Origin of the sequence: Extensimonas vulgaris, assembly GCF_003337425.1 — a bacterium.
Lineage (GTDB): Bacteria > Pseudomonadota > Gammaproteobacteria > Burkholderiales > Burkholderiaceae_C > Extensimonas > Extensimonas vulgaris.
Map to the genome: position 1 here is coordinate 56863 of NZ_QPJU01000001.1, position 57671 is coordinate 114533.

General features: G+C 66.4%; 46 protein-coding genes and 1 tRNA gene. 18 read left to right on the forward strand and 29 right to left on the reverse strand.

The annotated features are described in order from the left end of the window. Positions 1–35: 35 nt before the first annotated feature. The 3 genes from clpP to DFR45_RS00250 all read right to left on the reverse strand — a co-directional run bounded on the left by clpP (position 36) and on the right by DFR45_RS00250 (position 2543). Positions 36–644 carry an ATP-dependent Clp endopeptidase proteolytic subunit ClpP gene (clpP, locus tag DFR45_RS00240; protein ID WP_114481719.1) on the reverse strand — a complete coding sequence of 203 codons (609 nt, stop codon included), beginning with the start codon at positions 642–644 and terminating at the stop codon, positions 36–38. A gap of 419 nt (positions 645–1063) precedes the next feature. Further along, positions 1064–2383: a trigger factor gene (gene tig / locus DFR45_RS00245; RefSeq protein WP_114481720.1), complete on the reverse strand. Its 1320-nt coding sequence runs from the start codon at positions 2381–2383 to the stop codon at positions 1064–1066. A 73-nt stretch (positions 2384–2456) separates the two neighbouring features. Then, positions 2457–2543: transfer RNA gene (locus tag DFR45_RS00250), tRNA-Leu, on the reverse strand. A 133-nt stretch (positions 2544–2676) separates the two neighbouring features. Here DFR45_RS00250 and hpnC point away from each other — a divergent pair. Beyond that, complete coding sequence (gene hpnC, locus DFR45_RS00255) at positions 2677–3522, forward strand: squalene synthase HpnC (protein WP_241659328.1); 846 nt, start codon at positions 2677–2679, stop codon at positions 3520–3522. 29 nt (positions 3523–3551) lie between these two features. Here the strand turns inward: hpnC and DFR45_RS00260 are convergent, their stop codons facing one another. Continuing rightward, positions 3552–5246 (reverse strand): methyl-accepting chemotaxis protein, encoded by a 1695-nt coding sequence (locus tag DFR45_RS00260; protein WP_114481721.1) that lies wholly within the window; start codon positions 5244–5246, stop codon positions 3552–3554. A gap of 118 nt (positions 5247–5364) precedes the next feature. On the opposite strand from DFR45_RS00260, the gene hpnD reads away from it, so the two are divergent. After that, positions 5365–6204, forward strand: coding sequence for a presqualene diphosphate synthase HpnD (gene hpnD, locus DFR45_RS00265; RefSeq protein WP_114481722.1), 840 nt, complete (start codon positions 5365–5367; stop codon positions 6202–6204). 5 nt (positions 6205–6209) lie between these two features. Beyond that, the gene (gene hpnE, locus DFR45_RS00270) at positions 6210–7676 is read left to right on the forward strand and encodes a hydroxysqualene dehydroxylase HpnE (protein ID WP_114481723.1); all 1467 of its coding nucleotides are present in this window, start codon (positions 6210–6212) and stop codon (positions 7674–7676) included. Here the strand turns inward: hpnE and DFR45_RS00275 are convergent. The 3 genes from DFR45_RS00275 to DFR45_RS00285 are packed head-to-tail and all read right to left on the reverse strand — an operon-like array spanning position 7651 to position 9507. After that, positions 7651–7863 carry a DUF2788 domain-containing protein gene (locus DFR45_RS00275; protein WP_114482155.1) on the reverse strand — a complete coding sequence of 71 codons (213 nt, stop codon included), beginning with the start codon at positions 7861–7863 and terminating at the stop codon, positions 7651–7653. The genes hpnE and DFR45_RS00275 overlap by 26 nt on opposite strands. After that, entirely contained in the window at positions 7860–8732 is an 873-nt protein-coding gene (locus DFR45_RS00280) for a DUF2189 domain-containing protein (protein ID WP_114481724.1), read from the reverse strand. The genes DFR45_RS00275 and DFR45_RS00280 overlap by 4 nt, the downstream gene beginning before the upstream one ends. Positions 8733–8766: 34 nt before the next feature. Beyond that, positions 8767–9507 (reverse strand): HAD family hydrolase, encoded by a 741-nt coding sequence (locus tag DFR45_RS00285; RefSeq protein WP_114482156.1) that lies wholly within the window; start codon positions 9505–9507, stop codon positions 8767–8769. A gap of 220 nt (positions 9508–9727) precedes the next feature. Here DFR45_RS00285 and DFR45_RS00290 point away from each other — a divergent pair, with 220 nt between their 5' ends. From DFR45_RS00290 to DFR45_RS00310, 5 genes are all read left to right on the forward strand, one after another. Next, on the forward strand, positions 9728–11062 hold the full coding sequence (locus tag DFR45_RS00290; RefSeq protein ID WP_114481725.1) for a ferredoxin reductase family protein: 1335 nt from the start codon (positions 9728–9730) through the stop codon (positions 11060–11062). 111 nt (positions 11063–11173) lie between these two features. Beyond that, complete coding sequence (gene hemH / locus DFR45_RS00295; protein ID WP_114481726.1) at positions 11174–12304, forward strand: ferrochelatase; 1131 nt, start codon at positions 11174–11176, stop codon at positions 12302–12304. Next, entirely contained in the window at positions 12301–12822 is a 522-nt protein-coding gene (locus DFR45_RS00300) for an ATPase (RefSeq protein ID WP_114481727.1), read from the forward strand. Before hemH ends, DFR45_RS00300 begins: the two co-directional genes overlap by 4 nt. Next, on the forward strand, positions 12819–13028 hold the full coding sequence (locus DFR45_RS00305; protein WP_114481728.1) for a hypothetical protein: 210 nt from the start codon (positions 12819–12821) through the stop codon (positions 13026–13028). Before DFR45_RS00300 ends, DFR45_RS00305 begins: the two co-directional genes overlap by 4 nt. Positions 13029–13476: 448 nt before the next feature. After that, complete coding sequence (locus DFR45_RS00310) at positions 13477–15954, forward strand: Lon protease family protein (RefSeq protein ID WP_114481729.1); 2478 nt, start codon at positions 13477–13479, stop codon at positions 15952–15954. Here the strand turns inward: DFR45_RS00310 and DFR45_RS14420 are convergent. Further along, positions 15936–16103, reverse strand: coding sequence for a hypothetical protein (locus DFR45_RS14420; protein WP_158637008.1), 168 nt, complete (start codon positions 16101–16103; stop codon positions 15936–15938). The genes DFR45_RS00310 and DFR45_RS14420 overlap by 19 nt on opposite strands. Before the next feature lie 135 nt (positions 16104–16238). On the opposite strand from DFR45_RS14420, the gene DFR45_RS00315 reads away from it, so the two are divergent. The 4 genes from DFR45_RS00315 to DFR45_RS00330 all read left to right on the forward strand — a co-directional run bounded on the left by DFR45_RS00315 (position 16239) and on the right by DFR45_RS00330 (position 20719). Then, on the forward strand, positions 16239–17753 hold the full coding sequence (locus DFR45_RS00315) for a succinyl-CoA:acetate CoA-transferase ScpC (RefSeq protein WP_114481730.1): 1515 nt from the start codon (positions 16239–16241) through the stop codon (positions 17751–17753). A 549-nt stretch (positions 17754–18302) separates the two neighbouring features. Continuing rightward, positions 18303–18911 (forward strand): DUF2889 domain-containing protein, encoded by a 609-nt coding sequence (locus DFR45_RS00320; protein WP_114481731.1) that lies wholly within the window; start codon positions 18303–18305, stop codon positions 18909–18911. 61 nt (positions 18912–18972) lie between these two features. Next, positions 18973–19689 carry a c-type cytochrome gene (locus DFR45_RS00325; protein WP_114481732.1) on the forward strand — a complete coding sequence of 239 codons (717 nt, stop codon included), beginning with the start codon at positions 18973–18975 and terminating at the stop codon, positions 19687–19689. Positions 19690–19753: 64 nt separating this feature from the next. Further along, entirely contained in the window at positions 19754–20719 is a 966-nt protein-coding gene (locus tag DFR45_RS00330) for a c-type cytochrome (RefSeq protein ID WP_199755290.1), read from the forward strand. A gap of 357 nt (positions 20720–21076) precedes the next feature. On the opposite strand, the gene ftsH is transcribed toward DFR45_RS00330, so the two are convergent. From ftsH to hrpA, 15 genes are all read right to left on the reverse strand, one after another. Then, positions 21077–22891 (reverse strand): ATP-dependent zinc metalloprotease FtsH, encoded by a 1815-nt coding sequence (gene ftsH / locus DFR45_RS00335; RefSeq protein WP_114481733.1) that lies wholly within the window; start codon positions 22889–22891, stop codon positions 21077–21079. A gap of 120 nt (positions 22892–23011) precedes the next feature. After that, complete coding sequence (locus DFR45_RS00340; protein ID WP_241659329.1) at positions 23012–24442, reverse strand: 3-deoxy-D-manno-octulosonic acid transferase; 1431 nt, start codon at positions 24440–24442, stop codon at positions 23012–23014. A 60-nt stretch (positions 24443–24502) separates the two neighbouring features. Beyond that, positions 24503–25891 carry a phosphomannomutase/phosphoglucomutase gene (locus DFR45_RS00345; protein WP_114481734.1) on the reverse strand — a complete coding sequence of 463 codons (1389 nt, stop codon included), beginning with the start codon at positions 25889–25891 and terminating at the stop codon, positions 24503–24505. Positions 25892–26052: 161 nt separating this feature from the next. Beyond that, the gene (locus tag DFR45_RS00350; RefSeq protein WP_114481735.1) at positions 26053–26517 is read right to left on the reverse strand and encodes a SixA phosphatase family protein; all 465 of its coding nucleotides are present in this window, start codon (positions 26515–26517) and stop codon (positions 26053–26055) included. A 1-nt stretch (position 26518) separates the two neighbouring features. Beyond that, entirely contained in the window at positions 26519–28726 is a 2208-nt protein-coding gene (gene ppk1 / locus DFR45_RS00355) for a polyphosphate kinase 1 (protein WP_114481736.1), read from the reverse strand. Between the two features lie 218 nt (positions 28727–28944). Continuing rightward, positions 28945–29832, reverse strand: coding sequence for a UDP-2,3-diacylglucosamine diphosphatase (locus DFR45_RS00360; protein WP_114481737.1), 888 nt, complete (start codon positions 29830–29832; stop codon positions 28945–28947). Further along, a complete protein-coding gene (locus tag DFR45_RS00365; protein ID WP_114482159.1) occupies positions 29832–30668 on the reverse strand; it encodes a GNAT family N-acetyltransferase in 837 nt (278 codons plus the stop codon). Before DFR45_RS00365 ends, DFR45_RS00360 begins: the two co-directional genes overlap by 1 nt. Before the next feature lie 414 nt (positions 30669–31082). Further along, a complete protein-coding gene (kdpE, locus tag DFR45_RS00370) occupies positions 31083–31775 on the reverse strand; it encodes a two-component system response regulator KdpE (RefSeq protein WP_114481738.1) in 693 nt (230 codons plus the stop codon). A gap of 25 nt (positions 31776–31800) precedes the next feature. After that, positions 31801–34533, reverse strand: coding sequence for a DUF4118 domain-containing protein (locus tag DFR45_RS00375; protein WP_114481739.1), 2733 nt, complete (start codon positions 34531–34533; stop codon positions 31801–31803). Between the two features lie 25 nt (positions 34534–34558). After that, positions 34559–35554: a magnesium/cobalt transporter CorA gene (gene corA, locus DFR45_RS00380; RefSeq protein WP_114482160.1), complete on the reverse strand. Its 996-nt coding sequence runs from the start codon at positions 35552–35554 to the stop codon at positions 34559–34561. A 90-nt stretch (positions 35555–35644) separates the two neighbouring features. Beyond that, complete coding sequence (gene kdpC / locus DFR45_RS00385; protein ID WP_114481740.1) at positions 35645–36220, reverse strand: potassium-transporting ATPase subunit KdpC; 576 nt, start codon at positions 36218–36220, stop codon at positions 35645–35647. Positions 36221–36233: 13 nt separating this feature from the next. Next, the gene (gene kdpB / locus DFR45_RS00390; protein ID WP_114481741.1) at positions 36234–38303 is read right to left on the reverse strand and encodes a potassium-transporting ATPase subunit KdpB; all 2070 of its coding nucleotides are present in this window, start codon (positions 38301–38303) and stop codon (positions 36234–36236) included. Between the two features lie 16 nt (positions 38304–38319). Further along, the gene (gene kdpA, locus DFR45_RS00395; protein WP_114481742.1) at positions 38320–40107 is read right to left on the reverse strand and encodes a potassium-transporting ATPase subunit KdpA; all 1788 of its coding nucleotides are present in this window, start codon (positions 40105–40107) and stop codon (positions 38320–38322) included. Next, positions 40104–40196: a K(+)-transporting ATPase subunit F gene (gene kdpF / locus DFR45_RS00400; protein ID WP_114481743.1), complete on the reverse strand. Its 93-nt coding sequence runs from the start codon at positions 40194–40196 to the stop codon at positions 40104–40106. Before kdpF ends, kdpA begins: the two co-directional genes overlap by 4 nt. Positions 40197–40412: 216 nt before the next feature. After that, positions 40413–44447, reverse strand: coding sequence for an ATP-dependent RNA helicase HrpA (hrpA, locus tag DFR45_RS00405; RefSeq protein ID WP_241659339.1), 4035 nt, complete (start codon positions 44445–44447; stop codon positions 40413–40415). A gap of 175 nt (positions 44448–44622) precedes the next feature. Between hrpA and DFR45_RS00410 the strand changes: the two genes are divergently transcribed. Genes DFR45_RS00410 through argA form a run of 3 tightly spaced genes read left to right on the forward strand, consistent with a single transcriptional unit; the run spans position 44623 to position 46737 of the window. Beyond that, a complete protein-coding gene (locus tag DFR45_RS00410) occupies positions 44623–44949 on the forward strand; it encodes a DUF6364 family protein (protein ID WP_114481745.1) in 327 nt (108 codons plus the stop codon). Continuing rightward, entirely contained in the window at positions 44946–45359 is a 414-nt protein-coding gene (locus tag DFR45_RS00415; protein WP_158636973.1) for a PIN domain-containing protein, read from the forward strand. The genes DFR45_RS00410 and DFR45_RS00415 overlap by 4 nt, the downstream gene beginning before the upstream one ends. A gap of 31 nt (positions 45360–45390) precedes the next feature. Further along, on the forward strand, positions 45391–46737 hold the full coding sequence (argA, locus tag DFR45_RS00420; protein WP_114481747.1) for an amino-acid N-acetyltransferase: 1347 nt from the start codon (positions 45391–45393) through the stop codon (positions 46735–46737). Positions 46738–46760: 23 nt separating this feature from the next. On the opposite strand, the gene DFR45_RS00425 is transcribed toward argA, so the two are convergent. Genes DFR45_RS00425 through DFR45_RS00445 form a run of 5 tightly spaced genes read right to left on the reverse strand, consistent with a single transcriptional unit; the run spans position 46761 to position 51325 of the window. Then, positions 46761–47279 (reverse strand): disulfide bond formation protein B, encoded by a 519-nt coding sequence (locus DFR45_RS00425; RefSeq protein ID WP_114481748.1) that lies wholly within the window; start codon positions 47277–47279, stop codon positions 46761–46763. Between the two features lie 44 nt (positions 47280–47323). Continuing rightward, positions 47324–48460 (reverse strand): sulfate/molybdate ABC transporter ATP-binding protein, encoded by a 1137-nt coding sequence (locus tag DFR45_RS00430; protein WP_114481749.1) that lies wholly within the window; start codon positions 48458–48460, stop codon positions 47324–47326. Positions 48461–48467: 7 nt separating this feature from the next. Next, positions 48468–49367, reverse strand: coding sequence for a sulfate ABC transporter permease subunit CysW (cysW, locus tag DFR45_RS00435; RefSeq protein WP_114482161.1), 900 nt, complete (start codon positions 49365–49367; stop codon positions 48468–48470). 2 nt (positions 49368–49369) lie between these two features. Then, positions 49370–50284, reverse strand: a complete 915-nt coding sequence (gene cysT / locus DFR45_RS00440; RefSeq protein WP_114481750.1) for a sulfate ABC transporter permease subunit CysT — start codon at positions 50282–50284, stop codon at positions 49370–49372. 27 nt (positions 50285–50311) lie between these two features. Continuing rightward, positions 50312–51325: a sulfate ABC transporter substrate-binding protein gene (locus DFR45_RS00445; RefSeq protein WP_114481751.1), complete on the reverse strand. Its 1014-nt coding sequence runs from the start codon at positions 51323–51325 to the stop codon at positions 50312–50314. Between the two features lie 224 nt (positions 51326–51549). On the opposite strand from DFR45_RS00445, the gene DFR45_RS00450 reads away from it, so the two are divergent. After that, complete coding sequence (locus tag DFR45_RS00450; RefSeq protein ID WP_114481752.1) at positions 51550–53262, forward strand: long-chain fatty acid--CoA ligase; 1713 nt, start codon at positions 51550–51552, stop codon at positions 53260–53262. A gap of 34 nt (positions 53263–53296) precedes the next feature. Beyond that, entirely contained in the window at positions 53297–55000 is a 1704-nt protein-coding gene (locus DFR45_RS00455) for a long-chain fatty acid--CoA ligase (RefSeq protein ID WP_114481753.1), read from the forward strand. Between the two features lie 162 nt (positions 55001–55162). On the opposite strand, the gene DFR45_RS00460 is transcribed toward DFR45_RS00455, so the two are convergent. Next, entirely contained in the window at positions 55163–56323 is a 1161-nt protein-coding gene (locus DFR45_RS00460; RefSeq protein ID WP_114481754.1) for a porin, read from the reverse strand. A gap of 280 nt (positions 56324–56603) precedes the next feature. Between DFR45_RS00460 and DFR45_RS00465 the strand changes: the two genes are divergently transcribed. After that, positions 56604–57608: a pseudouridine synthase gene (locus DFR45_RS00465; protein WP_241659330.1), complete on the forward strand. Its 1005-nt coding sequence runs from the start codon at positions 56604–56606 to the stop codon at positions 57606–57608. Positions 57609–57671 lie beyond the last annotated feature (63 nt).

Consider the following 57671-nt stretch of genomic DNA (forward strand, 5'->3'; position numbering starts at 1 on the left):
GAGCAGCGAACGGCTTGGTGCGTGCGCTATCGGGCTCAACCGCGCTTGCTGATGACCTGATCCACGAGCCCGTAGTCCTTGGCCTCGTCGGCACTCAGAAAATAGTCGCGATCCGTGTCACGCTGGATTTTTTCGAGGGGCTGGCCCGTGCGCTCAGACAGGATTTTGTTGAGCTGCTCGCGCGTCTTGAGGATTTCGCGGGCGTGGATTTCGATCTCGGTCGCTTGGCCTTGCATACCGCCCAAGGGTTGATGAATCATGACCTTGGAATTCGGCAGCGCAAACCGCTTGCCCTTGGCTCCGGCAGCCAGCAGGAATGCGCCCATGCTCGCGGCCATGCCTATGCACAGCGTGGAAACATCGGGTTTGATGAAGTTCATGGTGTCGAAAATCGCCAAGCCCGCGCTCACCGAGCCGCCCGGGGAATTGATGTACAGGGAAATGTCTTTTTCGGGGTTTTCGCTCTCGAGGAACAGCAACTGCGCAACCACCAAGTTGGCCGTCTGGTCGTTCACCGGCCCCACCAAGAAAATGACGCGCTCTTTGAGCAGGCGCGAATAAATGTCGTAGGCACGCTCACCCCGGCCAGACTGCTCGATGACCATGGGGACCAAGCCCAGGTTGCGTGTATCCAATGCGCTCATGTGTTCTCCTGTCGTATGGGCATACTGTACCCAGAAAATGAATTGGGGCTTGTGCCAGCCTGCACAAGCCCCACGCAAAAAACAAGCTAGTGCAGTGTTTGACGCTTGATGCGACAAATAAAACCGATGGATTTTTGGTCTGGGCAAGGCGCAAACCGCAGCGATACCGGGTGGTATCGCGAGGATTTGCAACGCGGCCCAGGCCGAAAAGACGCGGTTTTATGTCGCAGATAGCATCGAACAGTGCACTAGGAGCCTGTCGGACTTTGGAATCGTCGGCTGCGAATGCGCCGCAGCGGCCCATTTTTTACCGGCTTCTTGCCCCATAGCACCACTATGGGGCTGCGAATCCGGCAAAAACTGGCCTCGCTGGGGCGCATTCTCGCTATCGACGCCCAAAGCCCGACAGGCTCCTAGGCTCAGTCCTGCTGCCCCATCAGCTCGTCGAAGGACAGCGTTTTTTCCGTGACCTGCGCCTTGCCGAGCACGAAGTCCGTCACGTTGTTTTCGAGCACCATTGCCTCGACGTTGCGCATACGCTCAGGGCTCGCGTAATACCAGCGCACCACCTCTTCAGGTTGCTCGTAGCTCGAGGCCAGTTCTTCGACATGGGCCTTGACCTGCTCGGGCTTGGGGTCGAGCTCGTTGGCGCGCACCAGCTCGGCCACGATCAGCCCCAGGCGCACGCGGCGCTCGGCTTGCGCACGAAAGATGTCGTCGGGCAGCTGCGCCTGGAATTTCTCGACGTCCTTCATGCCACGCTGCTTCAGATCATCGAGCATGTCCTCGCGCAGACGGGCGATTTCGGCCTCTACGCTGGCTTTGGGCAAGTCGATTTCGGCCTGCGTCAGCAGCAGATCCATCACGGCCTGCTTGTTGCGCGCCTGCAGCCGTGCCTTGACTTCGCGCTCGAGATTTTTGCGGATGTCGGCGCGCAGCGCCTCGATGCTGCCGTCGGCAATGCCCAGTGAACGCACGAAGGCTTCGTCGACCTCGGGCAGGATCGCCTCTTCGATTTTTTTGACCGTGACCAGGAAGTCCGCCGTCTTGCCGGCCACATCCTTGCCGTGGTAGTCCTCGGGGAAGGCGAGCGGGAAGGTCTTGCTTTCGCCGACCTTCATGCCGCGCACGGCGTCTTCGAACTCCTTGAGCATCTGGCCTTCGCCGATGATGAACTGGAAGTCCTCGGCCTTGCCGCCCTCGAAGGGTTCGCCGTCGATCTTGCCCTCAAAATCGACTGTGACGCGGTCGCCATCCTGCGCCGCGGCGCCCTGCGGGCGCTCGGCAAAGCTGCGCCGCTGCTTGCGCAGGATGTCTATGGTGCGGTCGATCGCGGCCTCGTCCACTGCGGCAGTGAACTTCTCGACCTGCGCTGCGGACAGGTCGGCGATTTGCACTTCGGGGAACACTTCGAACACGGCGTCGAACTGGAATTCACCCTCTGGCGCACCTTCTTTTTCGGTGATGCGCGGCAGGCCGGCAACGCGCAGATTGGCCTCGTTGGCGGCGTTGGCAAAGGCTTCGCCGACCTTGTCGTTAATGACCTCATACTGCACCGAATACCCATAGCGCTGCGACACCACGCTCAGCGGCACCTTGCCGGGCCGAAAGCCGTCCATCTTCACGCTGCGCGCCAGGCGCTTGAGGCGGTTTTCGACTTCGGACTGGATGCTGCTCTTGGGCAGGCTGAGCGTGATCTTGCGCTCGAGCTTTTCAAGGGTTTCGACGGTGACGGCCATTTTGGTTCCTCATGGGGCTGTGCAAGTGCCGCGGCTTCGCAGTGCATGGAAAATGCCGCAGATCACACATGGATGGTGCGCGGGGGGGGACTCGAACCCCCACACCATTGCTGGCGTCAGGACCTAAACCTGGTGCGTCTACCAATTTCGCCACCCGCGCGGTTTACAAACGAACAGGCGGCAGGCAATGCCGGCCGCCTCTCTGTGAATCGGTCAACGGGATATTTTAGCCTGAGCGCACACGCGGCTTTGCCCCCGGCGCAGGCCCAGATGCTTTGGCGGACAATCGCCGCGTGCAACCCCGTCCAGCGCCCATCACCCACTACGAAAACTTCCCCGTCGCCTCGCTGCTGTGCCCGCCGCGGCTGCGGCCGGCGGTCGCGGCGATCTACCACTTCGCGCGCACGGCCGACGACATTGCCGACGAAGGCCACGCCTCGGCCGCCGCGCGCCTGGCCGATTTGGCTGCCTATGCCGCCGAGTTGCATGCCGTGGCCGCAGGGCGGCCGCCGGCGCCGCGCTGGGCGGCGGTGTTCGGCCCGCTGCAGTGGGCATTGCAGCGCCACCAGCTGCCTGTGCCGCTGCTGGCCGATTTGCTCGACGCCTTTCGCCAGGACGTGGAAAAAACGCACGCCGGCGCCGGCTACGCCGACCGCGCCGAACTGCTCGACTATTGCCGCCGCTCGGCCAACCCGATTGGGCGGCTGCTGCTGCACCTCTACGGCGTGCACGACGCCGCGGCCCAGCAAGAGAGCGACGCCATCTGCACGGCGCTGCAGCTCATCAACTTTTGGCAGGACTTGAGCGTCGATATTCCGCGCGGGCGCTACTACCTTTGCGCCGCAGATTGCGTGCGCCACGGCGTGCAGCAGGCGGATGTGCTGGCCCTGCGCCTGACGCCGGAAATATCGAATCTGATAGCTGATTACGTAGACTGGACGGGCACTATCATGCAAAAAGGCATGAAACTCGTGCACCGCGTGCCGGGGCGCATGGGCTGGGAGCTGCGCCTGGTGGTGCAAGGCGGCCTGCGCGTGCTGGGCAAGGTGCAGGCGCTGCGCGGCGCAAGCTTGCACACCCGCCCGCGCCTGCGTGCCTGGGATGCCGCGCCGCTGCTGTGGCACGCGCTGCGCATGTGAGCCGCGCTGCCGGCCGACAGACTCCCAGGTTATTGCAGCCGCGGGTGCTCGGCTGCGGCGTGCAGTTGTGCGGGCGAAGGCGTCGCGCTGGCAATGGCACCCGCGGCAGGACGGCCAGTTGTCCGGGCCGCCATGCCCCCGGCCCAGCCCCCGCCCTGCGCTTCGAGCTTGAACGCCGCCGCGAGCGCCGCGAGCTGGCGCGCCTGCTCTTGCAGCGCGCTCGACGCGGCCGAGGTCTGCTCGACCAGCGCGGCGTTTTGCTGCGTGACGCTGTCGAGGTGCGTCACGGCCTGGTTGATCTGCGCAATGCCGCCCGATTGCTCGCGGCTCGCCGCGGCGATCTCGCCCACGATATCGGACACGCGCTGTATGCCCGCGACGATCTCCTGCATGGTCTGGCCGGCCACGCTGACCTGCTCATTGCCGGCGCCGACCTTCTCGACCGATTCAGAAATGAGCTCCTTGATTTCCTTGGCCGCCGTCGCCGAACGCTGGGCCAGGGCGCGCACTTCGCTGGCCACCACGGCAAAGCCGCGGCCCTGCTCGCCCGCGCGTGCGGCCTCGACCGCGGCGTTGAGTGCGAGGATGTTGGTCTGGAATGCGATGCCGTCGATCACGCCGATGATGTCGGCGATCTTGCGCGAGGACGCGCTGATGGATTCCATGGTGCCGACCACCTGCGCCACGACCTGGCCGCCGCGCCGGGCCGCGTCGGTGGCCGAGGCGGCGAGCTGGCTCGCCTGCTGCGCGTTGTCGGCGTTGTGCTGCACGGTGCTCGCGAGCTCTTCGGTCGCGGCGGCCGTTTGTTCGAGCGAGCTCGCCTGCGCTTCGGTACGGCTGGACAAGTCCTGCGTGCCCGCCGCGACCTGCGAGGCGGCGCTGGCCACGGCGTCCGAGCCGCTGCGCACCTGGCCGATCACACCGCCGAGGTTGCGGCGCATGGTTTCCATGTGGCGCAAAAGCACGCCGATTTCGTCCCTGCTGGCGTCGTCCACCGCGTGCGTGAGGTCATTGCGCGCAATCGCACCGGCCACATCGCCCGCCTGGCGAAAGCCCGTGCGCAGACGACCGAGCAGCGTGAGCATCAACGCCGTGGCCGCCAGCCCCAGCAGGGCCATGAGCGCAAAGAGCCATAGATCGGTTTCATAGCGTTCTTGCGCCAGCTGTGCGGCCTTTTGCGCGCGCGCCAACTCGTAGTCGCGCAAGGCCCGCATGGTTTGCACCACCGCCTCGCCCTCGTTACGGCCCGCAGCCAAAAACTTGGCCATGACCTGCGGGCTGAAATCGCCTGCGGCGATGGCGCGCACGGCCTCGTCGAGCTTGTCACGCCAAGCTGCGCGCGGACCTTGCGTGGCCGCAAAAATTTCCTGCTCCTGCGGATCGCTGATGCCTGCACCCAACTCCTTGATTTCCTCATTGGCCTTGGCGCGGGTCGCTGTGATCGCATCCAGATGCACACTGACGGGATGGTCATGGATGGCGGCCAATGGATTGTCCGGCGCGTGCTGGAAGGCCAGCAGCACCTGCAAGCGGTTTTGCACCGTGTAAGCAATCGATGCTTCGGCCAACAAGGCACGCCGCATGGCCTGCTCGTGCACCTCTTTGAGGCTGTCACGCGCCTGCATCAAGCCCCAGATGCCTACACCGAGTACCAAAAGAAAAGCGACCCAGAACACCGCCATGTAGAGAACAAAGCGCTTGGTGATACGAATGTTGTTGAACATGGTTCCTCACAAAAATTTGTAGCATTCTCTAACAACCCGCCATTCCGGCGCCACGACCTGCATCAAGCGGCAGGCGCAAGGCATGCGCACGTCACCCGCATGGGACAATCCCCAGCCCATGACGCCGCAGCAATACGTCCAACAGCAGGCCCTGGCCTCGGGCAGCAGTTTTTACTACGCTTTTTTGTTTTTGCCCCGCCCGCGGCGCGCGGCGATCACGGCGTTTTATGCGTTTTGCCGCGCGGTCGATGACGTGGTCGATGAGGTCTCGGACGCGGGCGTGGCGCAGACCAAGCTCGCGTGGTGGGAGGGCGAGGTCGCGCGCACTTTTGCGGGCCAGCCCAGCCACCCGGTGATGCAGGCGCTGCTGCCGCACTGCAGCGTGTACGGCATAGAGCCGCACCATCTGCAGGCCGTGATCGAGGGCTGCCGCATGGACCTGGAGCAAACGCGCTACCTCGACTTTGCGGGCCTGGCGCGCTACTGCCACCTCGTGGCCGGCGTGGTGGGCGAGGTGGCGGCGCGCATCTTCGGCCAGACCGACGCGCGCACGACCGCATACGCGCACCAGCTCGGTCTGGCGCTGCAGCTCACGAACATCATCCGCGACGTGGGTGAAGATGCACGCCGCGGGCGCATCTACCTGCCCGTGGCCGAATTGCAGCAGTTCGACGTGAAGGCGCACGAGATTTTGCAGGGCCGGTATTCGGAGCGCTTCACGGCGCTGATGCGCTTTCAGGCCGAGCGCGCCGAGCGCTGCTACGCCGAGGCACTGGCGCTACTGCCCGCAGCCGACCGTGCCACGCAAAAGCCCGGCCTGATGATGGCCAGCATCTACCGCACGCTGCTGCGCGAGATCGCGCACGAGAATTTTCAGGTGCTGCACCAGCGCATCCAGCTCACGCCGCTGCGCAAGTTCTGGCTCGCCTGGAAGGTGCAGGCGCTTGGGCGTATGTGAGCCCGATGGCAAAGCCTGTGGGTTCGATCGCAAAACCCGTGTGCCGCAAGATTGCCATCGTCGGCGCCGGCTGGGCGGGCATGGCCGCGGCACTGGCGGTGGCGCAGGCCGGGCATGAAGCTATCGTTCTGGAAGCTGCTCAGGCAATCGGTGGAAGGGCTAGAGCCCTATTTGACCCTAAAAACCCGGGCAGACCGCTGGACAACGGCCAGCACATCCTGATCGGCGCCTACAGCGAGTGCCTGCGCCTCATGCGCCTCGTGGGCGTAGCGCCCGAATCCGCGCTGCTGCGCCTGCCGCTGGCGCTGCGCTTTGCCGACGGCAGCGGCCTGCAGCTGCCCGATCTGCCGCCGCCCTGGGGCGCGCTCGCGGGCATCGCCACGGCGCGCGGCTGGCGCTGGCGCGACAAGTGGGCGCTGCTGCGCCTGGCCGCCGCGTGGCAGCGCCGCGGGTTTGCCTGCGCGCCGCACGCCACGGTGGCGCAGCTGTGCGCGGGGCTGCCGCAGCAGCTGCGGGAAGACTTCATCGCACCGCTGTGCGTGTCGGCGCTCAACACGCCCGTGCACGAAGCCAGCGGCGCAGTGTTTTTGCGCGTGCTGCACGACAGCCTGCTGGGCGGCCGCGGCGGCTCGCACCTGCTGCTGCCGCGCACCGACCTCGGCAGCCTGTTCCCCGAGCCCGCAGCGCGCTGGCTGCGCGCGCACGGCGGCGCGCTGCACACGGGGCGGCGCGTGCAGCGGCTCGTGCGCGAGGGTGCAAGCGGCAGAGGTGCCAGCGTGGCCACGGGCTGGCTGCTCGACGGCGAACGCTTCGATGCCGTGGTGCTGGCCACCTCGGCGGGCGCGGCGGCGCGGCTCGTGCATGCTGGTGCGGACACCGCCCCCGCCGCAGAGCGCCCCGCGCTGCATGCCTGGGCAGCCTGCGCGCAGGCGCTGCGCCACACCGCCATCGCTACCGTGTATGCGCAATGCGCCGCAGCGGATCGCCTGCCAGCCACCATCGGCGCCGTGCGCCGCACCGCGCGTGGCGCTGCGCAAGGCGTATTGCCGCAGCCGCTGCTCGCGCTGCGCAGCAGCGCCATGCAGCCCGCGCAGTTCGTGTTCGACCGCGGCGCGCTCGGCGGGCCGCCGGGCTTGCTGGCGTTCGTCGTGAGTGCGGCGGACACGTCCGACACCACGCGCGCAGACATCGAACGGCACGTGCTCGCCCAGGCGCAGGCGCAACTCGCGCACCTTTTGCCGGGCCCGCTGCACGCCGTGCAGACCGTGGTCGAAAAACGCGCCACCTTCGCCTGCACGCCTGCCTTGCAGCGCCCGCCTGCATCCCTCTTGCCAGGCTTGTGGGCCTGCGGGGACTACGTTGCAGGCCCCTACCCGGCCACGCTCGAAGGCGCGGTGCGCAGCGGCACGGCGGCGGGGCGACAAGCCGTTGCGTGCTTGCGTGGAGTTAGCGCTGAAACCACCACTGAATGATGAACTTGGCCAGAAAACCGACGAACCCCAGGCCCAGCCCCAGAAACAGCACGAACGTGCCAAAGCGCCCGGCCTTGGACTCCCAGGCCAGGTGCCCGATGATGAACAGCATGAACAGGATGAACGCCGCCACCCCGTAGGTGAGGAAGAAGCTCGCGAGCTGCTCCTCGGTATAGCCAAAGATCACGTGCGCACCTCCTGCCCGCCGCACTCAGACTCAGCGCCGCGCGCGCCATCGGTCAAAGGGCCGCGCGGCGGCAGGCTGGACGCATCGACCAAATCGCGGTACGCATGCCAGCTCGCATGCCCGAGCATCGGAATGACCGCGATCAAGCCCAGCATCAGCGAGCCCATCCCAAGCAAGGTGAAGCCTGCGATCAGCACCGCCCACAACGCCATGGGGCCGGGGTTGGCGATGACCACCTGCCAGCTCGTGAGCACAGCCTGCGGCAGGCTCGCGCGGCGGTCGAGCAGCAGCGGCATGGACACCACGCTGGAGGCAAAAATCGGCGCCGCGAGCAGGCTGCCGAGCGCGAGCCAGAGCGCAAACAGCGTGCCGTCGGGCGCAAGCACCACGTGATGGATGAAATCCATGGGCGTGCGAATGGGCACAGGCGCCTGCAAGGTGATGAGCGCCGCCGAAACCAGCACCCAGCCCGTGGCCGCGAGCGACAGCAAAATGCCAAAGCGCACCAGGCACCAGTAACTGCCCTCCCACACGCTGCGGTGGCTGCGCTGCCAGCTCAGCCAGGTGGCGCGCACGGTGGCAAAGTTGGCCGGCTCGCCCCGCTCGAGCGCACGGCTCAGCGCATAAAGGCTGGTCGCGAGCATGGGCGCGACGAGCAAGAAGCCCGACAAGGCCCCGGCCAGCAGCCAGAAGCGGTCATGCGCCACCGCCACGATGAGCGCGCCGAACAAAGCCAGCGCGAGGCCGTGCGCAAAGCTCACCCAGCCCGCGCGCGCCATGTCGCGCCAGCCGAGCGCGAGCCACTGCAACGGCTGCATCCAGCCAATGGTGCGCACGGCGGGCAAAGGAGGCGGGTGGAACAAAGGCATGGCAACCTCATAGCAAACGGGAAAAAATAAAAAATCAGGACGAAACACCGTGGAGCGCTGGCGCCGCCACGGGCACCCCCGCGAGCAGCCGGCACAGCGCCGTCAGGTCGGGCACGCTGGCGTGCGGCGCGTGTTCGGGGCCGTGCGGCCAGGGTGCGCCGCTGCGGTTCAGCCACACCGCCTGCATGCCAGCGCGCACGGCGCCGAGCGCGTCCAACGTGGCGTCGTCGCCCACGTGCAGCTCGGCGGCGGGCGGCACGTCCAGCGCCTGCGCGGCGGCGTGGAAGATGCGCGCATCGGGCTTGGCCACGCCCACCGCGCCCGCGGCGATGGCCGCACGAAAATGCCGGCCCACGCCCGTGCGGTGCACGTCGGCATTGCCGTTCGACACCGCAACGAGGGCAAAGCGCGCCGACAAGAATTCCAGCGCTGCATGCGCATCGGCGTAGAGCTGCACGCGCTGGCGCGCCAGGTAGAACACCTCGAAGGCCGGCTCGGCCAGCGCCGGATCGTCGCCCGCGGCCAGAAAAGCGCGGCGCAAAGTCTCACGCCGCAGGCCGCCGAGGTCGTGGCGCAGGTCGGGGCGATCCTGCTCCACCTGCGCGCGCAAGGCTTGCGCGGCCGCGGGGCGTGCGTGCAGCGCGGCGGTGGCGGGCGCGTGTTGGGCGAGCCAGTCGCGCAATGCCGCCTCGGCCCTCGCGATGGTGGGCGCCACGGGCCAGAGGGTGTCGTCGAGGTCGAGCGAGACGGCGCGGATGCGGGAAGGGTCGAGCATGGCAGACATGGGCTGGGGCAGGCTGGGGCAGGTGGAGGATAACGCAGCCGCCGGCGCAGTAAGTAGCCCAGCGCCTTTGCCCTTGCCGGCGCCATAGCGACGCACGCGCAGCCAATGCGAGCGGCGGCGCTACCGCAATCGAAGCAACCATTGCTTTGCCGCAGCTTCAGATTCGCTTCATGCCCGTGGCGTATCTTTGCCTTGTCATCAAGGATTTGCCATGAAAAACATCCAACGCCTGTACGCCACCGTGCTGCTGATTTTGCTGGCGCTGTGGCTCATTGCCGACCCGCTGCTCGTGCAGCCTTACAGCTTTTTCGGCCTGCGCGGCTCGCTCGTGCAGGGCACGGGCATCGTGGCCCTGGGCGTGATGAGCGTGGGCATGATGCTTGCACTGCGGCCCGTGCGCATAGAGCCCTTTCTGGGCGGGTTGGACAAAACCTACCGTCTGCACAAGTGGCTTGGCATCACCGCGCTGGTGGTGGCCGTGCTGCACTGGCTCTGGGCCAAGGCGCCGAAGTGGCTGGTCGGCTGGGGCCTGCTGGAGCGGCCCGCGCGCCAGCCACGGCCCGAGCCGGCCAGCGAGCTGCTGCGCTGGATGCAGGCGCAGCGCCACCTGGCAGAGTCGCTGGGCGAATGGGCGTTCTACGCGGCCGTGATCCTAATCGGGCTCGCGCTGGCCAAGCGCTTTCCGTACCGCCTTTTCTACCAAACGCACCGGCTGATGGCCGTGGTCTATCTGGTGCTGGTGTTTCACGGCTTCATCCTGCTCGACGCGGGCTTCTGGCGCTCGCCGCTCGGCCCCGTGCTGGCGCTGCTCATGACGGGTGGCACGGTGGCTGCCTGCGTCTCGCTGCTGCGCCGCGTGGGGCTACGCCGCCAGGCCGTGGGCGAAGTGGCGCAGCTCGTGCGCCACACCGACAACCAGGTGCTGCAGGTGGTGATCCAGCTCAAAGACCGCTGGGCCGGGCACGAGGCCGGGCAGTTTGCCTTCGTGACCTTCGACGACGCCGAAGGCGCGCACCCCTTCACCATATCCTCGAACTGGCGCGGCGACGGCCGGCTGGTGTTCCTCATCAAAGGCCTGGGCGACTACACCCGCAAGCTGCCCGACACCGTCACGGTGGGCGACGTGGTCAAGGTCGAAGGGCCTTACGGGCACTTCAAATTCGAGTGCAGCCACCCGCGCCAGATCTGGGTGGCGGGCGGCATAGGCATCACACCCTTCATCGCCCGGCTGCTGGCGCTGGCCGACGCGCCCGCGCTGCGCACCAAGACCATCGACCTGTTTTACAGCACCAGCGCACCCGACGAAAACTTTTTGGCCAAACTGCGCCAGGCCGCCGCAGCCGCCCAGGTGCAGCTGCACATCCTGATCAGCCCGCGCGACGGCCGGCTGGACGCCGAGCGCATCTGCCAGGCCGTGCCCGACTGGCGAAACGCCAGCGTCTGGTTCTGCGGCCCGGCGGGCTTTGGCGCAGCGCTGCGCAGCGGCTTCACGGCGCGCGGGCTGGCGCCCGACGACTTCCACCAGGAATTGTTCGAGATGCGCTGAGCGCAGCCTGCTCCCGGCACCACACCGGCCCTGCCCACCCAAACCCAGGCAGCGCAAGGCCATTGCCCGCCCGGCGGCTGGGCCCGGCGCGCCATGCCACAAAATACCCGCATGGCACGCTTTCAACCCGAACCTGCTTACACCCACGGCCAGGCCGCACGCACGGCCATTTTGCTGTGCAACCTGGGCACGCCCGACGCGCCCACGGCGCCCGCGGTGCGGCGCTACCTTGCGCAATTCTTGAGCGACCCGCGCGTGGTCGAGATTCCACGCTGGGTCTGGTGGCCCATCCTGCACGGCATCATCCTGCGCACGCGGCCGGCCAAGTCGGCCGCCAAATACGCAAGCATCTGGACGCCCGAAGGTTCGCCGCTGCGCGTGTGGTCAGAAAAACAGGCCACGCTGCTGCGCGGCTGGCTCGGCGAGCGCGGCCGCCAGGTGCTGGTGCGCACGGCCATGCGCTACGGCAACCCGGCCATTGCCAGCCAGCTCGATGCGCTCAAGGCCGAAGGCGCCACGCGCATCCTGATTTTGCCGCTGTACCCGCAGTACGCTGGCAGCACCACGGCCAGCGTGTTCGACGCCGTGCACGCCTGGGCCGCGCGCACGCGCTGGGTGCCCGAGCTGCGCCTGGTGCAGCACTACCACGACCACCCCGCCTACATCGAAGCGCTCGCGCGCCAGGTCGAAGCGCACTGGAAAAGCCAGGGCCGCGGCGAAAAGCTCGTGCTGAGCTTTCACGGCGTGCCCGAGCGCACGCTGCACCTGGGCGACCCCTACCACTGCGAGGCGCGCAAGACCGCGCGGCTGCTGGCCGAGCGGCTCGCGCTGCGCGCCGAGCAGTACCAAGTCACCTTCCAATCGCGCTTTGGCCGCGCGCGCTGGCTCGAACCCGCCACCGAGCCCACGCTGATCGCGCTCGCGCAAGGCGGCCTGCGCCGCGTCGATGTGCTGTGCCCGGGCTTCACGAGCGACTGCCTCGAGACGCTCGAAGAAATCAACCAGGAAGCGCGCGCCGCCTTCCTGCAGGCCGGCGGCCAGGAATTCCACTACATCCCCTGCCTGAACGACAGCCCGCCCTGGATCGCCGCCCTCGGCCAGATCGCCGAGCAGCACCTGAGCGGCTGGCCCACGCAAGCGCCAAACGCCGAACAACAAGCCCAGGCCCGCGCGCACGCCCTCGCCGGAGGCGCCCCTGAGGGGCCTTGCGCGGGCCGGGGTGCTGAACAAAAAATAGCATGAACCATCCGCGCGTCATCATCATTGCCGGCCCCAATGGCGCGGGCAAGACCACTTTTGCACGCGCCTTTTTGCCGCATGAAGCGCATTGCCCACGCTTCATCAACGCCGATCTGATCGCTGCTGGCTTGTCGCCCTTTGCTCCTGAAGCCGTCGCCATCCGCGCCGGGCGCCTGATGTTGCAGGAAATGGCCGACTGCGTGCAGCGTGGTGAAAGCTTCGCTTTTGAAACGACCTTGTCCGGCCTGAGCTACGTGCGCCATATCGCCCAATGGCATGCCCTCGGCTACCACAGCAGCCTGTTTTTTCTGTCCTTGCCCGATGCCGATACCGCTATCGCACGTGTGGCCGAGCGCGTACGCCAGGGTGGCCATGACGTACCACCATCGATCATCCGCCGCCGCTTTGCCGCAGGCTTGCTCAATTTCCAGCAGCATTACCGCGCCCTGGTGCACAACTGGGCGCTGTACGACAATGCCGGCCCCAGCCCCGTGCTGCGCGAATGGGGAGAAAACACATGAGCACCAAAGACATCACCCAAGCCAAAGACCCACTCCTGGCGGCGTCCCTGGCGGCGCTGGAGCGTGCCGCCGAACTCGCGCGCCAGACGGCCCTGCAAACCAACACTGCCATCGTGCTCGTGCAAGCCGGCCGTATCGTCCGCATACCGGCACAGGCGCTGCGCGAACAGCGCGACGCACCGGCCCAAACCGCAGACGCACGCTGAGCCCCTCGCCTCCGCCACTACGTGACCACCCGCCTCCTCGCGCCCATCAACTGTGCCGGCACATCGCTCCCCGAAGGGCCTTGTGCGAGCAAGCCTTGAAAAACGGCCTGCTCGCTAATGTATTGATAGCTGCTAGCGCTTGACAGATAAGCGCAAAGTGCCAATTTGACTCAAAAATTTACGGCAAGCGCCCAAGCGGCGCCGGCCACGCGGGACAATGCGGGCCTGTGCGCAGGGCTTCTTGCGCGATGCCTTGCCACCGCTACCTTGATGGGCCGCCGCGGCGCGCCTTCCGGCCCCCCCGGCAGACGGCGCACGCGCTGCCCGCCCCTGCGCCGCACGCCCAAAATACTATTGTTTACGTAGCTGCTTGCGCTGTATTGACAAGCGCTACAAGCCAATTTGTTCATAACTTTTTACGTCCGGCCCCCGCAGCCTGCCCCTCTCCATGACCACCCGCCTTCTCGCCCCCCATGAACTGCGCCTGCGCATCGCCCCCGAGTCGCTCGGCTTTGTCAGCACTGCCGAGCTGCAAGACCAGCCCCTGCCCTGGATAGGCCAGGAGCGCGCGCAAGCGGCGGCGGCGTTTGGGCTGGCGATGGAGCAGCCCGACTACCACCTGTTCGTGCTGGGCGAAACGGGCAGCGGGCGCAGTACCTTGCTGCGCCAGGCCATGCAGGACGCGGCGGCCAAGCGCCCGGTGCCGCCCGACCTGTGCTACTTGCACGACTTCGACGCGCCCGAGCATCCGCGCGCGCTGCGCCTGCCTGCGGGCCAGGGGCGGCAGCTGCGCCAGGCCATGGCCGAGATGACCAAGGCGCTGCAGACCGAAATCCCCAAGCGCCTTGCGGCGCCGGACTACAAAGCCGAGGTGGAGCGCATCGAGCGCGACTGGCACGCGCAGGAGGCGCAGGCGTTTGCCGCGCTCGATGCCTTTGCCGAGGCGCGGCACTTTCGCCTCACGCGCGAGGATGGGCGCATGGTGTTCACGCTGCTGGGCGCGCGCGGCCAGCCGCTCACCGAGGAGGAGGCCCACGCCCTGCCGCGCGAGCGCCGCGCCGCCATCGAGGCCGCCGAGCAGGAGCTGCGCGCCGAGATCGCGCGCTTTCTCGACACCATGCGCCCGCTCGAACTCGCGCGCGACGAGGCGCTGGCCAAGCTGCGGCGCCAGACCATCGCGCCCGTGGTCGAGCGCCACCTGCAAGACATCCGCCGCGACCTCAAAAAGCAGATCAAGGACGCCGTGAAGCTCGGCCGCTGGCTCGACCAGATCGAGCGCGAAATACTCGACAAACTCGATTTGTTCGAGCCCGCAGACGCGGGCGCCGAGCCCGGCAGCGCCGAGGAGGAGCGCAAGGCCGCGCTCGAAGACCTGCTCGCGCATTGCCGCGTGAACCTTGCCGTCGATAACGCAGACCGCAGCGGCGCGCCCGTGATCGTCGAGGACAACCCGCAGCTGCGCAGCCTGTTTGGCAGCGTCGAGTACCAGGCCGAGTCGGAAATGCTGGTGGCCGACTTTTCCAACATCCGCGCGGGCAGCCTGCTGCAGGCGCACGGCGGCTTCTTGCTGCTGCACCTGCGCGACCTGCTCGGCGACGAGGGCCTGTGGGAGCGGCTGCGCCGCTTTTTGCGCAGCAGCCGCCTGCAGATCGAGGAAGGCGGCGCGACCGTGCCCGGCCCGCTGGTGGCGATTGCGCTGCAGCCCGAGCCGGTCGATGTCGAGGTGAAGATCGTGCTGATCGGCTCGGTCGAGGAGTATTACGCGCTGCAGGAGGGCGATCCCGAAACTTCGCGCCGCTTTCGCGTCAAGGTGGACTTTGCCGAGCGCTTTGCCGCCACGCCCGAAACCTACCGCGCGAGCAGCATCTTCGTTGCGCGCAGCTGCCAAAAGCACGGCCTGCCGCACTTTGGCGCGGCGGCCGTGGCCCTGCTGCTCGAACAAAGCCACCGCGAGGCCGAAGACCAGCGCTACCAGAGCGCGCTGTTTGCACACACCGAGGCGCTGGTGCTCGAAAGCGCGGCGCAGTGCCGCGCGCGCAGCAGCACGCTAGTCGAGCCGCCTGACGTGCTGGCCGCGCTGCAGGCGCGCACGCTGCGCCACAACTACCCCGAGCAGCAGATGCACGAGTCGATCGCCGATGGCGAGCGCCTCATCAGCGTGCAGGGCGCGACGCTGGGGCAGATCAACGCGCTCACGCAGATCGACCTGGGTGACTACCGCTTCGGCTTTCCGGTGCGCATCACGGCGCGCACCTACGCAGGCCACGAGGGGCTGCTGAACATCGAGCGCGAGGTGGACATGTCCGGCCCCATCCACGACAAGGGCGTGCTGATCCTGCACAGCTACCTGATGTCGCTGTTCAGCCACATGGCGCCGCTGGCGCTGCACGCCTCCATCGTGTTCGAGCAGGAATACAGCGGCATCGAGGGCGATTCGGCCTCATGCGCCGAGCTTTATGCACTGCTGTCCGCGCTCTCGGGCCTGCCGCTGCGCCAGGGCATCGCCGTGACGGGCGCGCTGAACCAGCGCGGCGAGGTGCTGCCCGTGGGCGGCATCAACGAAAAGATCGAGGGCTGGTTTCGCACCTGCGCGCACGCCGGGCTCGACGGCACGCAGGGCGTGCTGATCCCGGCGCGCAACCAGCGCCACCTGATGCTGGAGCATGAAGTGCTGCAGGCCGTGGAGCGCGGGCAATTCCACATCCACACAGTGGAACACGTGAGCGCCGGCATCGCGCTGCTGACCGGCGTGCCCTCGGGCATGGCGCCGGGACTGGAACCCAGCGGCGCCGCCACCGTGCTCGCGCGCGCCGAGCAGACCTTGCTGGCCTACCGGCGCGCCTGCCGCCAGGCCATGACGGCGCTGCGGCCGCGACGGGGCTACGGCCTGCGGGCGCAGCCCCCAAATCAAGGCGCGCAAGGGTAAACCCTAGGTTTGCGCACGCGGGCTGATAGACTCGCGCGGCCATGGCGCGCGGCAAGCAACGAATCGTCGGCTAGCAGCCTGTCGGACTTTGGAATCGTCGGCTGCGAATGTGCCGCAGCGGCCCATTTTTTACCGGCTTCTTGCCCCATAGTCACGCTATGGGGCGGCGAATCCGGCAAAAACTGGCCTCGCTGGGGCACCTTCTCGCTTTCGACGCCCAAAGTCCGACAGGCTGCTGGGCGGCGCGCAGTCCGTGGCCTCTTCTACTCCAGGAACCCCAACCCATGAGCCCCACCGACCGCATCCAATGCCCTGCCCTGCAAGCCAAACTCATGAGCGCCCGCGAAGCCGCTGCGCTGATCCCCTCGGGGGCCAACGTAGGCATGAGCGGCTTTACGGGGGCGGGCTACCCCAAGGCCGTGCCGCAGGCGCTGGCCGAACTCATGGCCGAGCGCCGTGCCGCGGGTGATGCGCAGTTTCGCATCGGCCTGTGGACGGGTGCCTCCACCGCCCCCGAGCTCGATGGCGCGCTCGCGCGTGTCGAAGGCATAGACCGGCGCCTGCCCTACCAGTCCGACCCGACCTGCCGCAAGCTCATCAACGCGGGCAAGATGTATTACACCGACATGCACCTGTCGCACGTGGCGCAGGCGGCGTGGTTTGGTTTTCTGGGCAAGCTCGACGTGGCGGTGGTCGAGGTCGCGGGCATCCTGCCCGACGGGCGGCTGGTGCCGTCCTCTTCGGTGGGCAACAACAAAACCTGGCTCGACCAGGCGGACAAGATCATCCTCGAGGTCAACACCTGGCAAAGCGCCGGCCTCGCGGGCATGCACGACATTTACTACGGCACGCGGCTGCCGCCGCACCGCAAACCCATCCCGCTGACCGACCCGAGCGACCGCATCGGCGAGCCCTACCTGCGCTGCGACCCGTCCAAGGTGATCGCCGTGGTGCACACACACCAGGCCGACCGCAACACGAGCTTCAGCCCACCCGACCCCGTGTCGGAGCAGATCGCGGGCCACATCATCGACTTCCTGCAGCACGAGGTCGCCCAGGGCCGCCTGCCCAAAGAACTGCTGCCGCTGCAGTCGGGCGTGGGCAACATCGCCAACGCCGTGCTTGCGGGGCTCAACCGCGGGCCTTTCGACCATCTCACGGCCTACACCGAGGTACTGCAAGACGGCATGCTCGACATGCTGCGCTCGGGCAAGCTGCGCTTCGCCTCGGCCACGGCGCTGTCGCTGAGCGCCGAGGCTGCGGCCGACTTCAACGCCAACATCGACCACTACCGCGAGCGCATCGTGCTGCGTCCGCAAGAGATCAGCAACCACCCCGAACTCGTGCGCCGCCTGGGCGTGATCGCCATGAACGGCATGATCGAGGCCGACATCTACGGCAACGTGAACTCCACGCACATCATGGGCTCGGGCATCATGAACGGCATCGGCGGCTCGGGCGACTTCGCGCGCAACGGCTACCTGTCGATCTTCATGACGCCCTCGCTCGCCAAAGACGGCGCGATCTCGTGCATCGTGCCCATGGTCTCGCACGTGGACCATACCGAGCACGACGTGCAGATCATCGTGACCGAGCAAGGCCTGGCCGACCTGCGCGGCCTCGCCCCACGCCAGCGCGCCCCGCTGATCGTCGAGCGCTGCGCGCACCCGAGCTTCCGCCCGCAACTGCTCGACTACATCGAACGCGCCAACCAAGGGGCGCCGAGCCTGCACACGCCGCATCTGCTCGAAGAAGCGCTGAGCTGGCACGTGCGCTATCTGCGCACCGGGCACATGTGAGTGCGCCGCCAAATTTTGAGCAAAAATGGCATCAAGCCAAGATTCCATAAGCGCTAGCAGCCTGTCGGACTTTGGAATCGTCGGCTGCGAATGCGCCGCAGCGGCCCATTTTTTACCGTCTTCTTGCCCCATAGTCCCGCTATGGGGCGGCGAATCCGGCAAAAACTGGACTCGCTGGGGCACCTTCTCGCTTTCGACGCCCAAAGTCCGACAGGCTGCTAGCAGCTTCTTTTTTGGAAGCATTTTGCGGCCGCCGAACGAGCGCGACACCCGCCCATGTGCGCAGCCGCCAGCGCAAAACCCGTGCTTGCCGCACAATTCGCAGCGCATCGCCGCCCCGCGCGGCCAGAGCCCGCGGTGCAACAGGACAATTCGTCACGTGCAAGGTCTTGGGGCAGAGGGTCTGCGGCTTTTTTGCTTCAGCGGTTCCCGGCATCTCCTTGCGCCGCGGCCTTGGGGTTGGCGCAACGCGCTGTGCCGTGATCCCACCCGCACCCTCGCCCCGCACGCGCTGTCCGCCTTTCAATTGCCGAATCGAAAACGTTTGCCATGCCTTTGAGCCCTCCTTCCTGCCCCCGTACCCTGCAACACACCCGCACCGTCGTCTACCACGGCTACCAGCGCGAAGACGGCCTGTGGGACATCGAAGGCGAACTGCAGGACGTCAAACCCATCGCCACACGCAACCTGCGCACCGGCGGCATGCGCCCTGCCGGCACGCCCATTCACCACATGTCGCTGCGCGTGACGGTGAACGACCAGCTGGTCGTGCAAGCCATCGAAGCCTCCATGGACAGCGTGCCGGTCGCCGAATGCCCGCAAGCCGTCGCGGCGCTGCAGAAGATGGTGGGCTGCAGCATGGGGCGCGGCTGGCGCCAGGCGATCCAGCACAACCTTGGCGGCGTAGCCAGCTGCACGCACCTGCGCGAGCTGCTGTTCAACCTTGCCACGGCCACGTTCCAGACCATCTCGGAGAGCTTTGCCGCCGCCCACCCCGACGAGCCGCCGCGCTTTCTCGACCAATGCGTAGGCTGGGACCGGCGCGGCAACACCGTGCGCGAGCACTATCCACGCTTTTATCTCCAGCCAGAGCACGCTGCGGCAACACCCACACCAGAACGTGCCGACGCGAATGCCGTGGCGCCCGCACCCCAATGACCAGACAAAAGCCGCACGAGCCGGAAAAACCCTCACGGAAGCCCTGAAAGGAGACAGACCAATGAAAAAACACGTCTTAGGCCTGGCGGCCCTGTTGCCCCTGCTGGCACTGGCGGCAGATGGAATGGACATCATGCAAAAAGGTGGCGCCAACCCGTCAGCCCCGCCATGCATGACCTGCCACGGCGCTGACGGCAAAGGCATGGCTGCCAGCGGCTTTCCACGCCTGGCTGGGCTGCCCGAAGCCTACATTGCCAAGCAATTGGCTGATTTCAAGGCGGGCCGGCGTAAAAACCCCGTCATGCAACCCATTGCCGAGGCCTTGAGCGACGAAGAAGTCGCCGCCGTCGCTCGGGCCTACGCGGGCATGCCCAAGGTCAACGTCAAAGCCGAACCGATCGAACGCCCCGAACCGGGCACAGGTGCTTGGCTCGCCCTGCGCGGCGCGTGGGAACGCAACATTCCCGAATGCGTGCTGTGCCATGGCCCCAATGGCGTGGGCGTAGGCAGCGTGTTTCCACCGCTGGCAGGGCAATCCGCGCTTTACATTGAAAACCAGCTCAACGCTTGGCGCGGCACGCCAGCCATACCGGCCACGCGCAAGACCAAAGCCGTGCCCGCAGTGCCCCCCACGCGCGCGAACGATCCCAATGGCCTGATGGCTCACATTGCTCAAAGCCTGACACCTGCCGAAGTCAAAGCCGTCGCGGAATATTTCGCCGGACTCGGTGAAACCGAAGAGCCCTTCGACGCCAGCCAGCACCACCGCCTGCGCTGAAGATGTCGGCGCCTGATCGCAAAAAAGGATTCCAGCCATGAGACAACCATTTCCCTGCCTGCCCATGCTCCGCCAACGGGGCCTACATCGGCGTTTTCATGCACCCTTGCTGCTCATGCTGGCTGTTGGCGTTGTACACGCGGCAGACAGCACCCATGCGAATCCCTCTGCCAGCAAGGCGGCCTCGGCACCGGCCCCATCCGCCGACACCAAGGCACCTGCGAGCACGACTTATTTCCAGCCGCCGCCAGAGTCGAGCATTCCTTCGAACGCCTTTGGTGACCTGGTGCGGCGTGGACAGGACTTGTTCATGAACACCAAGGCTTTGCTGCCAAATTACGTGGGCAATGACCTGAACTGCGTCAACTGCCATCTCGACCGCGGCCGCAAACCCAATTCGGCGCCACTTTGGGCCGCCTACAACATGTACCCCGCCTATCGCAAGAAAAACAACAAGGTCAATACGTTCGTCGAGCGCATGCAGGGTTGTTTCGAGTTCAGCATGAACGGCAAGGTGCCCGCTGCCGACAGTGAAATCCTCACTGCCTTGACGACCTATGCCTATTGGCTCTCCACCAACGCACCCATTGGCAAGCCTCTAGAGGGACGCGGCTTCTCCGAGCCGCCGCCACCCAAAGGCGGGTACGACATCGCACGTGGCAAGCTCGTCTATGAAAAACAATGTGCACTATGCCATGGCACCAACGGCGAAGGGCAGAAAGTGGGGGGCACAACGGTGTTTCCGCCACTGTGGGGAAAAAACTCCTATAACTGGGGGGCTGGCATGCACCGCATCAACACGGCCGCAGGCTTCATCCAGCACAACATGCCCCTGGGCAAGGGTGAGACTTTGAGCGACCAAGAGGCCTGGGACGTGGCCGCCTACATCAACTCGCACGAGCGCCCGCAAGACCCGCGCCTGGTCAATGGCGACATCGACGAAACACGCAAACGCTTTCATGCCGACGACGGCATCAATCTGTACGGCGTGGAAATCAACGGCCACAAGTTAGGCCAAGGCGTGAAATAGCCCACGACTCACGCAAATGGGGTGAGGCAAGGCGCTCGCCGCATGGCAGAACACCTCGCTGCATCCTTGTTTGCGTAAGTCAATTAGCCATCACCCGCGCATCGGCTCGTGTAGTCTCGATGCGCCCTTGAGGCGTGACAGATAGCCCGTCGTCAGTGGGGCACCTCTAGGAGCCTGTCGGACTTTGGAATCGTCGGCTGCGAATGCGCCGCAGCGGCCCATTTTTTACCGTCTTCTTGCCCCATAGTCCCGCTATGGGGCGGCGAATCCGGCAAAAACTGGTCTCGCTGGGGCGCATTCTCGCTTTCGACGCCCAAAGTCCGACAGGCTCCTAGCCCCACATTCGTCCCCCTCGCCTCAGCGCTGCAAGTCCGCCGTGAGCTCGCGCAAGGCGGCCTCGTCGAGTGTTTCGCGTTGCAGCAGCTCGTGCGCGCAGCGCTCGAGCACGGGGCGGTTGCGCGTGAGGATGTCGGTGGCGACGTCGAACGCCTGCATCACGATGGTGCGGATCGCTTCGTCGATCTGCTGCAAGGTCGCCTGGCTGGCCTGCGGGCCGCTCGGGCCGTATTGCGGCACGTCGAGGAACTGCGCGCGCGGCGGCTCCCAGGCGACGTAGCCGAGCGATTCGACCATGCCGTAGCGCGTGACCATGTCGCGCGCGATGTCGGTGGCCTTGGCGAGGTCGTCGGACGCGCCCGTGGAGAGCTGCCCGAACACCAGCTTTTCTGCCGCGCGCCCGCCCAGCAGCACCGAAATCTTGTGCTCGAGCTCAGGCCGCGTCATCAAGAAGCGATCCTCCGTGGGCCGCTGCAGGGTGTAGCCCAAGGCGCCAATGCCGCGCGGGATGATGGACACCTTGTGGATGGCCTGGTCGCGCACCAGCGCCAGCGACACCAGCGCATGCCCCATCTCGTGCCAGGCCACGACCTCGCGCTCGTGCGGGTTGAGCACGCGGTTTTTCTTTTCGAGCCCGGCGACGATGCGCTCGATCGCGGCCGTGAAGTCGGCCAGCGTGACGAGCTCGGCGCCGCGCCGCGTCGCACACAGTGCGGCCTCGTTGCAAAGATTGGCCAGGTCGGCACCCGAAAAACCCGTGGTCAGCGCCGCCACCTGTTCCAGATCGAGCGCCGGATCGAGCTTGATCTTGCGCACGTGCACCTTGAGGATTTGCACGCGCCCGTTTTTATCCGGCCGATCGACGAGCACCTGCCGGTCGAAGCGGCCCGCGCGCAGCAGCGCCGGGTCGAGGATTTCGGGGCGGTTGGTCGCGGCCAGCAGCACCAGGCCCGAGGAGCTGTCGAAGCCGTCGAGCTCGACGAGCAGCTGGTTCAGCGTCTGCTCACGCTCGTCATGCCCGCCCACGAGTCCCGCGGCGCCGCGCGCGCGGCCCAGCGCGTCGAGCTCGTCGATGAAAATGATGGCCGGCGCCTTGGCCCGCGCCTGCTCGAACAGGTCGCGCACGCGCGCCGCGCCCACGCCCACGAACATCTCGACGAATTCCGAGCCCGAGATCGAGAAAAACGGCACCCCCGCCTCGCCCGCGACGGCCTTGGCGAGCAGCGTCTTGCCCGTGCCCGGCGGGCCCACGAGCAAAATGCCCTTGGGCAGGCGCGCGCCCAGCCGCCCGTAGCCTTTGGGGTCTTTGAGAAAAGCGACGACCTCCTGCAGCTCGGCCTTGGCCTCATCGACGCCGGCCACGTCGGAAAAATGCACGCCCGTGTCCTGCTCCACGTACACCTTGGCGCGGCTCTTGCCTATGCTCATGAAGCCGCCTATGCCGCCTTGTTTTTCCGCGATGCGCCGGAACACGAAGTACCACAGCGCCAAAAACACCGCCGCCGGCGCGACCCAGCTGATGATGTCGCGCAGCAGCGTGCTTTCGACCACGCGCGTGTAGGTGACGTTGTATTTGGACAATTGCTCTGCCAGATCGGGCTCGACGCGCGTCGCCACGATCACCGTCTTGCCATTCGGCTCGGGTTGTTTGAGGCGTCCGGTCAGGGTGCGCTCCCCGATCACCACCTCGGCCACCTTGCCATCGGCGAGCGCTTTTTCGAACTCGCTGTACGGCACGGGCTCGATCTGGCGCGTCTGCCAGATCGACTGCAAGGCAAACATTGCCAGCAAGGCGATCAGCCAGTACGTTGCGTTCCAACGCTGCTTGGAATCCATGATCCGCTCCTCTTGTTGGTTTTCTCGCCCCAAGAAGTGGGGGCTGCCCATCGTAACCGCAATACAAGACAAGTCACCCCATTCACCCGCGGGGCGGATGCAACACGCGGCGGCTACATCTCAGCGCGGCTTGGCCTGGCTGCGCTCGAGCAATGCGACCACGGCCTGCGCGCTGGCCTCGGCTGCGCCGCGGTGGGTTTGCGCGAATGTTTGCGCCTGCGCCCGCGCCTGTTCCAGCCGCGGGCCATCGAGCGCGAGCGCACAGGCTGCCTGCACTCCTTCGCGCAGGTCAGCGACGCGCAGCGCGGCGCCGGCAGCGCAGGCATGTTGCGCGGCCTCGGCAAAGTTGAAGGTGTGGGGCCCGAGCACCACGGGACAGCCGCAGGCCGCGGCTTCGATCAGATTCTGGCCGCCGAGCGGTGCAAAGCTGCCGCCGAGCAGCGCCACATCCGCCAGCGCGTAGTAAGCCTGCATCTCGCCCAGCGAATCGCCGAGCCACACGTCTGCGGGCGCGGGCGCCTCCGCCCAGGAACTGCGCCGCGCGACGCGCAAGCCCGCGCCTTCGAGCAGCGCAGCCACCTCGTCGAAGCGCTGCGGGTGGCGCGGCACGATCAGCCATTGCACCTGCGCAGCGGGGTCTGAGGGCATCGCAGTTACTTCTGAAGTGATAGCTGCTTGTGCTTGATGCGACTTGGCTAGAGGCGTTTTTCGCTCAAAAATCGGGGCCACGGCCTGCAGCCACATGGCCTCCTCGCCCTCGCGGCTGCTCGCGAGCATGACGACGGGGCGCGGGCGGTGCGCACGCCACGCTTGGCCGAGCGCGCGCTGCGCAGCGTCGGGGCGCACATCGAACTTGAGGTTGCCAAGCACCGCCTGCACGGGCGCGCCCAGGCTGCGCAGGCGCTGCGCGTCGGCCTCACTCTGCGCCCACACGGCCGTGAGGCTGCGGTAGGCGGGCACGGCGAGCGCGCGCAAGCGCCGTGCGCCGCGCCACGACTTGGCGTTGAGGCGCGCATTCGCGAGCACGAGCGGCACGCCCTGCGCCTTGCAGCCCGCGACAAGATTCGGCCAGACCTCGGTTTCCATGAGGATGCCAAGCGCGGGGCGAAAGGTGCGCAAAAAGCGCTGCACGGCGGCGCGCGTGTCCCACGGCTGCCAGACCTGCACGTCGCCGGGCTGCAGCAGCTTCGCGCCCTCGGCGCGGCCCGTCGCGGTGCCGTGCGTGAGCAGCAATCGCATATGGGGCAGGCGCGCACGCAAGGCCGCGACCAGGATGGCCGCAGCGCGCGTTTCGCCCAGCGACACCGCATGCACCCAGACCAAGGGCGCGTCGGCGCGCGCCGGCTCGACCTGCTGCAGCTGGCGCACGATCTCTGGCGCATAGCGCCCGAAACGCTCGCCCACGGCCTGCGCGTAGCCGGGCTCGGCGCGGGCGCGGCGGCGCAGCTTGCGCCGCAGCAGCGGCTGGGCGGCCCACACCAGCATGGAATACAGGCGCAGCGCGCACCAGGCAATTACGGGGTGCGGCATGGGTGCGGGAGCGAGTTCCATCGCCTGCGCGCCTGCGCGTCTGCGCTGCTGCAACGATTCAACCCAAGGCGTGCGCCGCGCTCAATGCGCAGCGGCGCCAATCTGCGCATCGGGCTTGACGCGGCGCAGCAGCGCGAGCATGTCGGCCTCGATGCGCGCGAGCGCCTCTGGCGTGTGGCCTTCGAAGCGCAGCACCAGCACGGGCGTGGTGTTGCTCGCGCGGATCAGGCCGAAGCCGTCGGGCCAGTCCACGCGCAGGCCGTCGATGGTGTTGATCTGCGCCGGCGGGCCGAAATACTGCGGCGCCAGCGCCTGCAGCTCGGCCGTGATGCGGTGCGGCTCGCCCTCGGCGCAGGCGACGTTGAGCTCGGGCGTCGCATAGCTCGTGGGCAGCGCATCGAGCACGGCACTGGGGTCGGGGCTGCGGCTCAAAATCTCGAGCAGGCGGCAGCCCGCGTAGGTGCCGTCGTCGAAGCCGTACCAGCGCTCTTGGAAGAAGATGTGGCCGCTCATCTCGCCGCCCAGGGGCGAGCCGATCTCGCGCATCTTGGCTTTGATGAGCGAGTGGCCGGTCTTGTACATCACGGGCACACCGCCTGCGGCCACGATCGCGGGGGCGAGGCGCTGCGTGCATTTCACGTCGAACACGATCGCACCGCCCGGCACGCGCTGCAGCACATCCTGCGCAAACAGCATGAGCTGGCGGTCGGGGAAGATGTTGTTGCCACCCTTGGTGACGATGCCCAGCCGGTCGCCGTCGCCATCGAAGGCCAGGCCCAGCTCGGCGTCACTGCCCTGCAAAGCGGCGATGAGGTCGCGCAGGTTTTCGGGCTTGCTCGGGTCGGGGTGGTGGTTCGGGAAGCTGCCGTCGACTTCGGAAAAGAGCTCCACCACGTCGCAGCCCAGCGCGCGGAAAATCCCCGGCGCCGAAGCGCCCGCGACGCCATTGCCGCAATCGACGACGATCTTCATGCGCCGTGCAAGGCGCACGTCGCCGACGATGCGCTCGGTGTAGGCCGGCAGCACATCGACCTGCCGCACCGAGCCGCCGGGCACGAGCTGCCAAGTCTCGGATTCCATGGAACGGCGCAGCGCCTGGATGTCCTCGCCGTAGATCGCGCGGCCGCCGAGCACCATCTTGAAGCCGTTGTGGTCGCGCGGGTTGTGGCTACCAGTGACCTGGATGCCGCTCTTGCACAGCGTGGCCGCGGCAAAGTACAGCATGGGCGTGGTCACCATGCCTACGTCGATCACTTGCAGCCCCACATCGACCAGGCCCGCAATCAGCGCCGCAGCAAGCGCCGGCCCCGACAGGCGCCCATCGCGCCCGACGGCCACCGTGCCCTCGCCTTGCGCGCGCACCGCCATGCCGAAGGCGCGCCCGAGGCCGCGCGCGGTGTTTTCGTCGAGGGTGGTGGGCACGATGCCGCGGATGTCGTAGGCTTTGAAAATCGCAGGATTCACTTGCACGGGCGGGCCTTTCGTTCCGATGGGGTCGGGAAAACCAGAGGGACAGGAGGAGTCGGCATTGTAGGTGGCGCCCCTCTACCGCAATACCCTACCGCAACACCCATCGCAATCCCCGGCGCAGCTCAGCGCCGCCGCCTGCCCCCCACGGTACAGACACAGGGTCAAAGAAATTCGGGCGACTGCACCGTGAGCAGCACGGTCTCGCCGCGCTCTTGGCGCTCGCGGTAGCGCAACCACCACACGGCCCCTTTGCGCACCGCGCATTCGCCCGCGCGCATGCCCATGAGCTCGGCAATGGTCTGGCCCAGCGTGGGCTGGTGGCCGACGATGAGCACTGCCCCGCGCGCCTCGGGCCAGCGCGCAAGTTCGAGCACGTCTTGCGCGCTCGCGCCGGGCAGCAGCTCGGCGCGCAGCTTGAATTTGCGGCCCAGCGCCTGCGCCGTCTGTTCGGTGCGCCGTGCGGGGCTGGCCAACACGCGCAAGCCTTGCGGCAGTTGCCGGTCGAGCCAGGCACCCATGCGCTCGGCCTGTTTTTCGCCGCGCGGCGTGAGGGCGCGCGCCACGTCCTCCATGCCCTCGGCGGCATCCTCGGCCTCGGCATGGCGCCAGAGAATCAAGTCCATCACATTACCACCCGGTTTCTTCGGATTGCAGCGCACCATAGCGCGCCATCAGTGCGTTTTGCGCGCCTTTTCCGGTCTGCGGGTGCGGCGGCCGCGCGTAGTGGCCGTCGGCCTGCAGCGTCCAGGCGTCGCGGTCGTCATACAGATACGCGACCAGGCACTCGTCGATGATTTGCTGGCGCAGCGCCGGATCGGTCACCGGCCAGGCGAGCTCCACGCGGCGCAGCATGTTGCGGTTCATCCAGTCGGCGCTCGAGAGGTACAAGTCTTCCTCTTGCCCGGCACGGAAGTAAAACACGCGGCTATGCTCCAAAAAGCGCCCGACGATAGAGCGCACGCGGATGTTGTCGCTCACGCCCGGCACCTGCGCGGGCAACATGCACGCACCGCGCACGATGAGGTCTATGCGCGCGCCCTGCTGGCCGGCGCGCAGCAAGGCATGGATCAGCGCCTCGTCGGTGAGCGCGTTCATTTTCACGACGATGCGCGCGTCCTCGCCACGGCACGCGGCCTGGCCTACGCGCTCGACAAAAGCCAGCAAGCGCCGCTGCAGGTGAAAGGGCGCAAGAATGAGCTTGCGCAGACGCGGTGGGCGGTTCTGGCTCGCCAGGTGGTTGAACACGCCGTCCATCTCGGCCGTGATCTGCGTGTCCGCCGTGAAGTAGCCCAAATCGGTATAGAGCCGCGCCGTGCGGGCGTTGTAGTTCCCTGTCGAAAGGTGGCCATAGCGGCGCAGCTGGCGCCCCTCGCGGCGCGTGACGAGCAGCATCTTGGCGTGCGTCTTGAGCCCCACCACGCCATACACCACCTGCGCGCCCACTGCTTCGAGCGCCTCGGCCCAGTTGATGTTGGCCTCTTCGTCGAAGCGCGCCTTGAGCTCCACCACCGCCATGACCTCTTTGCCGCGGCGCACGGCCTCGCCGAGCAGACGCATGAGTTCGGAGTCGCGCCCGCCGGTGCGGTAAATGGTCTGCTTGATCGCGAGCACCTGCGGGTCTTCCACGGCTTCGCGCAGGAAGGCGAGCACGCTGTCGAAGCTCTCGAAAGGCTGATGGATCAGCACGTCGCGCGCGCGCAGCTGCTCGAAAATCGAGGTGCCCGCCACGAGCTGGTGCGGCCACACCGGGTTCCAGGGGGGGAACAGCAGCGCCGGATCGTTCACCAAATCGACGAGCTGCGTGAGCCGCACCAGGTTCACGGGCCCATGCACGCGGTACAGCGCGGCCTCGGGCAGCTCGAACTGGCGCAGCAAAAAATCCGCCAGGAACTTCGAGCAGCCCGCCGACACCTCGAGCCGCACGGCTTGGCCGTAATTGCGCTGCTGCAAGCCCTGGCGCAAGGCCGTGCGCAGGTTGCGCACGTCTTCCTCGTCGAGCGCGAGGTCGGAGTGGCGCGTGACGCGAAACTGCGAAAACTCCGTCACCTCGCGCCCGGGGAAAAGATCCGTGAGGTGCGCGCGCACGATGCTCGAGATGCTCGCAAACAGCATCTGCTTGGGGTTGTCACCGGGGATGCGCACGATGCGCGGCAGCGCGCGCGGCACCTTGACGATGGCCACCTCGTTTTCGCGCCCGAAAGCATCGCGCCCTTTGAGGCGCACGATGAAGTTCAGCGACTTGTTCGCGACCTGCGGAAACGGGTGCGCCGGATCGAGCCCCACGGGCACGAGCAGCGGGCGCACCTCGCGCCGGAAATAGGCACTCACCCAGCGCTTGTGCGCGGCGCTGCGCTCGCTGTGCGCAAGAATGCGGATGCCATGCGCCGCGAATGTCGGCACCAGCACCTGGTTGTAGAGCGCGTACTGGCGCGCCACGAGGTCGTGCACCTTGGCCGCAAGCGCCTCGAACGTGGCCACGGTGTAGGGCCCTTTGGTCTCACCGTGCTTGACCGCGTTCACATGCGGCTCGGCGCGCACCTCGAAAAATTCGTCGAGGTTCGACGAAACGATGCAGAGAAAGCGCAGCCGCTCGAGCAAAGGCACATCGTCGCGCACGGCCCAATCGAGCACGCGCTCGTTGAACGCCAGGATGCTGTGGTCGCGGTCGAGCAAGGTGACCGGCGGGGCCGCTGCCGATGCGGCGGTGCGCGATCGAGGCGCGGGCGCCGCCTTCGCACCCGGCGCCTCGCCCCGCTCCTCGGCGTCTGCAGGGCGGGCGGCAGCGACGGCGTCCGTGGTTGGTGCAGGCGTGGAGGTTGCTGGGGCAGGTTTCATCGGATGACAGACGAAGTCGAACAAAAAATGCCGAAACAGCGAGTATCGAGCGGCAAGATGACGGTCGTGTGACAAGTCATCTGGACTTGCGCAAACAAGGATGCTGCAAATTTGCCATGCGGCGCGCGCCTTGCCTGACCCGATTTGCGCAAGTCGTGCTCATACTTCACTGTGCACCGTAACACACCAGCGCAGCGGCACGGCGCGTGCGGCGGGCCTCATGCCTGCACGGGCATGGCGGGGGGCCGCTCGCGGGATTGGTTGCGCGCTGGCCACTGCAGCAATTCGAGGCGCCCGTCCAGATGCTCGACCAAGGCCGTGCGGCTCTCCACCCAGTCGCCGTCGTTGCAATACAAAATGCCGTCGATCTCGCGCATTTCGGCGCGGTGGATATGGCCGCAGACCACGCCCTGGTAGCCGCGCCGGCGCGCCTCGGCCGCCACGGCGGCCTCGAAGTCGCTCACGTAATTCAGGGCCTTTTTGACCTTGCCCTTGAGGTAGGCCGAGAGCGACCAATACGGCAGGCCCAGGCGCGCACGCAGCGTGTTCAGGTAGCGGTTGAGCTTGAGGGTGAATTCGTAGAGGTTGTCGCCCACGTAGGCGAGCCACTTGGCGCACTGGATCACGCCGTCGAAGTAGTCGCCATGCGTGATCCAGAGCCGGCGGCCGTCGGCCGTCAGGTGCACGGCGTCTTGCGCGACTTCGATGCCGCCGAACGCGTGCTCGACGAAAGCGCGCGCGAATTCGTCATGGTTACCGGGCACGAAGACCACGCGGCAGCCTTTGCGTGCGCGGCGCAGCAGCTTTTGCACCACGTCGTTGTGCGCCTGCGGCCAAAACCATTTGCGCCGCAGCTGCCAGCCATCGACCACGTCGCCCACGAGGTAGAGGTAATCGCTCGAATGGTGACGCAAAAAATCGAGCAAGGCGTGCGCCTGACAGCCCGGCGTGCCCAGGTGCAGGTCGGAGATGAACACCGCGCGGTAATGCTGCGCTGGCGCGGACTCTGCGGGCGCATCGTCCGCGGTACGTGCGCCAGCAGCTTCGTTCGTCGAGTAGGCCATGCCGGCGCTCCAGACGTCGTGGGCGTCGAACGCAGCGCGCATCAGGCCCCCAGAAAGTGCTTGCGGTAGCGCTGGGGCAAGTCGGCCAGGCGCATCATCAGCGGCAGGTCGGCGGTGTTGAAGTCCGGATCCCACGCGGGCGCGCCGAGCACGCGCGTGCCCATGCGCAGGTAGCCTTTGATGAGCGCGGGCGGCTCGACCTGCAGGCTGGTGTCGAGCTGCTCGACGGGCAGCGGCAGCCGCGGGCGCACCTGGTATTCGATGGGCGCAAGATGCGTCTGGCGCAATTGCGCCCAGATGCTCGCGGCCACGTCGCCGCCGGCCACGCCGTTGTGCATCATGGGAATGCTGCCACAGCCGATCATGGTGTCGAGCTGGTTGCGCACCATGAAGTCGCCGAGCGCGCCCCACAGCGCCATGATGACGCCGCCCTGGCGAAAATCGGGGTGTACGCAGCTGCGGCCCAGCTCCACCATGCGCGCGCGCAGGCTGCGCAGGCGCGTGAGGTCGAACTCGGTGTCGCTGTAGGTGCTGCCCACGCGCCGCGCCTGCGCCGGGGTCAAAACGCGGTAGGTGCCTATGACCTCCTGCGAGTCCTGCGTGCGCACCAGTAGGTGTTCGCAATAGTCGTCGAACAGGTCGATGTCGTGCTCGGGCACGGGCGTCGCCAGGCGCGCGCCCATTTCACGCACGAACACCTCGTACCTCAGCCGCTGCGCCGCGCGGACTTCATCGAGGTGCCGCGCCCACGCCACTTCAATCCCTTTGCCCGCAGACGCAGGCTGCGCCGCACCATCCCCATGGCCCGGGCGGTGAAGTGACCCCCTGGGCAAGGAAATCGGTGACAGGGGCAGCGTGGGGCTGGGCAACTCGTTCATGGACAACTCTCCTTGGGATGGCGGTGATCGAACGTAAAAACCAGGCCCTTTGCGGGGGATATGGCTTTTCGTCGTCCCAGTGTGGTTGCCTCGCATGACGTGACGGTGTCAGTCTAATGTCGGCTGCATGACAGCACCTCAGAACTGCACTCTTTGGAGACGCTGCTGAATGCTTCGTAAAACATAGCGGATTACGCTTGAACCCAGATTGTTCATTAGGCGGTGCTTCGCACCTACGCGGGCGTTGGCGGACGTCTGCCGGTCATTTTGGCCGCGGCTTCGGCGTCCATGGCACCGGCCATGGACTTCTCACCCGCGACCAAACTGCCACGCCAGCCGCCTCACCATCATCCCGCGTCCTAATGAACAATCTGGGTTGAAAGAAGCCGTAAATCTGAGATTTACGCTGTGTATTCACTGCTTGAAGCGATACCCCACGCCGGTTTCGGTCAGCAGATGCCTGGGCATCGCTGGCACCTGTTCGATCTTTTTGCGCAGATTGGCCATGTGCACCCGCACGTAGTGGGTATCTTCGGTGTGGCCCGGGCCCCAGACGGCCTTGAGCAATTGGCGGTGCGTGATCACCCGATCCGGCTGCGCTGCCAGATAGGTGAGCAGTTTGTATTCGATGGGCGTGAGGTGCAGCGTCTGGCCGGCGCGCGCCACCACGCGCCCCACGAGGTCGATGCGGATGTCGCCGAACACAAGCACCGGTTCGCCTGCGGGAGACTGCTGCAGATGGCGGCGCAGCTGCGCGCGCACGCGCGCCAGCAGTTCGCCGGCGCCGAAGGGTTTGACCAGGTAGTCGTCCGCGCCGGCGTCGAGTGCGGCGATTTTGTCTGCCTCCTGGCTGCGCGCCGAAAGCACCAGCACGGGCACGGCCGACCACTGGCGCAGCGCGCGCACCAGTTCCACGCCGTCGCCATCGGGGAGTCCGAGGTCGAGCACCAGCAGGTCCGGGCGGCGCGTTGCGGCCTCGATCAGCCCGCGTTTCACGCTGTCGGCCTCGAACACCTCATGCCCTTCGGACTCCAGCGCCAGGCGCACGAAGTGGCGGATTTCCGCCTCGTCCTCGACGACCAGGATGCGGCTGCGCAATGCGGTCATGGTCTAGAACCTGTTCATGAAAAGATCATGAACAGGTTTGTACTCCTTCAACACCGCCGTCGTCTGCAGGCGGCGTGCCGCACGGGAGTTCGATAGTAAAGCGTGCGCCCGCCACCCTGCCCTGTTCGATGCGGTTCTCCGCGCGGATGCGCCCGCCGTGCGCAAGCACAATGGCGCGGCAGATCGCGAGGCCCAGGCCCACACCGGGCGTTGCACTCTCGCGCGTGCCGCGTTCGAATTTTTCGAAGAGAGCCTCCTCGCGTCCCGGCGGTAGACCGGGTCCATCGTCGTCTATGGTGAGGGTGACGCAAGACCCTGAAGGCTTGGCCGCAATGCGCACGGCCGTGCCGGGCGGCGTGTATTTCGCGGCGTTTTCAAGCAGATTGACCAGCACGCGCTCGATCAGCACGGCGTCGAACTCGAGCAGCGGCAGGTCATCGGCCAGCTGCACGCTCACGGGTCGCGTGCGCAACGCTGGCGCGCAGGCCGCCAGCGCCGCCCCCACCACCTCTTCGAGCGGTTGCCAGGCACGGTGCAGTTGCACCCCACCGGCCTCCAGCCGCGCCATGTCGAGCAGGTTGTTGACCAGCGCGTTCATGCGCAGCGCCGATTCGCGGATCGACAGCGCGATCTCGTGCTGCGCGGCAGGATCGCGTCCTGACGCTTGCGCCATGACCAGCGCATCCGCAAGCCCCACCAGTGCAGCGAGTGGCGTGCGCAGGTCGTGCGAGATCGCCGACAGCAGCGAATTGCGCAGGCGCTCGGACTCGATCTGCAAAGTGCTCTTTTGCGCCACGTCGATGTAGTGGATGCGCTCCAGCGAAATCGCGAGCAGCGACGCACAGGTCTCGAGCAGACGCCGCTGTTCCGGCCCCAGCGCCTGCCCGCCTGCCGGCGGCTCGATCACCAGCACACCGCGCCGGCGCATCGGCGCCTTCAGCGGCAGTACCAAGCAGCGACTGGCCGGCAGCGTATCAGTGCCATGGCCAGCGGCCTCGCCGTGGTCGAAAGCCCATTGCGCCACCCCCTCATCGACCGCGGCCCCACCACTGGGCAATGGGTGCAGGCGCTCATCGTCGTCCGCCTCGAGCAAGGTGGCACGCGCGCCGAATTCCGCCGCGAGAAAGCGCGCCCCAATCTCTGCCACCTGTGCGGGCAGCAGCGCCGCCGACAGGTCGCGCGACATTTCATAGAGCCCGCGCACGCGGTGCTCGCGCAAGGTGGCCGCCTCGGCCTGCACCTTCAGCCCGGCCATGAGCTGCCCCACCACCAGGGCTACGACCAACATCACAGCAAAAGTGACGAGGTATTGGACGTCGCTCACCGCAAATGAGAAGTGCGGTGCGACGAAGAAAAAATCGAACAAGCCGACGCCGAGGAAGGCCGCCAGTACGGCCGGGCCGCGCCCCCAGCGCAGCGCCACGCCGACCACCGCGAGCAAAAACAGCATCACGATGTTGGTCAATTCGAACATGCCGACCAGAGGCGTGGCGAGCACAGCCACGAGCGCGCAGGCCCCGGCAGCCGCCAGGTAGCCCTGCCAGTGCAGGCCCATGTCTTCGCCCGACGCGTGCGCACGCCGCAACGGGCGTCTGATGATCGCCGCGGGCAATGCCACCTGCAGCACGTCGAGGTCATCCGCCAATGCAGCGATGCTCTCGGCCAACGGTGCAGCCCACGGCCAGTACCAGCGCCGCTCGCGCCGGCCCATCACCAGGCGCGCGAGGTTGTGCTCGCGCGCGTAGCGCACCAGCGCCGGGGCCAGCTCGGGCGCGCTGGGCGTCGCTGTGACGGCGCCAAGCTCTTCGGCCAGCTTCAGCGCGCGCAACACGCGCACGCGCTGGGCTTCTGGCAGGCGCTGCATCGCGGGCGTCTCCACATGCACGGCATGCCAGGGCACGTCGAGCTGTGCCGCCAGGCGCGCGCAACTGCGCACCACTTTTTCCGCATGTTCGCCCACACCGACGCAGGCGAGCAAGGCCTCGCGGTTGGGCCACACCGCTTGCACCGAACTCTGGCGCCGGTAGGCCTGCATTTCGACATCGACGCGATCGGCGGTACGGCGCAAGGCCAGTTCGCGCAGCGCCAGCAAATTGCCCTTGCGAAAGAAGTTGGCGGCCGCGCGCTCGGCCTGCTGCGGCAGATACACCTTGCCTGCCCTGAGGCGATCGAGCAGCTCGTCGGGCGGCAGATCGACCACCACCACCTCGTCGGCTTCGTCGAATACGCGATCGGGCACCGTCTCCCAGACGCGGATGCCGGTAATGCCGCTGACGATGTCGTTCAAACTCTCGAGATGCTGCACGTTCATCGTCGTCCAGACGTCCACGCCCGCCTGCAGCAATTCTTCGACGTCCTGCCAGCGCTTGGGGTGGCGCGAGCCGGGCGCGTTGCTGTGCGCCAGCTCGTCGAGCAGCACCAGCGCCTGCGGGTGCGCGGCGCCAAAGGCCAACGCTGCGTCGAGGTCGAATTCCTGCAGCACGCGGCCACGGTACGGCACCGCCTTGAGCGCCAATCGCGGCAGCCCCCTGGCCATCGCCTCGGTGTCGGCGCGGCCATGCGTCTCAACCACGCCGATCACGAGCGCCAAGCCCTGCGCCTGCGCGACGTGCGCGGCGGCCAGCATCGCCCAAGTCTTGCCCACGCCCGGCGAAGCGCCGAAAAATATCTTCAACCGCCCGCGCCGCGCATGCTCCTCTTCAGCCTGCACGCGCTGCAGCAAGGCATCGGGATCGGGGCGTTCGGGCGCATCCGTCATGGCAGCCGAATATCAACGCGCCGCTTCACAACCATCCGGCGCGCTTGAAGCGCCAGTAGAGGATGCCTGCAGCGGTGGCGATCAGGCCCAGGGCGAAGGGATAGCCGTAAGCCCATTTGAGCTCGGGCATGTGCTCGAAATTCATGCCCCAGATACCGGCCAGCGCCGTCGAGACGGCAAAAATCGCTGCCCACGCGGCCAGGCGCTTGGTCACCTCCGACTCGTCGATCGTGACCAGGGAAAGGTTGACCTGCATCGCCATGCCTATGGTGTCGCGGATCGCGTCGATCGCTGCGTTCATGCGCGCCAGGTGGTCGTGAATGTCGCGGAAATACTCCTGGGTGCTCAGGCAGACCTCGGGCACACGCCCGCCGTGCAGCTTGCCCGCGGCTTCGAGCAGCGGCGCCACGGCGTGGCGCAGCACGCTCGCGCGGCGTTTGAGCGCGTACAGCCGCTGAACGTTCGAGCGCGCCGCGCCGCCTTCGAAAATTTGCGACTCGATCTCCTCGAGGTCGGTTTCGATTTGCTCGAGGATGGGAAAGTACCTGTCCACCACCGCGTCCATCAGCGCGTAAAGAACGAAGCCGGCACCGTGGCGCAGCAGTTGCGGCTCGTGCTCGCAGCGTGCGCGCACACCGAGAAAGTTCTGGCTGCTACGGTTGCGCACCGAGAGCACGAAGTTCGCACCGACGAAGATCGCCACCTCGCCGATAGCTATATTTTCAGCAGCATTCTCGGCAGCAATGGTGTCGCCGGGCTGCATTTCGAGCAAGTGCATGACGACGAACACCATAGTGCCGTATTCCTCGATCTTGGGCCGCTGGTGGCCGTGCAGCGCATCCTCCACGGCAAGCTCATGCAGGCTGAACTCCTGCTGCATCTGGCGCAACTCCTGCGCGGTGGCGTCGCGCAAGGCAACCCACACGAAGCAGCCAGGGCGATCGAGATGGTGCCGGACCTCCTGCACCGGGATGTCGGCGAGTTTCTTCCCTTCCTGATAGACGACGCAGTTGATCAGCACGAGCATTCCTTGTTCGCATGCACCCCGTGGGGCGGGGAACCGAGTATGCATGCCCCCACTGCAGCGCAGGACAGGCCCGTGCAAATGGCTTCAGCGGCGCAAGGCATCGAGCGCCAGATTGAGTTCGAGCACGTGCACGCGCGACTCCCCGAAGAGGCCCCACTGGCGCCCTTCGGTGTGCTGCGCCACGAGGGCACGCAGCTGCTCGACGCCAAGGCCGCGGGCGCGGGCGACGCGGGCCAGCTGGTACGCGGCCGCTTCGGGACTGATGTGCGGATCCAGCCCGCTGGCCGACGCCATGACCAGGTCGGCGGGCACGGGCAAAGTATTGCCCGGATCAGCTGCCTGCAGCGCCTGCACGCGCACCTGCACGGCCTGGGCCAGCGCAGGGTTCAAAGGCCCCTGGTTCGAGCCTGAAGATGCTGCGGCGTTGTAGGGATAGGGCCCGGTCGCCGACGGGCGGCCCCAGAAATATTGCGGCGCGCTGAAGTTCTGCCCGATCAGCGCCGAGCCCACGGATTTGCCATCCTGGTAGATCAGACTGCCGGCGGCCGCATCGGCAAAGGCCAGCTTGCCTATGCCCGTCACCAACAGTGGATAGAGCACCCCGGTGAGCGCGGTCAGCAAAACGAAGAGGGTGAACGCAGGGCGCAAAAGTGTTTTCATGGCGTGATCTCCTTCAGAGCAGGTGGAATACGGCCAGCAGCATGTCGATCAGCTTGATGCCCACAAAGGGCACCACCAGACCGCCTAAACCATAAATGAGCAGGTTGCGGCGCAGCAGCATGGCCGCGCCCAGCGGCCGGTACTTGACGCCCTTGAGCGCCAGCGGGATCAAGCACATGATGATCAGCGCGTTGAAGATCACCGCCGAGAGGATGGCCGAGCCCGGCGTCGCGAGCCCCATCACGTTCAGCGCCGCGAGCTGCGGATAGGTGCTGACGAAGGCTGCCGGGATGATCGCGAAGTATTTGGCCACGTCGTTGGCGATGCTGAAGGTGGTGAGCGAGCCGCGCGTCATCAGCATCTGCTTGCCCGTCTCGACCACTTCGATCAGCTTGGTCGGATTGCTGTCCAGATCCACCATGTTGCCGGCTTCCTTGGCCGCCTGCGTGCCGGTGTTCATGGCCACCGCGACGTCGGCCTGCGCCAGCGCGGGCGCGTCGTTGGTGCCGTCGCCCGTCATGGCCACGAGGCGGCCCTGCGCCTGGTACTCGCGGATGCACTGCAGCTTGGCCTCGGGCGTGGCCTCGGCCAGAAAGTCATCGACGCCGGACTCGGCCGCAATGGCAGCCGCCGTCAGGCGGTTGTCGCCGGTCACCATCACCGTTTTGATGCCCATGCGGCGCAGTTCGGCAAAGCGCTCCTTGATGCCGCCCTTGACGACGTCCTTGAGCTCGATAGCACCGAACACGCGCTTGCCATCGGCCACCACGAGCGGCGTGCTGCCGCGCCGCGCAACCTCATCGACCACGCTTTGCAGCGCGGGCGGAAACTCCCCGCCAAGCGCCTCCACGTGCCGGCGGATCGCGTCCGCCGCACCCTTGCGCAGGCAGCGGCCGTCGGCCAGATCGACACCGCTCATGCGCGTCTGCGCCGTGAAATGCACGAACTGGGCCCCGAGCGCCGCCACGTCGCGCTCGCGCAGCTGGAACTTCTGCTTAGCCAGAACCACGATGCTGCGCCCTTCGGGCGTTTCGTCGGCCAGCGAGGCAAGCTGAGCGGCGTCCGCGAGCTCGGCTTCCTGCACGCCGGCTGCAGGCAAAAATGCGGAAGCCTGGCGGTTACCCAGCGTGATGGTGCCGGTCTTGTCCAAGAGCAGCACATCGACGTCACCCGCGGCCTCGACCGCCCGGCCCGAGGTGGCGATCACATTGGCCTGCATCATGCGGCTCATGCCCGCCACGCCGATGGCCGAAAGCAAGCCGGCGATGGTGGTCGGAATCAGACACACCAGCAAGGCCACCAGCACCGTCATGCTGATGGGCGTGCCGGCACCTGCGGCCCGAACGCTGAACATCGAATAGGGCAGCAGCGTGACCGTCACGCCCAGAAAGACGATGGTCAGGGCCACCAGCAGGATGGTCAGCGCGATCTCGTTGGGCGTCTTCTGCCGCTTGGCGCCTTCGACCATCGCGATCATGCGATCGACGAAGGTTTCCCCGGGGTTCACGGTGACCTCAATCACCAGCCAGTCCGAGAGCACGCGCGTGCCCCCGGTCACAGAGGCGAAATCCCCGCCCGACTCGCGGATCACCGGGGCCGACTCGCCGGTGATCGCGGACTCGTCCACCGAGGCCACGCCTTCGATCACCTGGCCATCGGCCGGGATGAGCATGTTGGCATCGACGCGCACGATGTCGCCCTTGCGCAGATCGCTCGCTGGCACCATGCTCCATGGCGCGTCGGCATGCCGGCCTTGCAGTTTTTTGGTCCAGGTGTCTTTTTTGAGGCCGCGCAGCGCGGCCGCCTGCGCCTTGCTGCGCCCTTCGGCCAGGGCCTCGGCAAAATTGGCGAACAGCACCGTGAACCAGAGCCACAGCGCCACGGCCAGGATGAAGCCGACCGGCGCCTCGCCCTGGCCGAACAACGCCTGCACGCCAAGCACGGTGGTCAGCATGCTGCCGACATAGACGACGAACATCACCGGATTGCGCCATTGCGCAGCGGGGTGGAGCTTTTTGCATGCGTCCAAGATGGCCGGCATCAGCAGCGCCGGGTCGAACATGCGCAATTGAGGGTGTGACATGGAAGGTTCCTCCTGCTCAATGGCTTGCAAAGAGCATCAAGTGCTCCACCACCGGGCCCAATGCGAGCGCAGGCACGTAGTTGAGCGCCCCGACCAGCAGCACGACGCCGATCAGCAGCACGACGAACAGCGGGCCGTGCGTGGGCATGGCGCCGGCGTGCGCGGCGACGCGCTTCTTGGCAGCCAGCGAACCCGCGAGCGCCAGCACCGGTACGATCACACCAAAGCGCCCGAACCACATCGCCAGGCCCAGCAGGGTGTTATAGAAGGGCGTGTTGGCCGACAGGCCCGCAAAGGCGCTGCCGTTGTTGTTGGCTGCCGAGGTGAAGGCGTAGAGAATTTCCGAAAAACCGTGCGCGCCCGGGTTGGCGACGCCCGCCACACCGGCGACGCTGAGCACCGCGATCGCCGTGCCGACCAACACCAGCAGCGGCGTCACGAGGATGGCGATGGACACCATCTTCATGTCGTAGGCCTCGATCTTCTTGCCCAGGTATTCGGGGGTGCGGCCTATCATCAGCCCGGCAATGAACACCGCCATCACGGCGAACACCAGCATGCCGTAAAGGCCCGTGCCTACGCCGCCGAACACCACTTCGCCCAGCATCATGTCCAACAGAGGAACGAGGCCGCCCAAAGGCATGAAGGAGTCGTGCATCGCGTTCACCGCGCCGCACGAGGCCAGCGTGGTGACGGTGGCGAACAGACCGCTGTCGGCGATGCCAAAGCGCGTTTCCTTGCCTTCCATGTTGCCCGCCGCGGCACTGGCGCCGTGCTGGGTCAGCAAAGGGTTGGCCTGCTGCTCGAACGACATGGCGGCCACGGCCAGCACGACGAACATCAGCGCCATGGCAATGAGCACGGCCCAGCCTTGACGGCGGTCGCCGACCATCTGCCCGAAGCTCAGGCACAGCGCCGCAGGGATGAGGAAGATCGCCAGCATCTGCACGAAATTCGCCAGCGGCGTCGGGTTCTCGTAAGGATGCGCAGAATTAGCGTTGAAAAAGCCCCCGCCATTGGTGCCCAGCAGCTTGATGGCCTCCTGCGAGGCGACCGGGCCCATGGGCAAAGTCTGCGTGCGGGTTTCGGCGGGTTCGGTGGAGGGCGCACTTTGGGCGTCCAGCACCGGTTGCCCCTGGGCATCCAGCTTCGGAGCGTCATAGTGCGTGACCTCGACCGTATTCACGTCGCGGTAGGCATCGTAGTTCTGGATCACGCCCTGCCCCATCAGGAACGCGGCGAACAGCAGCGCCAGCGGCAGCAGCACGTAGAGCGTGGCGCGCGTCAAGTCCACCCAGGCGTTTCCCATCGCCAACGTCGTATGCCGCGCAAAGCCGCGGATCAGCGCGATGACGACGACGATGCCGGTGGCGGCGGAAAGGAAGTTCTGCACGGCCAGGCCCAGCAGCTGCGTGAGGTAGCTCATCGTGGATTCGCCCGCATAGCCCTGCCAGTTGGTGTTCGTGACGAAGCTCACGGCGGTGTTGAAGGCCGAGTCTGCGCTCACGTTGGCCATCGATTGCGGATTGAGCGGCAGCCAGGCTTGCAGGCGCTGCAGCGCGTACACCGCCACGAAGCCGCACAGGTTGAACAGCAAAATGGCCAGCGCGTAGGACTTCCAGCCCATGTCCTCGTGGGGCCGCACGCCGCTTGCGCGGTACAGGAAGACCTCCAGGCGGGCCCCCAGGCGCACGGCAAAGCCGCGGCCCTCCATCACGTCGGCGATGTAGCGCCCGAGCGGCACCGCAGCGAGCAGCAGCACCGCCAAGAACACCCCGAGCAGAGTCCAGGCATGCGCGCTCATGAGAAGTCCTCCGGATGCAGCAATGCCGCCACCAGATAGACCAGCAGGCCCACGGCGATGACGCCGCCCAATACATAGGTCCAGCTCATTGCTCGGGCCCTCCGAGCTTGGCGCAGCCCAGCGTGAGGCCCACCAGCGCGAGCCACATCACGGCGATGAGTGCGAGATATGCAACGTCCATTTTTCATCCTCCTTGGCCCGCGCGAAGACGGGCTATGGGGATGCTATGGAGCCGGGCATCAAGATGATGCAAATTTACGCGCCGGGCGTATCAAGAAGGCATCAAGAAGGCCTGTCCGAAGCCGCTACACCACCCCGCTCACCTGCGCCCAAAGCTTTTCGAGGCGCTTGAGGCTCACGGGCTGGGGGGTGCGCAGCTCTTGCGCGAAAAAGCTCACGCGCAGCTCCTCGAGCATCCAGCGCAGCTCCTGCATGCGCGCGTCGGCGCGGCCCTTGCGCTCGGCGAGCAGGCGCCAGTAGCGCTGCTCGTGCGGGCGCAGCTCGGCGAGCTTGGCGGCGTCGCGCGCGGGGTCGGTGCGCACCTTGTCCAGGCGCAACACGATGGCCTTGAGGTAGCGCGGGAAATGCGCGAGCTGCGTCCAGGGCGTGGCGGCGAGGAAGTTTTTGGGCAGCAGGCGCTGCAATTGCTGCTGCGCGTCCTGCACCGCGTCGGGGGCGTTTTTCGTGTCTTTGAGCTTGCGCAGCGCGTGCGCGTATTCAAGCAGGATCGCGCCCGCGAGCCGCGCGACTTCGTTGGCGATCAGCGTGAGGCGCGCGCGGCCTTCTTCGAGGCGGCGCGCGAAGGCCGCGGCATCGGTGGGCAGCGGATCGAGCAGGAAGGCGCGCTCGAGCGCCAGGTCGATGATCTGCGCGCGCAACTCCTCCTGCGTGCCCAGCGGCATGTAGGCGATGGCCATTTTTTGCAGCTCGGGGATGTTCTTCTCAAGGTACTTGAGCGCGTCGCGCAGCTGCAGCGCAAACAGGCGCCGCAGGCCCGCGCGGTGCTTGGCTGCGGCGAGTTCGGGCTCGTCGAAGACTTCGATGGTCACGGCGTCGCCCGCGTCGATCAGCGCGGGAAAGCCGATCAAGGTCTGCGCACCCTGGCGGATTTCCATGAGCTCGGGCAGCGCGCCGAAAGTCCACGCGGTGTAGCGCTGGCCGGCGCGCGGGCTTGCGCCGGAGCTTGGCGCAGCGGTGGAAGCCGCGGCATCGCCTGAGGCACCGGCGGATGGATGCGCAGCGGCCGGCGCGGCGGAAACTCCTTTTTTGCTAGCTGCTTGTGCTTGATGTACCTTGGCTAGAGGCCGATTTTGCTCTGAGTTTCCGGGCTCGGGCGCAGACTCGGGCTCTGGCGCCCCACGCCGCAGCGCCGCAAGCGCCTGGAACGCGCCGCGCGCCTGCACGCCCCACTCGGCCTTGAGCGCGCCGAGGTTGCGCCCCTGGCCGAGCTGGCGCCCGTGCTCGTCGATCACGCGAAAGTTCATGAACAGGTGCGGCGCGAGCATGTCGAGCTTGAAGTCGGCGCGCTGCACGTCGAGCGATGTCTCCTGTCGCACTTCGCGCAGCAGCGCTTCGATCAGGCTGCCCTGGCCGAAGCGCTCAGGCGTGCCGAGCAAGGCCGCCAGGCGCGCGGCCGATTCGGGCAGCGGGACGAAGCGCGAGCGCGGACGCTGCGGCAGGCTTTTGAGCAAGGCCTGGATCTTGTCCTTGAGCATGCCGGGCACGAGCCACTCGCAGCGCTCCTCGCTCACCTGGTTGAGCACGTACAGCGGCACGGTGACGGTGACGCCGTCGCGCGGATCGCCGGGCGCGTGCAGGTAGCTGGCCGTGCAATCGATGCCGCCCAGGCGCACGCTGCGCGGAAAGGCATTGCTCGTGATGCCCGCGGCCTCGTGGCGCATGAGCTCCTCGCGCGTGAGCTGGAGCAAATCGGGCTGCGTGCGGCTCGCCGCGCGCCACCAGGCTTCGAAGTCGGCACCGCTGCAGATCTCGGGCGGGATGTGCTGGTCGTAAAAGGCGTAGATCAGCTCCTCATCGACGAGCACGTCCTGGCGGCGCGCCTTGTGTTCGAGCTCTTGCACCTTGGCGATCAGCTTGCGGTTCGCGGCCAGAAAAGGCAGGCGCGCGTCCCACTCGCCCGCGACCAGCGCTTCGCGGATAAAAATCTCGCGCGCGGCGTGCGGATCGGCCTTGCCGAAGTTCACGCGCCGGCCGCTGTAAACGACGATGCCGTAGAGCGTGGCGCGCTCGAAGGCGACGACCTCGGCGCGCTTTTTCTCCCAGTGCGGATCGAGCAGCTGCTTCTTGAGCAAATGGCTGCCGAGCTGTTCGAGCCACTGCGGCTCGATCGCCGCGATGCCGCGGCCATACAGGCGCGTGGTTTCGACCAGCTCGGCCGCAACGATCCAGCGCCCCGGCTTTTTCGACAGGTGCGCGCCCGGGTGGCGGTAGAACTTGATGCCGCGCGCGCCCAGGTACCAGTCGTCCTCGTCGCTCTTGACGCCCACGTTGCCCAGCAGGCCGCTGAGCAGCGCGCAGTGGATTTGCTCGTAGCTTGCGGGCTGGGTGTTGAGGTGCCAGCCGTGCTCGGTGACCACCGTGAGCAGCTGGCTGTGGATGTCGCGCCACTCGCGCAGGCGGCGCACGTTGATGAAATTCTGGCGCAGCAGCGCCTCGTACTGGCGGTGGCTGAGTTTGTGCGTGGGGTGTGCAGCCGCTTCGGCGGCCGCAGGAGCTGGGGCTGCCTGCGCACGCTGCGCCACGGGCAGCGCAGCGTGCGCGCCCCTGCCCTGGCGCGCTTGAGCGGCCTGTTGCTTGGCTTGCGCGCGCGCCGAGGGCAGCGTGGGCAGGCTGCCGCCGCGCGCCTCGTGGATCCAGCGCCAGAGCTTGAGGTAGCTGCTGAACTCGCTCTTGTCGTCGTCGAATTTGGCGTGCGCCTGGTCGGCCTGCTGCTGTGCATCCAGCGGGCGCTCGCGCACGTCCTGCACGGACAGCGCCGCGGCGATCACGAGCACCTCGTCGAGCGCCTGGCGCGCGCGTGCCTCCACGATCATGCGGCCCACACGCGGATCGAGCGGCAGGCGCGCGAGCTGCTCCCCCATGGGCGTGAGCGCGCCCGACTCATCGACCGCGCCGAGCTCGGCGAGCAACTGGTAGCCGTCGGCGATCGCGCGGCCCGAGGGCGCGTCGATGAAGGGGAACTGCGCTACCTCGCCCAGGTGCAGCGAGGCCATGCGCAAGATCACCCCCGCGAGCGAGCTGCGCAAAATTTCGGGGTCGGTAAAGCGCGGGCGGCTCTGGAAATCGGCCTCGTCATAGAGCCGCAGACAAATGCCGTTGGCCACGCGGCCGCAGCGCCCGGCGCGCTGGTTCGCCGCGGCCTGGCTGATGGGCTCGATCAGCAGTTGCTCCACCTTGCTTCTGAAGCTGTAGCGCTTCACGCGCGCCGTACCTGCGTCAATCACGTATCGGATGCCTGGAACGGTGAGCGAGGTCTCGGCCACGTTGGTCGCGAGCACGATGCGCCGCTGGCCGTGGGGCGCAAAAATTTTCTGCTGCTCGGCCTGCGACAGGCGCGCGAACAGCGGCAGCACCTCGGCGTTGCGCAGCAGCGGCTGGTGCGCAAGGTGCTTGCGCAGGTGGTCTGCGGCCTCGCGGATTTCGCGCTCGCCCGGCAAAAAGACGAGGATGTCGCCCGGCGCGTTGCCCGCCCAGAGCTCATCGACGCCGTCGGCGATCGCGTCGTTGAGGCCATAGTCGCGACTGTCCTCGAACGGGCGCCAGCGGATTTCGACCGGGTAGGTGCGCCCCGACACCTCGATCACCGGCGCGGGCCCCTGCGCCGAAGCAAAGTGCCGCGCAAAGCGCTCGGCGTCTATGGTGGCCGAGGTCACCACCACCTTGAGGTCGGGCCGGCGCGGCAGGATCTGGCGCAGGTAGCCGAGCAAAAAGTCGATGTTCAGGCTGCGCTCGTGCGCCTCGTCGATGATGATGGTGTCGTAGGCTTGCAAGAGCGGGTCGGACTGCGTCTCGGCCAGCAAAATGCCATCGGTCATGAGCTTGACCGAAGCGTCCCTGGAGAGCCGGTCGTGAAAGCGCACCTTGTAGCCCACGACCTCGCCCAGCGGCGTGTGCAGTTCCTCGGCGATGCGCTGCGCCACACTGCTCGCGGCAATGCGGCGCGGTTGCGTGTGGCCTATGAGCCGCCCGCGCTGCCCCGGCGCGGCGGCATTGCACTTGCCGCGCCCCAGTGCCAGGGCCATTTTGGGCAGTTGCGTGGTTTTGCCCGAACCCGTCTCGCCGCACACGATGATGACCTGGTGCGCCTGCATGGCCGCCATGATCTCGTCGCGGCGCGCCGATACGGGGAGGGACTCGGGGAATTCGATCTGCAGCGCCGGCCGGCTGGCGCTGGGGGAGGATGGAGAGTGCACGGGCGCGATTATACGAACAGCATACAGATTCACGTGCTACACTGCTTCACGTGTTCATGTGCTTTGTGCGGGGCTGACGACCATGGCCAACCTGACCATCTCTTTGGAAGAATCCATCATCAAAATGGCCCGCGTGCGCGCCATCCAAGAGGGCACCTCGGTGAGCGCCAAGGTGCGCGAATTCCTCGCCGAGTACGCGCTGGGCAACGACCGGCAAAGCGCCGCGGCGACGGCCTTCATCGAAGCAGCACGGCGCAGCCAAGCCAACAGCGAAGGCGTGCGCTGGACACGCGCAGACGCGCACGAACGGCTTGATGCCGATACCGCCACATCCGCCAACACAGCTTCGGCCACATCTTTGGTAACACCCGACACCGCCAACGCATCCAGCGCCGCGGTGACACCGTGATCTGTTTCATAGACACCAACGTACTCGTCTATGCCGTGGACGCGAGCGACCGCTTGCGCCAGGAGACTGCGCTTGCGCGCATCGCGCAGGCCAGCGCGCGCGACACGGTCGTGCTCAGCACGCAAGTGCTGCAGGAGTTCTACCAGATCACCACGCGCAAGCTGCGCCCGCCCCTGCCCGCTACCGAAGCCTTGCAACAGCTCGAGCGCCTGAGCGCTTTTTACGTCATGGGCAGCACGGCGCAAAGCGTGCTCGCGGCCGCGCAACTCGCCGAGCGCTACCAGCTGCAATGGTGGGACGCGCTGATCCTCGAATCCGCGCTACGCGCCAATGCCGACCTGCTGCTGACCGAGGACGGCCAGCACGGACAGCGCTTTGGCAAGCTCGTGGTGGAAAATCCTTTCCTCTGACCCTCTGACGCCACCCACCTTCGCCGCGCCCATGTCCGCCGTCTTCAACTTCACCTTCGTGCCCTGGTTTCGCTCGGTCGCGCCCTACATCCACAAGTTTCGCCACCAGACCTTCGTGATCGGGCTCACGGGCGAGGCCATTGCCGCGGGCAAGCTGCAAAGCATCGTGCAGGACTTGGCGCTGATCCAGGCCATGGGCGTGAAGATCGTGCTCGTGCACGGTTTTCGCCCGCAGGTCAACGAGCAGCTGCGCGCCAAGGGGCACGCAGCCAAGTATTCGCACGGCATACGCATCACCGACTCGGTGGCGCTCGACTGCGCGCAAGAAGCTGCGGGCCAGCTGCGCTACGAGATCGAGGCCGCGTTCAGCCAGGGCCTGCCCAACACGCCCATGGCGGGTGCGACGGTGCGCGTGCTCTCGGGCAACTTCATCACGGCGCGGCCCGTGGGCATCGTCGATGGCGTGGACTTCCAACACTCGGGCGTGGTGCGCAAGGTCGATGTGGCGGGCATCACGCGCACGCTGGACATGGGCGCGCTGGTGCTGCTGTCGCCGTTTGGCTTTTCGCCCACGGGCGAGGCCTTCAACCTGGCGATGGAAGAGGTGGCCACCAGCGTGGCCGTCGCGCTACAGGCCGACAAGCTGATCTTCATCACCGAAATCCCCGGCATCCGCGTGCACCCCGAAGCACCTGCGAGCGACGACAACCCCATAGACACCGAGCTGTCGCTGGCCGACGCCGAGGCGCTGCTCGCACGCCTGCCGCCGCCCCAGCAGCCCACCGACATAGGCTTTTATCTGCAGCACTGCGTCAAGGCCTGCAAGGGCGGCGTGGCGCGCAGCCACATCATCCCGTTTGCCGTCGATGGCTCGCTGCTACTCGAAATTTACGTACACGACGGCATAGGCACCATGGTGGTCGATGAAAAGCTCGAAGCGCTGCGCGAGGCCACGCCCGACGACGTGGGCGGCATCCTGCAGCTGATCGAGCCGTTCGAAAAAGACGGCACCCTGGTCAAGCGCAGCCGCACCGAGATCGAGCGCGACATAGACCACTACACCATCATCGAGCACGACGGCGTGATCTTCGGCTGCGCCGCGCTCTACCCCTACCCCGAGGCCAAAACGGGCGAGATGGCCGCGCTCACCGTCTCACCGCAAAGCCAGGGCCAGGGCGACGGCGAAAAGCTGCTCAAACGCATAGAGCAGCGCGCCCGCGCCATGGGGCTGCAGAGCATCTTCGTGCTCACTACGCGCACCATGCACTGGTTTTTGAAGCGCGGCTTCCAGCCCGTGGACCCGGACTGGCTGCCCGAGGCGCGCAAGCGCAAATACAACTGGGACCGGCGCAGCCAGGTGCTCGTGAAAAAGCTCTGAACCCGCAAAAGACCCGCTGCCGATCAGCGGCGTCCCACGCGCCAATGCCCCACGCGCACGAGCACGGCGAGCAAAGCCAAACCCAGCCCGACGAAGCCCACGAAGGCCCAGTTCGCGAGCGAGCCGCCAAGAAAAGTCCAATCAACCGCCGTGCAGTCGCCCGAGCCGCGGAAGATCATGGGCAGGGCGCGGCTCAGCGGGTAGTTTTCGATCATGCCGTAGAAGTCGCGCCCGCAGCTCACGACTTCGGGCGGGTACCACTGCAGCCAGCTCTGACGCGCCGCCACGAAAGCCCCGACACCCGCCGCGAGCAGGCCCAGTGCGGCCCATACAAATATCCAGCCTTTTTGGCCTCTAGCGCTTGCTACACCTGCGCTAACAGCTACCAATATCAAAGCATAGCGCTGCACGATGCACATCGGGCAGGGCGTGAGCCCCACGCCGTATTGCAGGTACAGCCCAAAGCCCAGCATGGCCACACACACCGCCGCCAGCAGCGCGAGCACGCGGCGCGGCGCGGCGTCTATCCAGTTCCAAAACATATGCGTCCTTGTTGCGCGGGCCGCGGCTGACACCACGAAAGGAATCAAATCCCCGCGGCCTCGTCGAGAAACACCCGCGCGCGGCGCGGCGTGAGCACCAGCGTCTCGCCCGCGCGCAAGCCCATGTCGTGGAACTGCTGCGCGGGGATATGCGCCTCGATCACGCTTTGCGGCGGCGCACCAGGGGGCGTATTCTGCACTTCTTGGTGCCCGTCGCTGGGCACGAGTTCCAGCCGCGCGATCGGGCCGACGACGATGGCGCGTTCGAGCTGCGCCACGATGCCACGCGTGCGGCCCGCATCCGCTGGCTCGGCGCCGGGCGCGTAACGCTGCACGTCGAATTCGTGCGGACGCACGTAGGCGTAGGCCTTGGCATTGTCGGCTTGCGCGTGCTCTGGCACTTCGATCTGCATGCCCTGCAGCTGCGCGAGGCCCGCGTGTGCGCGGCCGTGGAACAGGTTCACGTCGCCCAAAAAGCCATACACAAAGGGGCTGGCCGGGTGTTCCCACACCTGCTGCGGCGAGCCGCTTTGCTCGATACGGCCACGGTGGATGACCACCACACGGTCGGCTACTTCGAGCGCCTCCTCCTGGTCGTGCGTGACGAAGATGCTGGTCACATGCAGCTCGTCGTGCAGGCGGCGCAGCCAGCGGCGCAGCTCCTTGCGCACCTTGGCATCGAGCGCGCCAAAGGGTTCGTCGAGCAGCAGCACCTGCGGCTCCACGGCCAGCGCGCGCGCCAGGGCAATGCGCTGGCGCTGCCCGCCCGAGAGCTGCGCGGGGTGCCGGTCGGCGAGCCAGTCGAGCTGCACGAGCCGCAGCAAGTCCATGACTTTGGCGCGGATCTGCGCCTCGCTGGGGCGCTCGCGGCGCGGCTTCATGCGCAGGCCGAAGGCCACGTTCTCGAACACCGTCATGTGGCGAAACAGCGCGTAGTGCTGGAACACGAAGCCCACCTTGCGCTCGCGCACATGCACGTCGGTGCTGTCCTGCCCGGCAAAGGCAATGCTGCCCGCGTCGGGCGTCTCCAGCCCCGCGATGATGCGCAGCAGCGTGGTCTTGCCGCAGCCCGAGGGGCCGAGCAGCGCAATGAGTTCGCCCGAGGCGATGTCCAGACTCACGTCGCGCAGCGCCTGAAAGTCGCCGAAACGTTTGCTGATGTTGCGAATTTCGATGCTCATGGGAAATCTAAGTGTTGGGCCGCTCGGGCGGCAGGGCCGCCGCCTCGCGCAGCGCGCGTTCGTTGCGGTGCTCGGCCCAGGTCTTGATGACCAAGGTCACCAGGGCCAGCAGCGCGAGCAGCGAGGCCGCGGCAAATGCCGCCACCGACTGGTATTCGTTGTAGAGAATCTCCACGTGCAGCGGAATCGTGTTGGTCTGCCCGCGGATATGCCCTGACACCACCGACACCGCGCCAAACTCGCCCATGGCACGCGCGTTGCACAGAATCACGCCGTACAGCAGCCCCCAGCGGATGTTGGGCAGCGTCACGTGCCAAAAGGTCTGCCAGCCCGAGGCGCCGAGCACGATCGCGGCCTGCTCCTCATCGCTGCCCTGCGCCTGCATCAGCGGGATCAGCTCGCGCGCAATGAACGGAAAGGTCACGAACACCGTGGCCAGCACGATGCCCGGCACGGCAAAAACGACTTTGATGTCGTGCGCTGCGAGCCACGGCCCGAACCAGCCCTGCGCGCCGTAGAGCAGCACATAGGTCAGCCCCGCCACCACGGGCGAGACGGAAAACGGCAAGTCCACCAGGGTGGTCAAAAACGCCTTGCCGCGGAATTCGTACTTGGCAATGCACCAGGCCGCGGCCACGCCAAACACCAGGTTCAGCGGCACGGCGATGGCCGCGGTGAGCAGCGTCAGGCGTATCGCCGCCCAGGCGTCGGGCTCGCGCAGGCTCGCCAGGTAGGCGTTCAGGCCCTGGCGCAGCGCCTCGGTGAACACGGCGGCCAGCGGCAGCAGCAAAAACAGCAGCATGAAGCCGAGCGCGAGCGCCGTCAGCGCCCAGCGTACCCAGGGCACCTCGGTGGTGCCGCTTTGGGCGCGCGCCGCAGCGCGCGCGGAAACCACAGACGGATTCATGCCTACACCCCCGCCCGGCGGCGCTGCCATGCCTGCAGCGCGTTGATGAACAGCAGCAGCACGAACGAGATCAGCAGCATTACCACGGCCACCGCGGTCGCGCCGGCGTAGTCGTATTGCTCGAGCTTGCCGATGATGACGAGCGGCGTGATCTCGGACACCATGGGCATGTTGCCCGCAATGAAGATCACCGAACCATACTCGCCCACGGCACGCGCAAACGCCATGGCAAAGCCCGTGAGCAGCGCCGGCGCGATGGTGGGCAAGATCACTTTGCGAAACGTCTGCCAGCGCGACGCGCCCAGACACGCGGCGGCCTCTTCGAGCTCCTTTTCCATGTCTTGCAGCACCGGCTGCACCGTGCGCACCACGAAAGGCAGGCCGATGAAGATCAGCGCCACCACGATGCCCGCCGGCCGAAACGCGAGCACGATGCCCATCGGCTCCAGGTACTGCCCCACCCAACCATTGCCCGCAAGCAGCGCCGTGAGCGCGATGCCGGCGACGGCCGTGGGCAGCGCAAACGGCAAATCGACGAGCGCATCGACGATCTTCTTGCCCGGAAAGGCGTAGCGCACCAGCACCCAGGCGATCAGCAGGCCGAACACCAGGTTTACGAGCGCGGCGATCAGCGAGGCGCCAAAGGTCAGCCGGTACGAGGCGAGCACGCGCGGCGCGCTCACGGCGAGCCAGAACTGCTCCCAGCTCAGCGTGAAGGACTTGGCCACCAGCGCCGCGAGCGGCAGCAGCACGATCGCGCTCAAATAAAACAGCGTGTAGCCCAGCGTCAGGCCAAAGCCCGGCAGCACGCGCCAGGGCCGACGGCGCGCGGCGCGGGCTGGGGGCGTGGCGGGCAGCACCCCGGAGCGAGCTTCAGACCCAGCCTGGGGCGCCAGCGTGGAATGCGCAGCAAGCATGTGTAAACGCGATGCGTGCCAAGCGGCTCAGCGCGCGCCCGGCGTGTAGATCTTGTCGAACTGCCCACCGTCGTTGAAGTGCACTTTCTGCGCCTCCGTGAGGCTGCCGAAATACTTGGCCACGGTGAACTGGCGGATGGGCTTGAAGGTGGCCGCGTATTTTTTGAGCACGGCTTCCGAGCGCGGGCGGATCGCGTGCCTGGCCGCGACCTCTTGCGCCTCGTCCGAATACAGGTAGTCCAGATACGCCTTGGCCAGCGCCGCCGTACCCTTCTTGGCCACGGTGCGCTCGACCACCGCAACCGGGTTCTCGGCCACGATGCTGACCGACGGATACACCGCATCGACCTTGCCCGCGCCGAATTCGCGGTCGATGGACACCACCTCGGACTCGAACGTGATCAGCACGTCACCGATGTTGCGCTGCAAAAAGATCGCCGTCGCATCGCGCCCGCCCTTGGCGAGCACGGGCACGTTCTTGAACAGCTTGCCCACGAACTCGGCCGCCTGCGCCTCGCTGCCGCCCTTTTCGCGCACCGCGCCCCAGGCCGCGAGGTAGGCGTAGCGGCCATTACCACCCGTCTTGGGGTTGACCACGATCACCTGCACGCCGGGCTTGACGAGGTCTTCCCAGTCCTTGATGCCCTTGGGGTTGCCGTTGCGCACCAGAAACAGCATGGTCGAAGCCGTGGGCGCGGCGTTGTGCGGAAACCTTTGCGCCCAGTCCTTGGCGACGACGCCCTGGCTGGCCAGAAACTCCACGTCGGTGGTCGTGTTCATGGTCACCACGTCGGCCGCCAGCCCGTCGGCCACGGCGCGCGCCTGCGCGCTCGAGCCGCCGTGCGACTGGTCGATCTTCACGTCCTGGCCCGTGGTCTTTTTGTAATGCGCGACGAACGCAGCGTTGTAGTCCTTGTAAAACTCGCGCGCCACGTCGTAAGACACGTTGAGCAGACTTTGCTGCGCCCCCGCGAGCGTGCTGGCGGCCAGCGCTGCGCTGGCCAGAATGGTTTTGAGGGTTCTGAAACGAAGCGAAATCATGTCTGCGCTACCTGATGGAATCTGCGATCGGCGCATTGTCCGCAGCACCCGTTCAAACACAAACGAATATATTTTTGTTAATAAATCCCCAAAAAAGCATAAAGAGGATCGAAAAGGTCTCCAAAGTGACGCGACATCAGGGGCAACCCTGATGCCTGCCGCGTCCATGTCGGTCTAGCCTACCAAGTCAGATTCACCCCGTTCTTCATTCGGAGCCAACACCCATGACCAGCACCACCACTCTTCGCCCGCATCACAAACACTGGCCGCGCCGCCTGCCCCACGCCATCACGCCGCCCGCAACCTCGCTATGGGACAACCTCGCGGTCAGCGCGCGCCGCTACCCCGACAAAGCCGCGCTGATCTTCTTCGGCCGCCAGACCAGCTACCGCGAGCTGTGCGAGGGCACCGAACGCCTCGCGGCGTATCTCCATTCGATCGGCGTGCGCAAGGGCGACCGAGTGATCCTGCTCATGCAAAACTGCCCGCAGCTGGTGCTTGCGCACTTCGCCATCCTGCGCGCGAATGCCGTCGTCGTGCCCGTTAACCCCATGAACCTGGCCGACGAGCTGCAGCACTACATCCAGGACTCCGAAGCGCGCACGGCCATCGTGAGCGCCGAGCTCGCCAGCGAGCTCGCCAAGGCGAGCAATGGCCTCGCGCCCGCGCAGCGCCTGCAGCACATGCTCGTGACGCATTACACCGACGCCTTCGACGCGGGCGTCAGCGGCCCCGACGCGCCGCCCGCTGCCTGGGCGAGCTGGCTCACCGCGCAGCACCCGCTGCCTGCGCTCGAAGGCGGCAGCGTGCACGGCTGGGCGCAGGCGCTCGCGTGCAGCGCCGCGCCGCCCGCGCTCGAGGTCGGGCCCGACGACCTGTCCATGCTGCCTTACACCAGCGGCACCACGGGCCTGCCCAAAGGCTGCATGCACACCCACCGCAGCGTGATGCACAACGTCGAAGCCACCGGCCTGTGGGTCACCATGACGCCCGAAACCGTGTCGCTGGGCGTCGTACCCATGTTCCACATCACGGGCATGGTGGCACTTTTGCACGCTTCCATCTTCAGCAGCGTCACCGTCGTACTCCTGCCGCGCTGGGACCGCGACCTCGCCGGCCACCTGATTTCGCACTACGGTGTCACGCATTGGCTCAACATCCCGACCATGGTCATAGACCTGATGGCGAGCCCCCATCTCGATCGATACGACCTCTCCAGCCTGGTTTTCATCGGCGGCGGCGGCGCGGCCATGCCGCAAGCCGTGGCGCAGCGCCTGTTCGAAAAATTCCAGCTGCACTTTGCCGAAGGCTATGGCCTGACCGAAACCGCCGCGCCTTCGCACTTCAACCCGCCCGACGAGGCCAAACTGCAGTGCATGGGCATCCCTTGGCTCAGCACCGATTCACGCATCATCGACCCCGAAAATTTGCAGGAGCTGCCCATCGGCGAACAAGGCGAAATCATCATCCACGGCCCGCAGCTGTTCCACGGCTACTGGAAGCAGCCCGAGGCATCGGCGCAGGCTTTCGTGGAGCTCGAAGGCAAGCGGTTCTTTCGCACGGGCGACCTCGGGCGCATGGACGAGGACGGCTACTTCTTCATCACCGACCGCCTCAAGCGCATGATCAACGCCAGCGGCTTCAAGGTCTGGCCGTCGGAAGTCGAGATGCTCATGTTCCGCCACCCCGCGATCGCTGAAGCCTGCGTGATCGCCGCGCGCGACAGCTACCGCGGCGAAACCGTCAAGGCCGTGGTCGTGCTGCGCCAGGAATACCGCGGCAAGGTCGGCGCCGAAGACATCATCGCCTGGTGCCGCGAGCACATGGCCGCCTACAAGGTGCCACGCATCGTCGAATTCGTCGACGCCCTGCCCAAGAGCGGCAGCGGCAAGGTGATGTGGCGCCTGCTGCAGGAAGCAGAGCAAAACAAACCATGAAGACGAACCTCAACCGCGCAACGCATCACTGACCATGCAAACCACCCGCCCCCACTACAAATTCTGGCCGCGCCGCCTGCCCCACGCCATCACGCCGCCCGCAACCTCGCTGTGGGACAACCTCGCCGTCAGCGCGCGCCGCTACCCCGACAAGCCTGCGCTGATCTTCTTCGGCCGCCAGACCAGCTACCGCGAGCTGTGCGAGGGCACCGAACGCCTCGCGGCGTATCTCCATTCGATCGGGGTGCGCAAGGGCGACCGGGTGATCCTGCTCATGCAAAACTGCCCGCAGCTGGTGCTTGCGCACTTCGCCATCCTGCGCGCAAATGCCGTCGTCGTGCCCATCAACCCCATGAACCTGGCCGACGAGCTGCAGCACTACATCCAGGACTCCGAAGCGCGCACGGCCATCGTGAGCGCCGAACTCGCCGCCGAGCTCGCCAAGGCGAGCAATGGCCTCGCGCCCGCGCAGCGCCTGCAGCACCTGCTCGTGACGCATTACACCGACGCCTTCGACGCAGACATCACCGGCCCCGACGCGCCGCCCGCTGCCTGGGCCGGCTGGCTCACCGCGCAGCACCCGCTGCCGGCGCTCGAAGGCGGCAGCGTGCACGGCTGGGCGCAGGCGCTCGCCTGCAGCGCCGCGCCACCCGCGCTCGAGGTCGGGCCCGACGACCTCGCCGTGCTGCCCTACACCAGCGGCACCACGGGCATGCCCAAAGGCTGCATGCACCCGCACCGCACCCTCATGCACAACGCCGTGGCCGGCAGCTTCTGGGGCACGAGCACGCCCGAGAACATCACCCTCGCGGTCGTGCCCATGTTCCACATCACGGGCATGGTGAGCATGATGCATTCGTCCATCTACAGCAGCGCCACACTCGTGGTCATGCCGCGCTGGGAGCGCGACCTCGCGGGGCGTTTGATTTCGCGCTGGCGCGTGACCAGTTGGACCAACATCCCCACCATGGTCATAGACCTGCTCGCAAGCCCGAACTTTGCGCAATACGATCTTTCGAGCCTGCTCTACATCGGCGGCGGTGGCGCCGCCATGCCCCAAGCCGTGGCCCAGCGCCTGCTGGACCAGTATGGATTGCGTTATTCCGAAGGCTACGGCCTCACCGAAACCGCCGCGCCCTCGCACTCGAACCCGCCCGACCATCCCAAGCAGCAATGCCTGGGCATTCCGTTCATGAGCACGGATGCGCGCATCGTGGACCCGGAAAGCTTGCAGGAGCTGCCTGTAGGCGAATCCGGCGAGATCATCGTCCACGGCCCGCAGGTCTTCAGCGGCTATTGGAAGCAGCCCGAGGCCACTGAAAGAGCCTTCATCGAGTTCGAAGGCAAACGATTCTTTCGCACCGGCGACCTCGGGCGCATGGACGAGGACGGCTACTTCTTCATCACCGACCGCCTCAAGCGCATGATCAACGCCAGCGGCTTCAAGGTCTGGCCCGCTGAGGTCGAATTGCTCATGTTCCGCCACCCCGCAATCGCCGAAGCCTGCGTGATCGCCGCACGCGACAGCTACCGCGGCGAAACCGTCAAGGCCGTGGTCGTGCTGCGCCAGGAGTACCGCGGCAAAGTCAGCGCCGAAGACATCATCGCCTGGTGCCGCGAACACATGGCCGCCTACAAGGTGCCGCGCATCGTCGAATTCGTCGACGCACTTCCCAAGAGCGGCAGCGGCAAGGTGATGTGGCGCCTGCTGCAAGAAAAAGAGCGGCAAGCGTCGTAAAAATCAGGCCGGATACGTTTCAAGCCCCACCGAGCGCGACCGCGGCGCAGGCAAGCTCGGTGGATTTTCCCATCCCACGCCACCCCCAACAAAAAGCCAGCGCCCGGGCTGCCCCGGAAGCGCTGGCAAGGAGTTGTTCGCAGTAAAAAAGAGCGCCGTCGCTTAGAAGCGGTGCACCATACCTACGACGAAGCCGTTGATGCTGTCACCCTTCACAGCTTGCTGACCGCCCTGGCTGCCGCCCCACAAAGGCTGGATCGGAGCGATGCCATTGTCTGCATGGCCGAAAGTGGAGAACAGATAAGTGCGCTTGGACAGGCTGTAGTGGGCCGTGATGACCGCGTACTTGCTCTTTTTCTTGTAAGGCGTGCCAGCCACCGCGTCGTCGCTGGCATTGATTTCGCTGTATTGCAGGCCCACACGAAGCTCAGGTGTGAAGGCATAGTTGCCGCCGATCAGCCAAGCCTTGGAATCGAGCCAGCCATAGGGAATCTTGTTTTTGTTGCTGACTTTGTCATACAGAAAAGCCAGACGGTATTTACCCACGTCATAGGAACCCGTCAGGATCCAGTAATGAACGTCGTCGTTCGCGTGGTTGCCCAAAGCGCCCAGAGTGGGATCATTGACGCCATTGTTTTTGGTGTAGCTCAGCGCCACTTTGAACGGGGCGTAGGTATAGTTGACAACACCACCTATCCCGCGCCCGGCCGAAGAATCACCCGGCTGTTCGCCGAGGATGTACTGCACGCCCACATCGAAACCCGCGAAACTCGGGCTCGTGTAGCGGATCATGTTGCTGTTCCAGAAATCGTTGCCGATCCCCTGTGCCACCATGAGGTTGGCAGTGCTCGAGTTGATCGCGACGTCGGGCATGCCCGTGCCGTTGACGAGCTGCGCCAGGATGTGCGTGGTGTAGTCGCGGCCAAGGCGCAGCGAGCCCCAGCTGTTGCTCTTGAGGCCCACCCAGGAGCCCCGGCGCCAGAGCACGTTGGCAATCGGTGTTTGCGCACCTGTGGCGGCGCCACCCGTGGCACCGCCGCTTTTCGGATCGAGCCCGGCTTCGAGGCCGAACTGCGCGGCCAGGCCGCCACCCAGGTCTTCGGAACCCGTGATACCCCAGATCGAAGAGCTGTTGGTGTCGGTGTTCATCTTCGTGAGGCGCTTGTCCACGGTGGCCGAACGCGAGAACGTGCTCACGCCCACGTCGAGCACGCCGTACATGCGGACGTTGGATGCAGCCGACTGCGCCTGCGCACCCACGGCGCTTGCCGCCAAGACGGCTGCCATCAGAGCGCTGCGCTGGAATTTTTGGGTATGTTTCATTGATGTCTCCTGCCTTTCTGAGAGAGAACGCTGCTTGGAAAAAACCTATGGATGAACAATCATTGACCGCGCCACTTGCTCTGGGAGGAGACCAGGTCAGGCTTAGCGATGCAGACCTTGTGGGCCACTGCAACACGCCCGATCCCGGAGAGCGCAGGCAAAAATTGACACCGCGAAGATAGGCGATCCTCCAACCCAGGCATGCTGGGGCAATCCCTAGGTCGGCAGAAGATTTGTCACAAAAACAACACATGCACAGGCTTCCTACAATCTCCGCCCCATGTCCCGCCAACGCCCTCCTGCCCCTTTGCCCATGCGTGCGGGCGTGAGTCCAAGTTGCTTGGCGCTGCCTTCACGCGGCAGTGGCACCATGCTGGACCACCTGGCCGAGCGCCTGCCCGCGCTCAGCCGCGCCGCGTGGCAGCAGCGCATGGAGGCCGGTGAAGTGGTCGATGAACGCGGTGCAACGGTTACGCCGGAGCGGCCTTTCGAGCCCGGCTTGCGCATTTTTTATTACCGCCACCTGGAGTCGGAGCCGGAGATTCCATTTACCGAAGAGGTGCTCTACCAGGACGCGCATTTGCTCATCGCGGACAAGCCGCATTTCATGCCCGTGACGCCGGGCGGGCGCTATGTGCAGCACAGCCTGCTGGTGCGCCTCAAACGCCGGCTCGGCTTGGCAGAGCTTTCGCCGCTGCACCGCATAGACCGCGACACCGCCGGCTTGGTGTTGTTTTCAGTGCAGCAGCGCACGCGCGGGGTGTACCAGGCGCTGTTTCGCGAGCGGCGCATCACCAAGCAGTACGAGGCCGTGGCTGGCTGGCGTGCGGACCTGGCCTTCCCGCGCGAGCACCACAGCCGCCTCGAGGAAAGCCCGCAATTCTTTCGCATGCACGAGGTGCCGGGCGCGCCCAACAGCTGCACGCGCATGGAGTTGCTCGAAGTGGCGGGCCGCTGGGCACGCTACCGGCTCGAGCCCGTGACCGGCAAACGCCACCAGCTGCGCGTGCACATGGCCGCGCTGGGCCTGCCGCTGCGCCACGATGCGTTCTACCCCGAGGTCAACGACCCGCCCGAGGGAGACTTTTCGCGCCCGCTGCAACTGCTCGCACGCACCTTGCACTTTACCGACCCATTGTCAGGCGCACCACGGCACTTCGAGAGCCGCCGCAAGTTGCTTGCACTCGACCCGCCGCCCTTTGAACCCAGATGGTTCGTGAGGACGCGGGATGGTGGCGAGGCGGCTGGCGTGGCAGTTTGGTCGCGGGTGAGAAGTCCATGGTGAGTGCCATGGACGCCGAAACCGCGGCCAAAATGACCGGCAGCCGTCCGCCAACGCCCACGTAGG

Bases quoted from the DNA above. Each gene is read 5' to 3' on its own strand.
- clpP (WP_114481719.1), bottom strand. From the start codon at position 644: ATGAGCGCATTGGATACACGCAACCTGGGCTTGGTCCCCATGGTCATC.
- tig (WP_114481720.1), bottom strand. From the start codon at position 2,383: ATGGCCGTCACCGTCGAAACCCTTGAAAAGCTCGAGCGCAAGATCACG.
- DFR45_RS00260 (WP_114481721.1), bottom strand. From the start codon at position 5,246: ATGTTCAACAACATTCGTATCACCAAGCGCTTTGTTCTCTACATGGCG.
- hpnD (WP_114481722.1), top strand. From the start codon at position 5,365: ATGACGCCGCAGCAATACGTCCAACAGCAGGCCCTGGCCTCGGGCAGC.
- hpnE (WP_114481723.1), top strand. From the start codon at position 6,210: ATGGCAAAGCCTGTGGGTTCGATCGCAAAACCCGTGTGCCGCAAGATT.
- DFR45_RS00280 (WP_114481724.1), bottom strand. From the start codon at position 8,732: ATGCCTTTGTTCCACCCGCCTCCTTTGCCCGCCGTGCGCACCATTGGC.
- DFR45_RS00285 (WP_114482156.1), bottom strand. From the start codon at position 9,507: ATGCTCGACCCTTCCCGCATCCGCGCCGTCTCGCTCGACCTCGACGAC.
- DFR45_RS00290 (WP_114481725.1), top strand. From the start codon at position 9,728: ATGAAAAACATCCAACGCCTGTACGCCACCGTGCTGCTGATTTTGCTG.
- hemH (WP_114481726.1), top strand. From the start codon at position 11,174: ATGGCACGCTTTCAACCCGAACCTGCTTACACCCACGGCCAGGCCGCA.
- DFR45_RS00300 (WP_114481727.1), top strand. From the start codon at position 12,301: ATGAACCATCCGCGCGTCATCATCATTGCCGGCCCCAATGGCGCGGGC.
- DFR45_RS00305 (WP_114481728.1), top strand. From the start codon at position 12,819: ATGAGCACCAAAGACATCACCCAAGCCAAAGACCCACTCCTGGCGGCG.
- DFR45_RS00310 (WP_114481729.1), top strand. From the start codon at position 13,477: ATGACCACCCGCCTTCTCGCCCCCCATGAACTGCGCCTGCGCATCGCC.
- DFR45_RS14420 (WP_158637008.1), bottom strand. From the start codon at position 16,103: ATGGGGCAAGAAGCCGGTAAAAAATGGGCCGCTGCGGCACATTCGCAG.
- DFR45_RS00315 (WP_114481730.1), top strand. From the start codon at position 16,239: ATGAGCCCCACCGACCGCATCCAATGCCCTGCCCTGCAAGCCAAACTC.
- DFR45_RS00320 (WP_114481731.1), top strand. From the start codon at position 18,303: ATGCCTTTGAGCCCTCCTTCCTGCCCCCGTACCCTGCAACACACCCGC.
- DFR45_RS00325 (WP_114481732.1), top strand. From the start codon at position 18,973: ATGAAAAAACACGTCTTAGGCCTGGCGGCCCTGTTGCCCCTGCTGGCA.
- DFR45_RS00330 (WP_199755290.1), top strand. From the start codon at position 19,754: ATGCTCCGCCAACGGGGCCTACATCGGCGTTTTCATGCACCCTTGCTG.
- ftsH (WP_114481733.1), bottom strand. From the start codon at position 22,891: ATGGATTCCAAGCAGCGTTGGAACGCAACGTACTGGCTGATCGCCTTG.
- DFR45_RS00340 (WP_241659329.1), bottom strand. From the start codon at position 24,442: ATGGAACTCGCTCCCGCACCCATGCCGCACCCCGTAATTGCCTGGTGC.
- ppk1 (WP_114481736.1), bottom strand. From the start codon at position 28,726: ATGAAACCTGCCCCAGCAACCTCCACGCCTGCACCAACCACGGACGCC.
- DFR45_RS00360 (WP_114481737.1), bottom strand. From the start codon at position 29,832: ATGCGCGCTGCGTTCGACGCCCACGACGTCTGGAGCGCCGGCATGGCC.
- DFR45_RS00365 (WP_114482159.1), bottom strand. From the start codon at position 30,668: ATGAACGAGTTGCCCAGCCCCACGCTGCCCCTGTCACCGATTTCCTTG.
- kdpE (WP_114481738.1), bottom strand. From the start codon at position 31,775: ATGACCGCATTGCGCAGCCGCATCCTGGTCGTCGAGGACGAGGCGGAA.
- DFR45_RS00375 (WP_114481739.1), bottom strand. From the start codon at position 34,533: ATGACGGATGCGCCCGAACGCCCCGATCCCGATGCCTTGCTGCAGCGC.
- kdpC (WP_114481740.1), bottom strand. From the start codon at position 36,220: ATGAAAACACTTTTGCGCCCTGCGTTCACCCTCTTCGTTTTGCTGACC.
- kdpB (WP_114481741.1), bottom strand. From the start codon at position 38,303: ATGTCACACCCTCAATTGCGCATGTTCGACCCGGCGCTGCTGATGCCG.
- kdpA (WP_114481742.1), bottom strand. From the start codon at position 40,107: ATGAGCGCGCATGCCTGGACTCTGCTCGGGGTGTTCTTGGCGGTGCTG.
- kdpF (WP_114481743.1), bottom strand. From the start codon at position 40,196: ATGAGCTGGACCTATGTATTGGGCGGCGTCATCGCCGTGGGCCTGCTG.
- hrpA (WP_241659339.1), bottom strand. From the start codon at position 44,447: ATGGCGGCCATGCAGGCGCACCAGGTCATCATCGTGTGCGGCGAGACG.
- DFR45_RS00410 (WP_114481745.1), top strand. From the start codon at position 44,623: ATGGCCAACCTGACCATCTCTTTGGAAGAATCCATCATCAAAATGGCC.
- argA (WP_114481747.1), top strand. From the start codon at position 45,391: ATGTCCGCCGTCTTCAACTTCACCTTCGTGCCCTGGTTTCGCTCGGTC.
- DFR45_RS00425 (WP_114481748.1), bottom strand. From the start codon at position 47,279: ATGTTTTGGAACTGGATAGACGCCGCGCCGCGCCGCGTGCTCGCGCTG.
- DFR45_RS00430 (WP_114481749.1), bottom strand. From the start codon at position 48,460: ATGAGCATCGAAATTCGCAACATCAGCAAACGTTTCGGCGACTTTCAG.
- cysW (WP_114482161.1), bottom strand. From the start codon at position 49,367: ATGAATCCGTCTGTGGTTTCCGCGCGCGCTGCGGCGCGCGCCCAAAGC.
- cysT (WP_114481750.1), bottom strand. From the start codon at position 50,284: ATGCTTGCTGCGCATTCCACGCTGGCGCCCCAGGCTGGGTCTGAAGCT.
- DFR45_RS00445 (WP_114481751.1), bottom strand. From the start codon at position 51,325: ATGATTTCGCTTCGTTTCAGAACCCTCAAAACCATTCTGGCCAGCGCA.
- DFR45_RS00450 (WP_114481752.1), top strand. From the start codon at position 51,550: ATGACCAGCACCACCACTCTTCGCCCGCATCACAAACACTGGCCGCGC.
- DFR45_RS00455 (WP_114481753.1), top strand. From the start codon at position 53,297: ATGCAAACCACCCGCCCCCACTACAAATTCTGGCCGCGCCGCCTGCCC.
- DFR45_RS00460 (WP_114481754.1), bottom strand. From the start codon at position 56,323: ATGAAACATACCCAAAAATTCCAGCGCAGCGCTCTGATGGCAGCCGTC.
- DFR45_RS00465 (WP_241659330.1), top strand. From the start codon at position 56,604: ATGTCCCGCCAACGCCCTCCTGCCCCTTTGCCCATGCGTGCGGGCGTG.